Genomic DNA, 57,671 nt, shown 5'->3' on the forward strand with positions numbered 1-57,671 from the left:
ATTGCCTGGCAACGTCCTACTCTTGCGGAACGTAAGTCCGACTACCATCGGCGCTAAAGAGCTTAACTTCTGTGTTCGGCATGGGAACAGGTGTGACCTCTTTGCCATTGTCACCAGACAATGAAATGTATGAAATTATACATTCAAAACTAGATAGTAAGTAAAATATGATTCAACCAAAACAAAACATTTTAAATTTGATTAAGTCTTCGATCGATTAGTATTCGTCAGCTCCACATATCGCTATGCTTCCACCTCGAACCTATTAACCTCATCATCTTTGAGGGATCTTATAACCGAAGTTGGGAAATCTCATCTTGAGGGGGGCTTCATGCTTAGATGCTTTCAGCACTTATCCCGTCCATACATAGCTACCCAGCGATGCCGTTGGCACGACAACTGGTACACCAGAGGTATGTCCATCCCGGTCCTCTCGTACTAAGGACAGCTCCTCTCAAATTTCCTACGCCCACGACGGATAGGGACCGAACTGTCTCACGACGTTCTGAACCCAGCTCGCGTACCGCTTTAATGGGCGAACAGCCCAACCCTTGGGACCGACTACAGCCCCAGGATGCGATGAGCCGACATCGAGGTGCCAAACCTCCCCGTCGATGTGAACTCTTGGGGGAGATAAGCCTGTTATCCCCGGGGTAGCTTTTATCCGTTGAGCGATGGCCCTTCCATGCGGAACCACCGGATCACTAAGTCCGTCTTTCGACCCTGCTCGACTTGTAAGTCTCGCAGTCAAGCTTCCTTATGCCTTTACACTCTATGAATGATTTCCAACCATTCTGAGGAAACCTTTGAGCGCCTCCGTTACTCTTTAGGAGGCGACCGCCCCAGTCAAACTGCCCATCTGACACTGTCTCCCACCATGATAAATGGTGCGGGTTAGAAATCCAACACAGCGAGGGTAGTATCCCACCAACGCCTCCACGTAAGCTAGCGCTCACGCATCTCAGGCTCCTACCTATCCTGTACAAGCTGTGCCGAATTTCAATATCAGACTACAGTAAAGCTCCACGGGGTCTTTCCGTCCTGTCGCGGGTAACCTGCATCTTCACAGGTACTATGATTTCACCGAGTCTCTCGTTGAGACAGTGCCCAAATCGTTACGCCTTTCGTGCGGGTCGGAACTTACCCGACAAGGAATTTCGCTACCTTAGGACCGTTATAGTTACGGCCGCCGTTTACTGGGGCTTCGATTCGTAGCTTCGCAGAAGCTAACCACTCCTCTTAACCTTCCAGCACCGGGCAGGCGTCAGCCCCTATACATCACCTTACGGTTTAGCAGAGACCTGTGTTTTTGATAAACAGTCGCTTGGGCCTATTCACTGCGGCTCTCCTGGGCGTTAACCCTAAAGAGCACCCCTTCTCCCGAAGTTACGGGGTCATTTTGCCGAGTTCCTTAACGAGAGTTCGCTCGCTCACCTTAGAATTCTCATCTTGACTACCTGTGTCGGTTTGCGGTACGGGCACCACAATTCTAGCTAGAGGCTTTTCTTGGCAGTGTGAAATCAACGACTCGAGGAAACAATTTCCTCTCCCCATCACAGCTTGACCTTAAGAGTGCCGGATTTGCCTAACACTCAGTCTTACTGCTTGGACGTACAATCCAATAGTACGCTTCGCCTATCCTACTGCGTCCCCCCATCGCTTAAAACGAATTATGGTGGTACAGGAATATCAACCTGTTATCCATCGCCTACGCCTATCGGCCTCAGCTTAGGACCCGACTAACCCAGAGCGGACGAGCCTTCCTCTGGAAACCTTAGTCAATCGGTGGACGGGATTCTCACCCGTCTTTCGCTACTCACACCGGCATTCTCACTTCTAAGCGCTCCACATGTCCTTGCGATCATGCTTCAACACCCTTAGAACGCTCTCCTACCATTGTCCTTACGGACAATCCACAGCTTCGGTAATATGTTTAGCCCCGGTACATTTTCGGCGCAGTGTCACTCGACTAGTGAGCTATTACGCACTCTTTAAATGATGGCTGCTTCTAAGCCAACATCCTAGTTGTCTGGGCAACGCCACATCCTTTTCCACTTAACATATATTTTGGGACCTTAGCTGGTGGTCTGGGCTGTTTCCCTTTCGAACACGGACCTTATCACCCGCGTTCTAACTCCCAAGTTAAATTGATTGGCATTCGGAGTTTGTCTGAATTCGGTAACCCGATAAGGGCCCCTCGTCCAAACAGTGCTCTACCTCCAATAATCATCACTTGAGGCTAGCCCTAAAGCTATTTCGGAGAGAACCAGCTATCTCCAGGTTCGATTGGAATTTCTCCGCTACCCACAACTCATCCGCTCACTTTTCAACGTAAGTCGGTTCGGTCCTCCATTCAGTGTTACCTGAACTTCAACCTGGTCATGGGTAGATCACCTGGTTTCGGGTCTACGACCAAATACTCAACGCCCTATTCAGACTCGCTTTCGCTACGGCTCCACATTCACTGCTTAACCTTGCATCAAATCGTAACTCGCCGGTTCATTCTACAAAAGGCACGCCATCACCCATTAACGGGCTCTGACTACTTGTAAGCACACGGTTTCAAGTTCTATTTCACTCCCCTTCCGGGGTACTTTTCACCTTTCCCTCACGGTACTGGTTCACTATCGGTCACTAGAGAGTATTTAGCCTTGGGAGATGGTCCTCCCGGATTCCGACGGAATTTCTCGTGTTCCGTCGTACTCAGGATCCACTCAAGAGTGAATAAACTTTCGACTACAGGATTATTACCTTCTTTGATTCATCTTTCCAGATGATTCGTCTAGTTTATTCTTTTGTAACTCCGTATAGAGTGTCCTACAACCCCAACAAGCAAGCTCGTTGGTTTGGGCTCTTCCCGTTTCGCTCGCCGCTACTCAGGGAATCGATTTTTCTTTCTCTTCCTGCGGGTACTAAGATGTTTCAGTTCTCCGCGTCTACCTTCAGATATGCTATGTATTCACATATCGATAACATGACATAACTCATGCTGGGTTTCCCCATTCGGAAATCTCTGGATCAAAGCTTACTTACAGCTCCCCAAAGCATATCGTCGTTAGTAACGTCCTTCATCGGCTTCTAGTGCCAAGGCATCCACCGTGCGCCCTTAATAACTTAATCTTTTTTGACTTTCAACACGAACAAGTCGGTTGAAAACCCAAAATGTTATTAATCTGTGAGTGTTCTTTCGAACACTAGCGATTATTTCTTTTTGAATTCAAAGCTTGTTAAAAAACTCTAATTCACTCGGTTTTGCTTGGTAAAATCATAAATTTTACTTACTTATCTAGTTTTCAATGTACAAAACAATGCAATGAATACTCTAATGAGCACTCAAAACTGAATACAATATGTCAATGTTATTCCTATTTCATCTTCGTAAGAAGATGTTTCCGAATATATCCTTAGAAAGGAGGTGATCCAGCCGCACCTTCCGATACGGCTACCTTGTTACGACTTCACCCCAATCATTTGTCCCACCTTCGACGGCTAGCTCCATAAATGGTTACTCCACCGGCTTCGGGTGTTACAAACTCTCGTGGTGTGACGGGCGGTGTGTACAAGACCCGGGAACGTATTCACCGTAGCATGCTGATCTACGATTACTAGCGATTCCAGCTTCATGTAGTCGAGTTGCAGACTACAATCCGAACTGAGAACAACTTTATGGGATTTGCATGACCTCGCGGTTTAGCTGCCCTTTGTATTGTCCATTGTAGCACGTGTGTAGCCCAAATCATAAGGGGCATGATGATTTGACGTCATCCCCACCTTCCTCCGGTTTGTCACCGGCAGTCAACCTAGAGTGCCCAACTTAATGATGGCAACTAAGCTTAAGGGTTGCGCTCGTTGCGGGACTTAACCCAACATCTCACGACACGAGCTGACGACAACCATGCACCACCTGTCACTTTGTCCCCCGAAGGGGAAAGCTCTATCTCTAGAGTTTTCAAAGGATGTCAAGATTTGGTAAGGTTCTTCGCGTTGCTTCGAATTAAACCACATGCTCCACCGCTTGTGCGGGTCCCCGTCAATTCCTTTGAGTTTCAACCTTGCGGTCGTACTCCCCAGGCGGAGTGCTTAATGCGTTAGCTGCAGCACTAAGGGGCGGAAACCCCCTAACACTTAGCACTCATCGTTTACGGCGTGGACTACCAGGGTATCTAATCCTGTTTGATCCCCACGCTTTCGCACATCAGCGTCAGTTACAGACCAGAAAGTCGCCTTCGCCACTGGTGTTCCTCCATATCTCTGCGCATTTCACCGCTACACATGGAATTCCACTTTCCTCTTCTGCACTCAAGTTTCCCAGTTTCCAATGACCCTCCACGGTTGAGCCGTGGGCTTTCACATCAGACTTAAGAAACCGCCTACGCGCGCTTTACGCCCAATAATTCCGGATAACGCTTGCCACCTACGTATTACCGCGGCTGCTGGCACGTAGTTAGCCGTGGCTTTCTGATTAGGTACCGTCAAGATGTGCACAGTTACTTACACATTTGTTCTTCCCTAATAACAGAGTTTTACGAGCCGAAACCCTTCATCACTCACGCGGCGTTGCTCCGTCAGGCTTTCGCCCATTGCGGAAGATTCCCTACTGCTGCCTCCCGTAGGAGTCTGGACCGTGTCTCAGTTCCAGTGTGGCCGATCACCCTCTCAGGTCGGCTACGTATCGTCGCCTTGGTAAGCCGTTACCTTACCAACTAGCTAATACGGCGCGGGTCCATCTATAAGTGATAGCAAAACCATCTTTCACTTTAGAACCATGCGGTTCTAAATGTTATCCGGTATTAGCTCCGGTTTCCCGAAGTTATCCCAGTCTTATAGGTAGGTTACCCACGTGTTACTCACCCGTCCGCCGCTAACTTCAAAGGAGCAAGCTCCTTATCTGTTCGCTCGACTTGCATGTATTAGGCACGCCGCCAGCGTTCATCCTGAGCCAGGATCAAACTCTCCATAAATGAATTATGATGTTTGATTAGCTCATAAAATACTAATTTGTGTTATCTCTAACACTTGTTTTGAACCAACAATTTAATGTTGTGTTCGGAATTAACGTTGACATATTGCAATTCAGTTTTCAATGTTCATTTCTTCAATCACAAGAAACAATTTTACTCTCTTTAACTCAGAAAGTCAAGAAGATTTTTAAAATTATTTTTTTGGTAAAACTTCCATAAAAAAACGACCCAAGGGTCAATATGGAATTGCCTGGCAACGTCCTACTCTTGCGGAACGTAAGTCCGACTACCATCGGCGCTAAAGAGCTTAACTTCTGTGTTCGGCATGGGAACAGGTGTGACCTCTTTGCCATTGTCACCAGACAATGAAATGTATGAAATTATACATTCAAAACTAGATAGTAAGTAAAATATGATTCAACCAAAACAAAACATTTTAAATTTGATTAAGTCTTCGATCGATTAGTATTCGTCAGCTCCACATATCGCTATGCTTCCACCTCGAACCTATTAACCTCATCATCTTTGAGGGATCTTATAACCGAAGTTGGGAAATCTCATCTTGAGGGGGGCTTCATGCTTAGATGCTTTCAGCACTTATCCCGTCCATACATAGCTACCCAGCGATGCCGTTGGCACGACAACTGGTACACCAGAGGTATGTCCATCCCGGTCCTCTCGTACTAAGGACAGCTCCTCTCAAATTTCCTACGCCCACGACGGATAGGGACCGAACTGTCTCACGACGTTCTGAACCCAGCTCGCGTACCGCTTTAATGGGCGAACAGCCCAACCCTTGGGACCGACTACAGCCCCAGGATGCGATGAGCCGACATCGAGGTGCCAAACCTCCCCGTCGATGTGAACTCTTGGGGGAGATAAGCCTGTTATCCCCGGGGTAGCTTTTATCCGTTGAGCGATGGCCCTTCCATGCGGAACCACCGGATCACTAAGTCCGTCTTTCGACCCTGCTCGACTTGTAAGTCTCGCAGTCAAGCTTCCTTATGCCTTTACACTCTATGAATGATTTCCAACCATTCTGAGGAAACCTTTGAGCGCCTCCGTTACTCTTTAGGAGGCGACCGCCCCAGTCAAACTGCCCATCTGACACTGTCTCCCACCATGATAAATGGTGCGGGTTAGAAATCCAACACAGCGAGGGTAGTATCCCACCAACGCCTCCACGTAAGCTAGCGCTCACGCATCTCAGGCTCCTACCTATCCTGTACAAGCTGTGCCGAATTTCAATATCAGACTACAGTAAAGCTCCACGGGGTCTTTCCGTCCTGTCGCGGGTAACCTGCATCTTCACAGGTACTATGATTTCACCGAGTCTCTCGTTGAGACAGTGCCCAAATCGTTACGCCTTTCGTGCGGGTCGGAACTTACCCGACAAGGAATTTCGCTACCTTAGGACCGTTATAGTTACGGCCGCCGTTTACTGGGGCTTCGATTCGTAGCTTCGCAGAAGCTAACCACTCCTCTTAACCTTCCAGCACCGGGCAGGCGTCAGCCCCTATACATCACCTTACGGTTTAGCAGAGACCTGTGTTTTTGATAAACAGTCGCTTGGGCCTATTCACTGCGGCTCTCCTGGGCGTTAACCCTAAAGAGCACCCCTTCTCCCGAAGTTACGGGGTCATTTTGCCGAGTTCCTTAACGAGAGTTCGCTCGCTCACCTTAGAATTCTCATCTTGACTACCTGTGTCGGTTTGCGGTACGGGCACCACAATTCTAGCTAGAGGCTTTTCTTGGCAGTGTGAAATCAACGACTCGAGGAAACAATTTCCTCTCCCCATCACAGCTTGACCTTAAGAGTGCCGGATTTGCCTAACACTCAGTCTTACTGCTTGGACGTACAATCCAATAGTACGCTTCGCCTATCCTACTGCGTCCCCCCATCGCTTAAAACGAATTATGGTGGTACAGGAATATCAACCTGTTATCCATCGCCTACGCCTATCGGCCTCAGCTTAGGACCCGACTAACCCAGAGCGGACGAGCCTTCCTCTGGAAACCTTAGTCAATCGGTGGACGGGATTCTCACCCGTCTTTCGCTACTCACACCGGCATTCTCACTTCTAAGCGCTCCACATGTCCTTGCGATCATGCTTCAACGCCCTTAGAACGCTCTCCTACCATTGTCCTTACGGACAATCCACAGCTTCGGTAATATGTTTAGCCCCGGTACATTTTCGGCGCAGTGTCACTCGACTAGTGAGCTATTACGCACTCTTTAAATGATGGCTGCTTCTAAGCCAACATCCTAGTTGTCTGGGCAACGCCACATCCTTTTCCACTTAACATATATTTTGGGACCTTAGCTGGTGGTCTGGGCTGTTTCCCTTTCGAACACGGACCTTATCACCCGCGTTCTAACTCCCAAGTTAAATTGATTGGCATTCGGAGTTTGTCTGAATTCGGTAACCCGATAAGGGCCCCTCGTCCAAACAGTGCTCTACCTCCAATAATCATCACTTGAGGCTAGCCCTAAAGCTATTTCGGAGAGAACCAGCTATCTCCAGGTTCGATTGGAATTTCTCCGCTACCCACAACTCATCCGCTCACTTTTCAACGTAAGTCGGTTCGGTCCTCCATTCAGTGTTACCTGAACTTCAACCTGGTCATGGGTAGATCACCTGGTTTCGGGTCTACGACCAAATACTCAACGCCCTATTCAGACTCGCTTTCGCTACGGCTCCACATTCACTGCTTAACCTTGCATCAAATCGTAACTCGCCGGTTCATTCTACAAAAGGCACGCCATCACCCATTAACGGGCTCTGACTACTTGTAAGCACACGGTTTCAAGTTCTATTTCACTCCCCTTCCGGGGTACTTTTCACCTTTCCCTCACGGTACTGGTTCACTATCGGTCACTAGAGAGTATTTAGCCTTGGGAGATGGTCCTCCCGGATTCCGACGGAATTTCTCGTGTTCCGTCGTACTCAGGATCCACTCAAGAGTGAATAAACTTTCGACTACAGGATTATTACCTTCTTTGATTCATCTTTCCAGATGATTCGTCTAGTTTATTCTTTTGTAACTCCGTATAGAGTGTCCTACAACCCCAACAAGCAAGCTCGTTGGTTTGGGCTCTTCCCGTTTCGCTCGCCGCTACTCAGGGAATCGATTTTTCTTTCTCTTCCTGCGGGTACTAAGATGTTTCAGTTCTCCGCGTCTACCTTCAGATATGCTATGTATTCACATATCGATAACATGACATAACTCATGCTGGGTTTCCCCATTCGGAAATCTCTGGATCAAAGCTTACTTACAGCTCCCCAAAGCATATCGTCGTTAGTAACGTCCTTCATCGGCTTCTAGTGCCAAGGCATCCACCGTGCGCCCTTAATAACTTAATCTTTTTTGACTTTCAACACGAACAAGTCGGTTGAAAACCCAAAATGTTATTAATCTGTGAGTGTTCTTTCGAACACTAGCGATTATTTCTTTTTGAATTCAAAGCTTGTTAAAAAACTCTAATTCACTCGGTTTTGCTTGGTAAAATCATAAATTTTACTTACTTATCTAGTTTTCAATGTACAAAACAATGCAATGAATACTCTAATGAGCACTCAAAACTGAATACAATATGTCAATGTTATTCCTATTTCATCTTCGTAAGAAGATGTTTCCGAATATATCCTTAGAAAGGAGGTGATCCAGCCGCACCTTCCGATACGGCTACCTTGTTACGACTTCACCCCAATCATTTGTCCCACCTTCGACGGCTAGCTCCATAAATGGTTACTCCACCGGCTTCGGGTGTTACAAACTCTCGTGGTGTGACGGGCGGTGTGTACAAGACCCGGGAACGTATTCACCGTAGCATGCTGATCTACGATTACTAGCGATTCCAGCTTCATGTAGTCGAGTTGCAGACTACAATCCGAACTGAGAACAACTTTATGGGATTTGCATGACCTCGCGGTTTAGCTGCCCTTTGTATTGTCCATTGTAGCACGTGTGTAGCCCAAATCATAAGGGGCATGATGATTTGACGTCATCCCCACCTTCCTCCGGTTTGTCACCGGCAGTCAACCTAGAGTGCCCAACTTAATGATGGCAACTAAGCTTAAGGGTTGCGCTCGTTGCGGGACTTAACCCAACATCTCACGACACGAGCTGACGACAACCATGCACCACCTGTCACTTTGTCCCCCGAAGGGGAAAGCTCTATCTCTAGAGTTTTCAAAGGATGTCAAGATTTGGTAAGGTTCTTCGCGTTGCTTCGAATTAAACCACATGCTCCACCGCTTGTGCGGGTCCCCGTCAATTCCTTTGAGTTTCAACCTTGCGGTCGTACTCCCCAGGCGGAGTGCTTAATGCGTTAGCTGCAGCACTAAGGGGCGGAAACCCCCTAACACTTAGCACTCATCGTTTACGGCGTGGACTACCAGGGTATCTAATCCTGTTTGATCCCCACGCTTTCGCACATCAGCGTCAGTTACAGACCAGAAAGTCGCCTTCGCCACTGGTGTTCCTCCATATCTCTGCGCATTTCACCGCTACACATGGAATTCCACTTTCCTCTTCTGCACTCAAGTTTCCCAGTTTCCAATGACCCTCCACGGTTGAGCCGTGGGCTTTCACATCAGACTTAAGAAACCGCCTACGCGCACTTTACGCCCAATAATTCCGGATAACGCTTGCCACCTACGTATTACCGCGGCTGCTGGCACGTAGTTAGCCGTGGCTTTCTGATTAGGTACCGTCAAGATGTGCACAGTTACTTACACATTTGTTCTTCCCTAATAACAGAGTTTTACGAGCCGAAACCCTTCATCACTCACGCGGCGTTGCTCCGTCAGGCTTTCGCCCATTGCGGAAGATTCCCTACTGCTGCCTCCCGTAGGAGTCTGGACCGTGTCTCAGTTCCAGTGTGGCCGATCACCCTCTCAGGTCGGCTACGTATCGTCGCCTTGGTAAGCCGTTACCTTACCAACTAGCTAATACGGCGCGGGTCCATCTATAAGTGATAGCAAAACCATCTTTCACTTTAGAACCATGCGGTTCTAAATGTTATCCGGTATTAGCTCCGGTTTCCCGAAGTTATCCCAGTCTTATAGGTAGGTTACCCACGTGTTACTCACCCGTCCGCCGCTAACTTCAAAGGAGCAAGCTCCTTATCTGTTCGCTCGACTTGCATGTATTAGGCACGCCGCCAGCGTTCATCCTGAGCCAGGATCAAACTCTCCATAAATGAATTATGATGTTTGATTAGCTCATAAAATACTAATTTGTGTTATCTCTAACACTTGTTTTGAACCAACAATTTAATGTTGTGTTCGGAATTAACGTTGACATATTGCAATTCAGTTTTCAATGTTCATTTCTTCAATCACAAGAAACAATTTTACTCTCTTTAACTCGGAAAGTCAAGAAGTTTTTTGAAATTGTTTTTTTGTGTTTCGTTTGTATGTTTGTCGTTTTGTTTCGTCCGACAAGTAAATACTATACACGCATAAAAACCTTTTAACAACGGTAAAATTTACACTTATTCTATTTTGAAATCTAGGTTTATAAGCAAAAACCAAACTTTAATGCTTCATTTGTAATTAAAGTCCTTTTTTTAGCTATTTTAACTGCTAACAAACTACTAATACCTATAGAAAACCCTCTATAAACATACTTTATTTTATTTTACATTTTCTTAACTTTATTTATAAAAATAAGGCTATCCCAAAAAGGAATAGCCTTAAACTCTATTTACTATGCGCTTAATGCATTGTTACATCTCTGTTCTACCCATTATAGCTTTAGATAATGTAACTTCATCTGCGTACTCTAAATCTCCACCTACAGAAAGACCTTGTGCTAATCTCGTTACTGTAACACCGATTGGTTTTACTAGCCTTGAGATATACATAGCCGTCGACTCTCCCTCTAAATTAGGATTCATCGCCAGTATCAACTCTTTAACTTCTTCATCTTTCAAGCGATCAATCAAGCTAGGTATATTAATATCTTCAGGTCCAATACCGTCCATAGGTGATATAGAACCATGCAATACATGATACAGCCCTTTGTATTCACGCATCTTTTCCATTGCAATAACATCTTTGTCATCTTCTACTACACAGATGACAGAGCGATCTCTTTGCTTATCTTGGCAAATATAACATGGGTCTTGTTCCGTGATATGCCCGCATACACTGCAATAAGTTAGTTCTCTTTTAACATCTACAAGTGATTTGGCAAATTGAACAACGTCGTCCTCTTTCATATCTAATACATGAAACGCCAGACGTTGAGCCGTTTTAGGTCCAATGCCTGGCAGTTTCATGAAACTGTCAATAAGTTTTGAAATTGGTTCAGGATAGTGCATGCGATCACATTCCAGGAATGTTTAAGCCTTGCGTGTGCTTACCTAAACGTTCTTGTGTAAGTTCATCTGCTTTATTCATCGCTTCATTTGTAGCAGCAATCACTAAGTCTTGTAACATTTCAATATCATCTGGATCTACTGCTTCTTCTTTAATTTCTACATCTAGTACTTCTTTATGACCTGATACCGTTACAGTTACCATGCCGCCACCAGCTGTACCTTGCACTTTTTCTTCTTTAAGCTTCTCTTGTTCTTCGCCCATTTTCTTTTGCATTTTTTGCATTTGTTTCATCATTTGTTGCATATTTCCGCCACCGCGCATAATTATATCCTCCTTAAAACTTTTATATCACTTTATTGTGATTTATCTTTTGTCTCATTATACATGCCTTTTTAAACATTGTCATGTATCACTCTTCATCTATAACATTTACAGTGCTTTCACCGAATAAGTCTTTTGCCTTTTGAACAACATCTACTTCCTCAGATGTTTGAGCCTTAGTTTGTTCGTCGTTTTCCCCGTCTGTTGTCGAGCCAGTTTTTCTATTTTGAAGATATTCTGTTCTCACTCTCATCCATTGGTCTGCTGGAACACCAACCACTTTAACTGTTTTATCTATAATACTACAAACGACATTTTCGATATTCTCTCGTTTTTCATCATCTTTATTAACAATTTCACAATGAATTTCTTCTTCAAACTTGATAAGCACATGAGTCTCACTAGCCGCAACCGGTTCAGAATTTTGTAACAAGCTAACTAGAGATTTCATATCATTATTTTTAGCATGATCGACAACTTCTTGCCAATGATTCTTTAATTGTTTGATATCATCTTTATTTGCTTTATCCAAAACTTTGGCAATTTGTTGCATTGAAAAGGCGTTTTTAGATTGTCCACCTTTACTAGAAGTGCGTTTTGTTTGTTGTGGTGTTGGTGTACCTGTCGCCACACCATTTGCTTTAATTGATTTAAGCTCATTTTCAAGTTGTTCCATTCTTTGTAGCAATACATCATTATTAGGCTCTGTTGCAATGCCTGTTGTAGCGACTGTTTGAACGTGTTCAGGTGTTTCTTTAATCATTTCAGCTAATTTTACTAATAGCACTTCAAAATGTACGCTTTGATTCACGCTGAAACGAATTGATACAAGTGTATCGTTAATAATATCTATCATTTTGTATAGTATATCTAACTCAAAATGTATTAATGCATCATATTCAGTTTCTACATTAGAAGTTTTATTCATAATCGTATCTCTAACAAAATAAATCATATCATTAATTAATCGATTTACTTCTTTACCTTGAGATACGAATTTATGGTAAGTTGCAAAGGCACTTCTTACATCCCCTTGAACAACCTCTCTGAACAAATTATCTAACGCTTTCGCATCTACACTACCCGTAACATTCAAAGCATCTTCTAAGGTTAAGTGCTCATCACCAAAAGCAATGGCCTGGTCCATAATACTTAGCGCATCACGCATACCGCCTTCTGAAGCTTTCGCTATAAAATCTAACGCCGCTTCATCATAATCAATTTGTTGCTCTTCTGCTACAAATTTTAATCTCTCAACAATTTCACTTTGACTAATCGCTTTAAAATCAAATCTCTGCGACCTAGAGATAATTGTAGGAGGGATTTTGTGAGGTTCTGTTGTCGCTAATATAAAAATCGCATGTGCTGGTGGTTCTTCCAACGTTTTAAGCAATGCATTAAACGCACCAGTCGTTAGCATGTGCACCTCATCTATGATATAAACTTTAAATTTCGATTCACTAGGTGCATATTTAACTTTATCTCTAATGTTTCTAATTTCATCTACACCATTATTACTAGCTGCATCAATTTCAATAACATCTGAGTTTGTGCCACGAGTGATACCTTTACAGATTGCACATTCATTACAAGGTTCTCCGTCTGCACGCTCAAGACAATTAATAGCTTTGGCAAACACTTTGGCGATACTTGTTTTCCCAGTACCCCTCGGTCCGCTAAATATATAAGCATGAGATTGTTTACTTTTTGAAATCGCATTGCGCAGTGTTTTGGTAACATGTTCCTGTCCTACGACATCATCAAAACTTTGCGGTCGGAACATTCTATATAAAGCTTGATAATTCACTTTCGCACCTCCAATTACATTCATCAATCATTATAGCATTGTATTTTCCACTTTGAATATTAGTTAAAAGCTTCAGAATAAATTACATCACCTTTTGGTTGTTCAAGTAATTGATCCCATAAAAATTTAACCATAAAGAATTTCGACGGCACATCAAACGGACTAGAAATTTCAAAATCTTGCGCCTCTTCGTAACCAAACTTACCATAATACGAAGGGGCTCCCAATACAATGATCGTACTATAGTCTTGGGCTTTAGCCCGTTCTTCAACAGCTTGAATCAGCGCTTTACCTATACCTTTCCCTCTGTAATCCGCTAATACAGATAATGGGGCTAATGCTAAAGCAATATAACGGTTGTCTCCATTTACAATTGTAATTTCAGATAACATGATATGACCTATGACTTCACCGTCATCATTTTTAGCTACAACCTCTAGTTCATAATTATATTCAGGTGATTCCCTCAACTTCTTCACTAATTCTTGTTCATCATGATTTGATTCTGCCACATCTGAAAAAGCCGCTTCAATAGCGTCTAAACTTGTATCGTAATCATTTTCAGTTAAAGTACTTAAATAAATTTGCATGGCTATCCCCTCAAAACGTTTAGTTTTATTTTTAAACATTATAACATTAGTTAGCTCATTCCATTTGTACGGATACTAAAACAACATTAAATCATTGCTTATATTTTAATATAAAAAAAGAGCGACCGCTATCAAAAGAAGTCACTCTTTATATATGTATATTTGAATTTAATTGTTTTAAAAAAATTAAAACCGTGCACCTTCGCTTTGAGTACGTATCATAAACGTAACCAAAGTCGACAGCTAAATCTCGGCAACCCTACGGCACATACGATGATCCACTTAATGCTGCTTCCGTCAGGACCTGACATGGTTCGTGGGTTCATATTGCATAGGACCGAGATCTTCAAACACTACGTGCTTTGGGCAGACTTCACAAAAACGTACCCTTAGCAAAGGAATTCAGTCTCGCGTAAAGCGGATTTCGAGTACAGGGAACCGCTACCTCCCCACCTAGCACGGCAAAATATATCATACTATATTCTTCTATCTGAATGCAAGCATTAGCTTTTTATTTAACAAATAGATTGTTAGAAACATTCACAAAACAGTCATCTCATAAATAAACATTATACTTTGTGTCGTCTTGAGAAATCTTTAAATTTAAACTCTGTAGCTAAATGCCTAGAAATATTATATTGGAATTGTGTAGTATCTTTAAGGTGTACAATCCCTCGTACAGTAGCTGTATAAGGCGGTGCCACATCACCAAACATCTCATACTCTAAGTCACCGAATGCTTCAAATGTTATTGATTTATTAGAATAACTAATATCTAACCCTAGCACATTCTCTACATATGCATATAGAGACGTTTTTACAATATCCAACGTCAAACCTGGAACAATTGCTTCTATTAAATAATCTTCATCGATTATTTTTACTTTGTCATTAATTTTTCTAGTGCGAATGACATGCCACAGCACTGTACTTTGGGTAATATTTAAAGCTTCCTTCACTCTTGGTACATCTCCTGCAGATATTCGTTCTAAAACTTTCACTTCAGTTTCATGTTGTAATCCTAATCCTTGTTGTACTTCTCGAAAGCTCGTTAAATCTGCAAATGGAAATTCTGTTAGCCCTTGATATATTACAACCGAACCTTTACCACGAATTTTTTGTATCATGCCATCTCTCACTAATAAATTCAATGCTTTACGGACAGTTTCACGTGACGCATCATAAGTTTCTACCAGTTCATATTCTGACGGTAATTGCGTACCATAAGATATGCGCGATTCGATGATGTCTGCTCGTAAAGTTTCATATATTGTAATAAACTTTTTTTGTGTCATATGCGCTCACTCACTATCCTTTTATAAATTATTGTGATACAACTATTGCACCAAAGCCATCTATCATCCCATCCGATATATTACCATGTTGTATCATCACTCGACCTTCCACATCTAAGTCCTCCGGTATAGTAATACGTTCTTTTGAAAAGTTAGCCACCACTAACCAAGTTTCATCTTTATAATGTCGTTTATATATAAATAGTTCATCATGTTCCATATACAACGGTTCTATACTACCATAAGTTACAATATCGTATTCATGACGTAAGCGTATTAAATCTCTATAAGTATGCAAAATAGATTGACCATCTTCAATGGCAGCTTCAACATTGATTTGATCAAAATTATCCGGGATATCTATCCAAGGAGTCCCTGTAGTAAATCCTGCGTTTTTCTCGCTCGTCCACTGCACTGGCGTTCGTGAATTATCTCTAGATTTTTGACCTAATATCGTTAGTATTTCATCTTCATCATAACCAGCACGCTTCATATTACTATAAGCGTTTAACGATTCTATATCTCTGTATTGATCAATACTAGCAAAACCAGGGTCTGTCATACCTATTTCTTCCCCTTGATATATATACGGCGTGCCTTGCATCATGTGCAATACAGTCGCCAACATCTTAGCGCTTTGTTTACGCAACGTTTCATTAGTATCATTTCCAAAACGCGAAACAACACGTGGTTGATCATGATTGCACCAAAAAATCGCATTCCAACCGCCACCTTCATAAATGCCCTGTTGCCATTCCATTAGTATATCTTTTAATTTATGAAAGTCTAATTTAGCATTCGACCATTTTTCGCCGTTGACATAATCCACTTTAAGATGATGGAAATTGAAAACACTGCTCAATTCTTGGCGTTCAGGCGCCGTATATTTTATACAATGATCAATTGTTGTCGAAGACATCTCACCCACAGTCATTAAGTCTTTACCACCAAAAGTACGCTCATTCATTTCATGTAAATATTCATGTACACGTGGACCATCTGTATAGAATTCTTTCCCAATCTTCTCAGAATTTTTAAATTCACCTTTTGAAATTAAGTTAATAACATCAAAACGGAAGCCATCTATACCGAAATCTATCCAATAATTGATAATGTCATATAACGCGCATCTTACTTTTGGATTATCCCAATTTAAATCCGCTTGCGTCACATCAAACAAATGTAAATAATATGCATCTGTCTTTTCATCGTATTTCCAAGCATTCCCTCCAAATTTAGATTCCCAATTTGTCGGTGGTTGCGCATCAGATGACCTCTTAAAGAAATAGTAATCTCTATACTCACTATCGCTATCAGCGTACGCTTGTTTAAACCATTCATGTTCTGTAGATGTATGATTTATAACGATATCCATCATTATCTTTAAATCACGTTTGTGAGCTTCAGCAACTAGTATTTTTAAATCTTCAATTGTGCCAAATTTCTCATTTATTTTATAGTAATCACTAATATCATAACCATTATCATTCATCGGAGATTCATACACTGGCGTCAACCAAATGTAGTCTACACCTAAATACTGTAAGTAATCTAATTTTTCGATAATCCCTTGCAAATCACCTTCACCATTACCTGTCGTATCATTAAATGATTTCGGATATATTTGATAAACTACTGACTTTCTCCAATCACTTTGACTCATGGAATTACCACCTTTACTCAAATTATTTAAAGAAGAAAAACTCGCTAATGCTTTTTAGCGAGTTTAGTTGTATTGCTCTAGAACGCTTATTCTTCTACCATTTCTTTCGCTTTATCTTTACTGAATTTTGACAAGAATACCGTTAGAATTGCCGGAACCACGATCGCCAATAAGCTACACACAAGATAGATGCCCCAGTACTCGCTTTTAATTGAGATGAAAGCAGGAACACCACCGACGCCAACACTACCAAGTACGCGCGTCGCACCAATGATCGCTCCTAACACACAAGACGTCGATATCGCTGCAATAAATGGGTATTTCAATGGTAAATTGACACCAAACAATGCTGGTTCCGTCACTCCTAAGAAACCTGAAACACCAGAAGTCATTGCCAAACCTTGTTCTTTGCCCATTTTACGTCTTCTATAGACGAACCAAGCACCGAATGCGGCTGACCCCTGACAAATATTAGATATCGCCAAAATCGGCCATAAGTATGTTCCCCCAAGTTCACTACCCATAAGTTGGAAATCAACAGCCAAGAACATATGATGCAATCCAGTAATAACAAGCGGTGCGTATAATAAACCATAAATAGCGCCGCCTAACCAACCAGCATGCTCAAAGATAAACGTTACACCATTTGTTATACCGGTACCTAGCCATAACGCTACAGGACCAATAACAATAAATGCTAAGAAACCTGTTATTAGTAATGCAATTGGGCCAACGACTAACATTTTAATTGAATCATGAACATGTTTATTTAAGAATTTTTCAATTTGAGCTAAAACATATGCTGCAAGCAAAATCGGTAGCACTTGCCCTTGATAATTCAGTTGCTTAATTTCTAAACCAAAAATGTCCCACGTCGGAATATTACCTTTTGCAATGTCATACTGCGAAACAAGCTGTGGATTCATCAAAATCAAACCTAACACTAAACCAAGTATTTGACTTCCTCCGAATACACGCATACTACTCCAACCAATCAATGCCGGTAAGAATATGAAAGCTGTACTAGCGATAACGTTAATAATGTTTGAAATATCGCCTAATTGCGGAAATTGTTCAACAAGTGGCTTTGGTCCAAATAAATCTTCCATTGTGAGCAAGTTATTAATTCCCATAAGCAAACCAGCAGTTACGATAGCTGGCAAGATTGGTATAAATATATCCCCAAGTAATTTAATCAATCTTTGAATAGGATTGCCCTTCTTAGCTGCCGCCGCCTTAGCGTCATCTTTAGATGATTCACTAATCCCTGTTTCTGCTATCAGTTGCTTATAGACTTCATCTACCGTCCCCGGTCCAATAACGATTTGATATTGGTTATCCGCTTTGAACTGGCCTTTGACTAAATCGTTTTCACTCAATCGGTCTTTGTCCACTTTATCATCGTCTTTCAAGACAAGTCTCAAACGTGTAACACAGTGCGTTGCCGTGTCCAAATTATCTTTGCCCCCAACAGCTTCGACTATATCTTGCACATCTTTCTTTTTAACGGCCATGATGATCCACTCCCTTATACTTTTAACATTATAGAAATTATAACTTGTCTAGACAAGTTTTGTAAAGGCTTTCATAATAATAACGCAAAACCTTCACCTCATCACCTACACCTATAACAAACTGCATTATTAAAATTGAGAAGCAGCAATCTAACGATGTTCATAGAACCAACAACTATTTTTCTTAAACAAAATACCATATTTATTTAGCAAACACTGATAAGTACAATTCTCTAAACACCTTACTATATATAATATAGCCATTTGTAAAAAGCACATCAAAAAAAGACAAGTATTCAATACGAGATTGAATACTTGCCTCATCTATTCATTAGTCTTGGTTTTAAAAATATAATGGCGGAGGAAGAGGGATTCGAACCCCCGCGAGCCGTTAAGCCCCTGTCGGTTTTCAAGACCGATCCCTTCAGCCGAACTTGGGTATTCCTCCAAACACAGTACTCATCATATTATAGCCATTTGTAAAAGTCAATCGAAATTACAAAGTTACACTAATGTTTTTTCCTTTAAATAAGAATCTACAGAATCTGCTACCGCTCTACCCTCTTGTATCGCCCATACAACTAAGCTTTGCCCTCTTCTGGCATCGCCTGCAGCGAATATGTGTGGTTGGTTTGTTCTAAAATCTTTATTATCAGCTACAATTTTATTGCGTTCTGTTTGAATATCAAAGGCATGTGGGACCGTTGTTTCAGTACCTACAAAGCCAATTGACAGCAGTACTAAATCCGCTGGCCAATGACGCTCAGTACCATCTACAACTACCATACCTTCATCAGTTTCTTCGAGAATTTGTGTATAGACACCTTTGACATTACCAATTCTATCCACATCATAGCGCATTGTTTGCACACCATAAGCACGCGGCTCAAAACCAAAACGTGATTGATATTCCTTATGCGCATAATCCATTTTAAACACAGGCATTGCCAACGGCCAATACGTGTTCTCATCAAATTCAATTTCTTCTGGTTGTTTTGTGTATTTATTAAATTGTACGATTGATTTACAATCCTCACGCAATGCAGTAGCGACACAGTCTGCCCCTGTATCTCCTGCCCCGATTACGACCACATTTTTACCTTCAGCAGAAATAGATGGTTCTTCGATTTCACCATTTAAATATTGTCCTTGTTCTGTTAAATAATCCATCGCAAAGTGAATGCCTGATCCCATACGCCCTTCTAAAGGTAAATCTCTTGCATTTTGTGAACCGGTACATAAAATAATTGCATCATATTGCTCATTAAGCGTTTCTTTGCTAATATCCACGCCAATTTCTGTATCCGTTTCAAAATGTATACCAGATTCTTCCATTACTTTTATTCGGCGACGTACTACATCTTTATCTAATTTCATATTAGGTATACCATACATCAACAAACCACCAGCTTCGTGTGCACGCTCGTATACTGTTACGTTGTATCCTAATTTATTTAGTTCATCCGCAGCAGTTAAACCAGCTGGGCCACTGCCGACTATAGCCACTGATTCATCTTTACGATGCTCTGGTACCGTCGGCTTTACCCAACCATTTTCAAAAGCTTCATCTATAATGGTTCTTTCAATTCCTTTAATAGCAACTGATTCACGATTAATCTTCATAACACAAGATTGCTCACAAGGTGCTGGACAAACACGCCCTGTAAATTCAGGGAAATTATTCGTTTCGTTCAATCGTTCATAGGCAGTTTTGAAATCTTGTCTATAAACAAGGTCGTTCCATTCTGGAATATAATTACCTATAGGACAACCAATGGTTTCTCTACCAAATGGTTCTCCTGTTTGACAGAATGGTGTACCGCAATCCATACAACGAGCGCCTTGTTGTGCCGCTTCGTCTTTCGTAAATCTTTGTTGAAAAGCATCGTGACTCTTCAAACGATCAACCAAAGACAACTCGTGTAATTGTTGTTTGTCATAATTCATAAATCCTTTGAATTCGCCCATGATAAATCCCCCTTCTACAATTAATATACGGCAGTCAATTGTTGCTCTGATTCTATATATGTGCGTTTATCATTAAAAGCATTTAATAAAGCTTGATCAAGTTCTATTGAATTTTGCTTTTGTAAATCGATTTTTTGCATCATTAGTTTATAATCTTTAGGGATTACTTTAACCACTTTATCTGCAACATCTTCAAAATTAGCTAAGATTTTTTTCGCTTTTGTACTATTTGTATACTTCACATGTTCTTCTAACATAGATTTCAAAACATCGTATTCTTCTTCTACAGTAATGAAATCAAAATCTAAGCTATCCAGTTTATTTTCTGATTTGAATTGCTCTATATCAGATGGGAAAATATAACTCACTCCGCCACTCATACCTTGGCCAAAGTTTTTACCTACATCACCTAATACAACAACTCTACCACCAGTCATATATTCAAGACCATGGTCACCAATGCCTTCAACAACTACTTGCACACCACTATTTCTAATACAGAAACGCTCTCCAGCTTTACCACTGATAAATGCCTTACCGTGAGAAGCACCATAAAAACAAACATTACCCACGATAATTTCGTTTTCACGTTGTTGGTTTGGCGCTTTAACAATTACTTTACCGCCAGATAAACCTTTACCTACGTAATCATTAGCATCTCCTGTGTGATGAATCGTTAAACCACTCGGAGTATATGCTCCTAAGCTTTGACCTGCATGACCAACAGTCTCAGCATAAATTGAATCTTCAGGCAATCCGTCTTTACCATGCGCTCTAGTAATGGCACTACCAGTAATAACGCCTACATCGCGTTGCTCATTTTTCAATTGATATTGACCACTAAATGTTTGGCCACTTTCAATTGCAGCTTTAGCATCTGGATAAAACTCTGTTAAATCAAAGCCTTCGTCAAGATGATGGTTTTGTTCTACTTTTTTAAACCTTTCACCTTCATGTTGATACAATAACGCTTCAACATTCATCGATGCGGCTTTAGGACGACTGCTAGCTAGATTATTCTTACGTGTTAATAAATCAGTTCTACCTACAAGCTCATCTACAGATTTCAATCCCAATTCAGCTAGTATTTCACGCAATTCTTCAGCAACAAAGTGCATAAAATTAACTACATGATCTGCTCTACCATTAAATAAAGCTCTCAAATCTTGATTCTGTGTAGCAATACCTACTGGACAAGTATCTTTATGACAAACACGCATCATAATACATCCAAGTACTACTAATGGCGCAGTAGCAAAACCAAATTCTTCAGCACCTAATGCACATGCATAAGCAACATCTTTACCTGTTAGTAACTTACCATCAGTCTCTACTTTCACTCTTGATCTTAAACCGTTCATCATTAGAGTTTGATGCGTTTCGGCCAGACCAATTTCCCATGGCACACCTGCATGTTGAATACTCGTTTTAGGTGAAGCACCTGTACCTCCGTCATAGCCACTAATAACAATCTTATCTGCGTATGCTTTAGCAACACCAGCTGCAATTGTACCTACGCCTGTTTTGGACACAAGTTTCACTGTGATATTTGCGTCTTTATTGGCATTTTTCAAATCATGTATTAATTGTGCTAAATCTTCTATTGAATAAATATCGTGATGCGGCGGTGGTGATATTAAACCTATACCTGGTGTTGAACCCCTTACTTCAGCTATCCACGGATACACTTTAGTACCTGGTAATTGTCCGCCTTCCCCTGGTTTAGCGCCTTGCGCAACTTTGATTTGTATTTCTTTGGCATGTTGTAAGTAATCACTCGTCACACCAAAACGACCGGATGCAACTTGTTTAATTGCACTAGAACGGTTACGGCCTTCTTCATCTACAATATAGCGTTCCGGATTTTCTCCACCTTCACCACTATTACTCTTACCACCCATTTGGTTCATCGCTTCGGCTAATGTTTGATGTGCTTCTTCAGAAATCGAACCATAACTCATCGCACCTGTGTTAAAACGTTGAACAATAGCACTTGCAGGCTCAACTTCACTAATATCAATAGCTTCTTGCTTTTTAAATTCCATCAAATGACGAACGTGATCGGTACGTTTATGATTAACTTCATGTGAAAATGATTTAAACTTTTCATAATCATTTAATCTACATGCATGTTGCAACAAATGGATAGATGTTGGGTTAAACGTATGATGTTGACCTTGTTTACGCCATTGGAATGTACTTCCTGATTCAATGTATTTACTAGTAGGTGTTTGTCTTGCTTTATTTTCCTTATCTATCATATCTATGGATATACCTGAAAGTTTAGTTTGTGTACCTGTAAAATATTTTTCAACAACTTCAGAAGATAAACCTACTGCTTCAAAAATTTGTGCCCCTTGATAACTTTGAACAGTAGAAATACCCATTTTAGCCATAACTTTTATCACACCTTCAGATAATGTATCTGTATAGGTTTGAACATTTTCAGAAATATCCCCTTCTAAACGTTCATTTCGAACTAACTGCTCAATCGTACGTTGTGCTAAATAAGGTACAACCGCATTTGCACCATATCCTAACAAGCAAGCAACATGATGTACTTCCCTTGTTTCTCCAGATAAGGCTACTATACTCGTGCGCATGCGTACTCCTTCTCTTATTAACAACTGGTGTATATGACTTACTGCTAATAGCATCGGCATCGCATACCCGTCATGATTATTCACTAATTCACGATCATCTAATACTATGATTTCTTTACCTTTTTTAACAGATTGGATTGCTTTATCCCCTAATTCATCTAAAGCTGCCTCTAAATCATTTTGATAAATCGTAGATAAATGTGTAACATTAAATCTACTCTGTTCAATGACTTCTAGTTGTGCTTCTGTTAAAACTGGTCGCGCTAATTGAATACGGTTCAATACGTCTTCATTCGGATTCAATAAATTACCTTCACTACCTAAATAAGATAGTTCACTCGTAACTATTTTCTCACGGTAAGCATCTATAGGTGGATTCGTAACTTGAGCAAATAATTGCTTAAAATAGTTAAATAATGTTTCATCTTTTTCATTTAAAGCCGCAATCGGCACATCATAACCCATTGCACCTATTGGGTCTTTCTTATTTTCTACAATTTCGGTCAGATATTTATCCATTTCTTCTTTTGTATAAGCGAACTGTTTTTGTAAACGTGTTAAACTTTCCTCGCTCCATTCAGAATTTTGATATGATACCTTAGCTAAACCTAAATCTACTTTAAATTGATTCAGCCAATTTTCATACGGATGTTCATCTGCGATACGCGCTTTCAATTCGTTGTTTTCTATTACTTTATTTTGTTTGAAATCAACCAATAACAACTTCCCTGGGTTTAATTGACCTTTAAACGCAACATTATCTTCTGGTACATCTACTACACCGACCTCTGAGGAGAAGACGATATAATTATCTTTCGTAATTGTGTAACGTCCTGGTCTCAAACCATTTCTATCTGTTAACGCACCAATCTTATCTCCGTTACAAAAAGAAATCATTGTAGGACCATCCCATGGTTCCATCAAATAACTATAAAACTCATAAAATGAGCGCACGTTAGCATCATTAGCTTTGTTGTATAACCAAGGTTCCGGAATCATCAGCATCGCTGCTCTTTCAGGCTCCATAGCTAATGATAAGAATTCTATTGCATTATCTACAATGGCAGAATCACTACCATCTTCATCTACAATTTCTTTAACCTTATCTTTATCATCACCAAATATTGTTGCTATTAAATCATTTTGTCTAGCTCTCATCCAGTTCACATTACCTTTTATGGTGTTAATTTCACCGTTATGCATGAGCAATCTGTTAGGATGCGCACGCTTCCAACTTGGAAATGTATTTGTACTAAAGCGCGAATGTACAAGCCCTAATTTTGAAACATAAGTCTCATGATTTAAATCTTGATATAACGCTTTTATTTGGTCTGAGCGTAGCCAACCTTTGTACACTATTGTTCTGTGCGATAAGCTTGTAAAATATAAATTCAAACGCTGTTGACTAGCGTAATTTTCAATTTGTTTACGCGCTAAAAATAATGTTCTTTCTATATGTGAAATATCGTTTAACGCAACGAACACTTGTTGTATATGTGGCATAGTTTCAACTACGTGCGATGCGATTGCATTTGTATCTACAGGAACATCTCTATAACCAATGACACTTAAGCCTTCTGCTTCAAAGTGAGCATTAAATTGAGCTTCATGTTGAGAACCAGCTATCTTCTCATTAGTAAAAAACATTCCAACCGCATATTTACCTTCAGCCGGTAAATCAAAGTCAACTTTTTCAGCAAAGTATTCATAAGGCACTTCTGTCATAATACCGGCACCATCGCCAGTAACACCATCAGCACCAATTCCCCCACGATGATCTAACCTACGTAACATTTCTAATGATTTTTCAACAATCTCGTGATTTCTCTGATTATCCATATTGGCATAAAACCCTATACCACATGCATCATGTTCTTCACGGCTATCATATAAGCCTACTTTTTCACCATATTCAAGCATGACCCTCACCTCTTTTACGAAAATTCTGAATATTAAATTAAGTAAGTAAACTATATAGCAGTTGATTAATCTGTTCAATATATAAATTAGATGATATCATTCTAATTATTAGAACGATTTGGAATAGGAGTTATTAACTATGGAAATAAAACAATTAAAATATTTTATAGAAGTAGCTAAAAGAGAGCACTTGTCAGAAGCTGCACTTGAATTAGACATTGCACAATCTGCCATCAGTCGACAAATCACGCAACTCGAAAAAGAATTACAAGTTACATTATTTAAAAGAGAAGGACGTAATATTCACCTTACCGATGAAGGTAAGCATTTGTTTACAGAAGCGACTAAGATTATCGATCAACTCGATGAAACTATACGCTTATTTCACAATCAATCTGAGTCAAACCACTTCATCATTCGTATAGGTTATGTTGAAAGCTATATTTCTCAAGTACTAACTTTATTAATTCAAGCCTTTGAAAACAAAAGTGATTCAGTAGTTGAACCCATTCTAATGGAAGAAAGTGATATACTAAACGCTTTACTCACAGATCAAATCGATCTCGCTTTTACAGAGTTAACACATAATCTTAAACAAAACGCTTCATTAAAGATTAACCCTTTATTCGAAGAAAATTTTCATATCTATGTTCCAAAAGATGATCCCATTACCATGGCAACTAACCCGCCGTTAATACAATTTTCAAATAAAATGATTTACAAGCTCTATCCCTTGCCTCCAAACATCGAACAAACATTGAAAAAGGTAGTAGAAACACCAATACGTATAGTTACTCATACACAGCTCGCACAATATTTACTAAGTAAAGAACGAGGCTACATCATCGCACCCTCATACCACCTTCTAGACAAAAATCCACAAAAATGGGTCGATATTTCACTAGAACACACAGAGCTAAGACGTACGATTTGTAGTGTTGTTCGCCAAGATAATCGTAAAAACGATTTACAATTAATGCTTACAACTATAGAGCAATTATTAAGCCGTAGTGCGACTTATCATTAATACGAACTCAATACTACAGCCTATAAATCTTTGAATTCAACAAAACTGGGGCGTATAATCACATTGTCTAAAAATAGAGAGGATTGAGTCACCTTGAATTCAGCTAAAAAAATATTGAAACGCCCTTTTAATTGGGTTGTCTTTGCTTTTTGCATCATATTTTTAGGAGTTTTTATTTTCACTTTCATGAATGCTAAATTTTATGATATACCCATAGGTCAAATTACTAATATTGAAAATAAATCTACGTCCCAAATTACAGATGAACATCATAACAAAGATACGAAATATAAAGAACAGTTAACAATTAAGATACTTAACGGAAAATACGAAGGTAAAACGACCACCATTCATAATCAATACATTGAGTCACAAGCAGACAGTTTAGCATATTCAACTAATGACAAAGTTTTGCTACATATTGACGATAAGCTAAATAGTGCATATATCACTGAAAAGAAACGCGATAGCTTAATCGTCGCCATTACAGGTTTATTTCTATTAACTGTATTGCTAGTGGGTAGAAAAATCGGTCTACAATCGATTTTATCGTTAGTGATTAATACACTGGTCGTCGTCTTAGCCATTTACATTCATAACCAAAACCCTAACATCAGTTTATTCGGTTTAATGAGTATCGGTATTTTCATTTCAACGATATTAACTTTAATCTTGGTTACAGGATGGCAATGGAGAACACTGATTACAATCGTCAGTACGTTACTCGGTACATTCATCTGCGTCGGTATTACACAATTAGTTATACATTTTACTGATGGTTCAGGTATAAAGTTTGAAACAATGAGCTTTTTAACGTTGCCACCTAAAGAAGTATTCCTCGCTTCTGTATTAATTGGTACCTTAGGTGCTGTAATGGATGTCGCGATAACTATCGCAAGTGGTATGGCCGAAATTTTGCGCCGTACACCAGACATCAGTATGACGCGTTGGGCATTAGCTGGGCGCAATATCGGGCAAGATATCATGGGCACTATGACTAATATCTTACTCTTTTCATATCTATCAGGTAGTTTACCCATGCTACTGATATACTTAAAAAATGCTAATACTATTACATATACTATTTCTATGAATTGGTCACTTGAAATTTCCCGGGCAATCACAGGGGGTATTGGCATCGTACTAACAATTCCAATTACAATCTTATTAATGCAACTATGGTTTAGAATGAGAGGTGCTAACCAATGAGCGCAATTACAATTTTAGGTCTAATATTGCTGGTATTAATGCTTATCTTCGGTGGTAAAAAAGGACTCATCTCTTATATGACTCTGTTCTTGAACTTTGTCATCCTAGTAATCGCAATTGTCATCATTATATTTGGTGCACCGATTTATCTAGTCACTCTTATATTCTGTATTATTATCGCAGCTTGTAACTTATTTATGTTGAATAGTTATAACACTAAAACCAAAGCAGCATTTTATGCGACGATTTTAACTACAGTAATATTAATCTTGGCAATTTATTTTTCTGTTTCAATTGGTGATATACAAGGCTTTACGACAGAAGAACAAGACGAAACTTATATCTTTTCGATGAACATTGGAATCGACATGGTCAAATTCATGGTCTTTACAATTGTGTTGGCAGTCATTGCAGCCGTGATTGATTTGGCGATTACGATAAGTTCTCCAATATGCGAATTAAATGAAACCAATCCTGAATTAACTCAGAAAGAACTATTCCATTCTGGCATGCGTGTTGGTAGAGAGATATTAGCAACTTCAGCAAACACCATTTACTTAGCTTATTTCGGTGGTCAACTGACATTATTTTTCTGGTTCTTCAAACTTAATTATTCATTTGGCCACATAATTAATTCGAAAATTTTCGCCCAAGAATTTATTTCAATTCTTTTGGGTGGTATTGCTGTAGCCATTAGTATTCCAATTACAGCTTGGTTAACTGCCATCTTGATAAAAAGACAAAAAACATCAACCACACAAAACAACTAACAATCATAATTTGAACCTATCGCGATTAGAACATGTACTTGTATCTAGTCTCGATAGGTTTTTAATATATTCAATCTTTCAACTTGTATCTCACATCAAGTCTTATTCGCAAACATTAGACATTAAGAACGTCTATTCAATTTATTCAATTCACCACTAAAATATGCATTTTCCCCATGAACAACATAGTCTAGACCTTGTTCTTCTTCAACTTTATCCGCAGCAAGCTCGCTAAACAGCCCAATTACTTTTGCAATAATATATGTAACTAATCCACTAAATATAATTGTTACGATTACTGCCAATATTTGAACCATTACCGCTTGTATATTGCCACCAAACAGCAAACCATTTGAAACACCATCATTAACTTTTTGTGATTGGAATACGCCCGTTAATACCGCACCGATAACACCACCGATACCATGGATTCCAAATGCATCTAATGCATCATTATATTTTAATTTCACCTTGATATAATTAATCGCAAAATAGCAACATACGCCACCTATTAACGCAATTAATATAGCACTTGTATAATCAACAAACCCTGCTGCGGGTGTAATTGCTACTAAACCTGCTAGCATACCAGACAACATACCGATTAAACTCGTCGTCTTTTTCATCCAATATTCGATAATCGACCAACCTAACGATCCTGCACTCGCCGCTAACACAGTATTAATAAATGATGTCATTGCGATATGATCAAATGTTAACGCACTCCCTACATTAAACCCATACCAACCAATCCATACGAATATACCACCTATTAATGAAATAATAAGGTTATGTGGTGGTCGTTTATCAAAATTTTTCCCTGCACCTATCATCACCGCTAACACTAGTCCCGAAACACCAGAAGTGATATGTACTACTGTCCCGCCAGCATAATCTATCGCACCAAGTTGATCAATCCAACCGCCGCCCCACACCCAATGCGCTACAGGGCTATATACCAATATCACCCATAAAAACACAAAAATAAGATATGGTATAAACTTCATTTTTTCGGCAATTGAACCAGACAATATCGATACTGCAATTGTACAAAACATCATTTGGAATAACATAAATAACCCTAGTGGTACATGCGGTGAAATTTCCGATTGAGTATTAAATCCAACATGCTGTAATCCCAAATATGTAAAGTCGCCTAAGATTGCATTTCCAGAACCGAAACTCAAACTAAAACCAAGTATTACCCATGCAAACGTCACGACTACAATAGCAGACATACTTTGCATCACTGTGTTCAAAACATTTTTGGACTGTACCAACCCTCCATAAAATAGGCTCAATCCTGGTGTCATTAACCATACTAATAAAGTACAAAGAAATAAAAATAATGTATCATTCATATTCATACTGCTCACTCCTTTGTAGAAGATCATACCCGCTAACAAATTAGAGCGCAAAAATGCGTCATATAAAGTAACACACTGTGTTAAGTTATATGACGCACACATTTATTTTTTATAAATTACGTTTCAAAACATATACTGGACGCCCTTCTAATTGCGAGGTTCCTACGTTTTGATAGCAACATTGTTGGTATAATTTTTGAGCTATTTCATTATCGGTATTTACTGTCAAATAGATTTCATTAACATCAGGAAAATATTGTCTTAAATAGCTTGGCAGCGATTGAATGACTTGTTTGCCATAACCATAGCCTCGATAATTCGAATCAATGCTAAATGATCTGAAAAATATTGCACTTTTATTGTTTGCATAAGGCGCAACACCCTGCCCTTCATGCAATGTAAAGAAGCCAACGCATTCCTTGTCACCATTATATACCAAGGTTGGATGACGTTCTTCATCTTTAGTAGCAAGATCAATATTTTCTTCAGGAGTTTTTGTAAACTTTCTATCTTCTGCTGTGATATTGAACTGTTTTATATCTGAAATAAGCGCATCTTCATAAGGTACAATATTAATAGTTGCATATTGTTTTGGTTGTGCATCAATCCAAGTTAAAACTGCTGGCGCTATTTTGTGACGTTCTGATTTATGTATCCATTGCATATCTGTAATTTCCTGAGCTGGTACAATCGAATCCCAATTGATATTTACTGTAGTACAATAGCAGTTCAGCTCTGTTTGCATATTTTTCTGAGGATATGCTTCGCCGACGACCGTTTGAAGATAGACAAAAGAGGACTCTGGTAAATCAATTTGTAATTCTTCTTGTACTTCTCTTTTTAGCGCTTCTCTATGTGATTCATTCGCATCTATCTTACCACCAGCGAAATAATACTTTTCCCTATTTCTAGCTTGAACAAGTAATAAATAATCATTAGATTCAACTACTAAACAAACACATTTAATCATTTTTGCACCACTCCATCCCTATATATTAACAATCGCACTATTTTTATATGAGCATTGCTTATGTTATCATATTTCAATATTGTATACATCTTATATTTCAAACAACATTAGACACTAATATATCAATCGTAAGTTTATAAAGTGATATAATATTAAAATAAGATATACATTTTTAAATTGGAGGGTATAACAGAATGGCTAAGAAAACAAAAATCAATCGCATTTCAAATACAGTTAATTTTGTAGGCATTGCAGTAGAAGGTTTTAATTGGTATGCCTATCAGTCAAAAAACAAAAAACTAATATATGCTAGCATGGCAATTACAAGCGTGGGTGCAGTTTTAGATTTTTATACCGCTTTAAAATCACCACGTAAATTCGCAAAAATATTTTCGACTTTTACACTTGCAAGCACGCTAATCACAACAGCGAAGCGTGTTAAATCTATACGTAAAGAGAACGCATAATAGCACAGTACCCTTTCAACTAAGATATCATAACTTCAATCTCGCAAGTCGTATATCATTCTAATTTATGATAAAAACTCATATAAAAAGCTCGTATTACAGTACGAAATGTGTAACTGCAATACGAGCTTTTTGCTTTATTTAGTGAATATATTTATATGATTTAACTTGTGATGCTGGAATCGTTCTATAAGTAACTGTACCAGGCGCAGCAGAATAATTCATTTCAGATACGGTAATACTACCGTTCGAATTTACTGATTCTACAAAAGCAACGTGACCGTAATAACCTAAATCCGACTGCAAGATAGAACCTACTGTAGCATTATAATCTACAGTGTAACCATCAGCTGCAGCACCAGTGTCCCAATTATTGGCATTCCACCAATAAGTACTGATACCTTTACCAATTTGTGCACGCTTATTAAATACATGCCAAGTACATTGTCCCCAATCATATAGATTAGAATGGTTAAATACAGGTGTGTAATATCCCGATGACCCTGTAGAGCCCGTTGAACCAGAACCCCCGGTTGATGCACTACCTGATACTTTCAATTTTTGACCAGGATAAATATTAAAGTTTGTTAGACCATTTAAACTCATGATTTTTTGATATGTAGTGCCATATCTTGCAGCTATCGCTGATAATGAGTCGCCACTCTTAACTGTGTAAGTTGTTGTACTTCCACTACTTGTGTTTCCTGAAGTATTCGAACCCCCAGTTGATGCAGTACCTGACACTTTCAATTTTTGGCCAGGATAAATATTAAAATTCGACAAACCATTTAAGCTCATGATTTTTTGGTAAGTTGTTCCATATCTCGCAGCTATATCAGATAGTGTATCACCTGATTTCACTGTGTATGTCGTTCCAGTTGTTGTGTTTGAAGACGTGTTTGAACTTGATGTCCCTGACACCTTCAATGATTGGTTTGGAAAGATCACATTTGAACTTAAATTATTCAATGACTTTAATTTGTCCACTGAAGTATTAAATTTATTCGCTATTGACCACAATGAGTCACCACTCTTAACTTTATAAGTTGTAGCGGCATCCGCGTTAGTTGATGAAACTGCTGCTAAGGCGCTTGTGCCTATTACAGTAGCAATAATTTTTTTACGCACTTATGTAAACCTCCTACTATATATATCTATTACACTTCGTGTCTATACTCACTCTCTTATTATACATTGTAAAAACGTACATTAGTATATTATTTATATGACATTATGATTACAAACGAGCACGTAAAAATATAAAGACTGTAATATACAACTTATTTATGACCGTTCAAACGTTAATATATTTACATTATCAATACCAAAATAGTTATCTAATATCGCTAAATAATTATCATTTGTCACAGGTTGCTTCACTTTCCTACCACGGTCTGTAATAGTTAAATGGGAATTAGACAATGTTATACGACCATCATCAGTTGCTTTACTTACTATTAATTTTTTCACAAATATAGAATTAGGATTGTATTGATTATACTTTATACCCTCTTCAAAATCCGAAATATTTTTAGGTGCATCTATCGCTCGATATTGTATTTGCCATCCATCATCTTTATACTTACACATCTCAATCGTTTGTGTATCTATATAGGTAGCTCTGAAATACCCATTGATATCAGTAATGACTTCTTGGTAATTCGATAAAGGCATAGCCTCTTTAGGTACATCTGCGTATCCAACATCTACTAAATAGTTTTGTTGATTCACCTTTACCTTGAGCGCCATATGAGAACTTGCCATCGCCCAACCATCCCCCGTATTAATCGTTGCAGATATCATATCTACATTAAACCCTTTTTCAACTAAATAATTTTTGAAAAAACGATTTTGTTCATAACAAAAACCACCACGATGTTCTTGAATAATTTTGTAAAGCATAGAGTCATCATTTAATGCTATGTCTTGCTTATTTTGGACGTTTATATTTTCAAAAGGAACATGCGAAACATATTGATGAATATAATGATTTAATGATAATAAATCATTTCGATTATATTTTTCTGTATCAATTTCTAAATAATTCTCTAATTGACTAAAATCTGTCATCTCAATTCCTCCTCAGATATACTTTTCAACAGTACGCATACATTTTAATCTAAGAACATTATTTAAAACAATTTTTTAGATTTTCAAAAAATGGCTTAATTCGTGATTTTTACAATAGTAAATACAGGGTATAACAGTATACACAGGTCATGATAAGTTTGACATTAATCCGATATACCGATAATGTGTACTTTCGATACTTTTTAAATAACATCAGAAATCAACATAACTGTATACGTTCTTAAGTTTTTTATTATCAACGCATAACTAACTATTGAAAATTCTGATTTTTCTAACATTATAAAATAACATATCTAGGAGGTAATCATTTGGCTAAAGATCAAGAACAACAAACAAATCAACAAGATTTACGTATACGAAGTAAAGTAATTAGTGAAGGTGTCAGTAGAACGCCAAATCGCGCTTATTTACGAGCGCTCGGTTTCGAGGACGAAGATTTTCAAAAACCTATGATTGGGGTTGCAAGTACTTGGAGTGAAGTTACACCATGTAATATGCATATTGATGGTCTAGCACGTGCATCTAAACAAGGCATCAGTGAAGCAGGTGGTTCTCCTTTAATTTTCAATACTATTACAGTTTCAGACGGTATATCAATGGGGACAGACGGTATGCGCTTTTCATTACCAAGTCGTGAAATAATTGCAGATTCCATAGAAACAGTTGTTAGTGCCGAAAACCTTGATGGCGTTGTGGCTATAGGTGGCTGTGATAAGAACATGCCTGGTTGTATGATTGGAATCGCTCGTTTGAATTTACCTGCCGTATTCGTTTATGGTGGGACGATTTTACCCGGAAAATTAGATGGCAAAGATTTAGATGCCGTATCTGCATTTGAAGGCGTAGGACAGTATAATAATGGAGAAATCGATAAAGAGGCTTTACATAAAGTAGAGTGTTCTGCATGTCCAGGTGCTGGCGCTTGTGGTGGTATGTTTACAGCTAACACGATGTCATCAGCAATTGAAGCAATGGGTATGAGTTTACCAGGTAGTGCTTCACATCCTGCTGTTTCTACGAATAAAGCAAAAGATAGCAGGGCAGCAGGAAAAGCAGTTTATAAATTATTAGAAAAAGGTATTTATCCAAAAGACATCATGACTAAAGAAGCCTTTGAAAACGCAATTACTGTTGTAATGGCATTAGGTGGTTCAACAAATGCTATTTTACACCTACTTGCGATTGCACATACCATCGAAGTAGATTTAACACTAGATGATTTTGAGAGAATCCGTAAGCGTGTACCTCATATTGCCGATCTGAGACCAAGTGGTAAGTATGTAATGGCACACCTTGACGAAGTAGGTGGTATTCCTGCTGTGATGAAACTTCTTCATGACAAAGGATTAATCCATGGTGATTGCTTAACTGTAACAGGTCATACAGTAGCTGAGAATTTAGTTGACCAACCAGACCTAACTGATAATAAAGAAATTATAAATTTCGAAGAACCTAAACACGCAACTGGTCCCCTTGTTATTTTAAAAGGTAACTTAGCTCCTGAAGGGGCTGTAGCTAAAATCTCTGGTCTTAGCGTTACTTATATCAAAGGCCCTGCACGCGTCTTTGATTCAGAAGCGAAAGCCACTAAAGCTATACTAAATGATGAAATCAAACCTGGAGATGTCGTAGTTATTCGCTATGCAGGACCTAAAGGCGCACCAGGTATGCCTGAAATGTTGTCTGCATCCTCTATCCTTGTAGGAAAAGGGCTAGGAGAATCAGTAGCATTACTTACAGATGGTAGATTTTCTGGTGGTTCACATGGACTAGTTATAGGTCATGCTGCACCAGAATCTCAAGTCGGTGGACCGATGGCACTCTTAGAAGAAAACGATACAATTACCATTGATGCAGAAAAACTTGAAATTAGTTTCGACGTTTCCGAAGAAGAGCTTGAACGTCGCTATCAAAATTGGGAAGTTCCACCTCTAAAAGCAACAAAAGGAACACTCGCTAAGTATGCTAAACTTGTGTCTTCAGCATCAAAAGGCGCAATTACTGACTAAAAGCAATCATAATAAAGAGCAAAAAGCCTTATTACACAGTATTTTCCAATACATTGTAATAAGGCTTTTTTATATAAAGTGCATTTATTCACAAAAATACACTTTAGAATTCACAATTGTTTATTTAATTTATTTTTTAGTCATTAACGAATGATTTTTCGCAACTTAGGGAATACCGAACAAAATTGAACGCAATTGTATTATATTAAACTTAACAAAACAAAGCGAGGTGAGATACATGAGCTTTATCATTGATATCATCAAAAAAATCGTTGGTTTATTCAAAGGTGAATAATTTCTAGAAATTATTCGAGGCCGAGACATTCAATTGTCTCGGTCTCTTTTATTATTTTCTTTCTTCTTGATTATATATGATTTGTCTGTTTTCATACATTTCTCCATTCACATTTTAATATTCCCATTTTTATGGCATCAAAATATTGTCCATTTACACTTCTTGCTTACCTTATCCTTGCTTCTTCTCGCATACCTACTTTTTGAGCAAGCTTGATTATACTTTCATTACCTGACCACGTAGATATACCTAATCTATGAACAAAATCTTTTTTAAATAAGTAATCAATCCATAATTGAAATACCTCTGTTCCTATTCCACTTTCCCAATAATCACTATTGTAAATAACGATACCTATTTCTAACCAATTGGTATTTTTATCTATCCAATATGAACCAACAGTACCTATGAAGTTATTATCTACCATAATCGCTAAAGTACTTTCTACATTTGGATAGATATAACGATTTACTTCTAATTCTTTAGTAAATGATACCTTATCTATTGCTGGCTCCTTAATATATGGCGCATTCCATTTTTTCGCCTTTTTCTCAAGATCTTCATACTTTCAATAATACCAATCATCTATAATCTTTCCATTAAGCGGTTCTAAAGTTCCTTTTAAAAATTGTATCACTCTACCCCTCCTAACTATTATGAGTTAGTATACTCTAATCTATGTAATGCATAAAAATAAAAAAGGAACCAGGCCTAAATCAATAATTACAAATTGATTTTAATGCCTCGTTCCTCTTGATTATAGTAATTGGTAAAATCATGTTATACCATTATTTTACTCTTTAAAAAAATAACGCTTTAATCACACGAAATAATGAACCTAATAAATCAAATAAATCTCCAGTCATAATCATTACCTCCCTTATTATAATTCAATTTTTATTTAAGCATCAAATTGCTCGTTACGAACTAAATCTTCTGCTAAATTGTGCCAAAACTGTTGTAACTCCTCAGTAGGATGATTTGAGTCAGTAGAATCTTGACCAACAAAATCTACATGGTCCCAACCGTGTTTAATTGGAGTCACTTGCCATACACCTTTTTTCACTTCGTCCGTAGCTTCTATAAAGGCTTGATTAAATGGATGTTGTGATGAAATAGTAGAGACTAAGCCGTCATTTTCACGCCATTCTTTTTCTGCAGCTTTGCCAATTACATTACCCGTTACAGTAAATGGTAGGAACAAATTAACATCGGATTTTTGATTGCCAAACAAAGTAGGTCTTGTTGATTCTCCAGTGTATGTTTTATAGACAATGTTAGGGTTTAACGATGTGTTTTTATTTAATTTAGCAGCACCTTCCCTAGTCAAATCATAAAATCCGTTGTCTTCTGTTTTCCATAATCCGCTATTTTGAACGCGTTGTACGTATTGAGCGTACGTTTCTCCTTCTCTCTGTTTAAGACCCCACTGGCCAAAACCAAAATCTACTTTTGAGTTTTTATTACCTTTGAATTTGGCGTAATCAAATCCTAATTGTCTAACTATCGCCTCATTACCTAATGCATCTGCAGCATGTGTACCATTATGAGGCGTACCAATAGTAGTAATTGAATTCACCATATTATCGTTATTGCCTTGGAATAGTGGAGAAATCTCACCGCCATGTTCTTTTTGATATTCTATTTCTTCTTGATTACCGTTACGCAATAATTCTTCAAGTTGTCTCACTGTTTGTCCACCCATACTATGAGCCACTAAGTGAACTTTTTTACCTGGTTGCCAATCTTTATATACACCTTCATATGTTTTACCATAACGTTCATGACCGTACTTCTCAGCATGGGCTGCACCATAATCTACCGTGCCACCCTTAATATAGTAATAAAGCTCAACGGCACGATCGTAGTTACTACTTAATGCACCAACGCTCGCTTCGTATGTTTCATAACCATTACTTTCTAAATCTTGGCGGATATTCAATTTATCTCCACCCCAATAATGAGCTAATACCGCTGGATTAATATCATCAGTAAAGCCATTGAAACCATGCACTAAAATGATAGGATCTTGGTTTTTATACTGTCCTTGTTTTGCAGCTTTATTAGGTTGTTCATTCGCTTTTTCTACATTTTGTTGCGTTTGGTTCTTCGGCGTTGCTACAGCATTTTCTTTCAACGTATTTAATGCTTTGTCAGGATTACTGTCATCATCTTGTTCAGAATCGTGGTTTGCAGTTTGATTCGGTAATTTATCGAAAGATGTGCTCTCTTTTATATTATTATCATTTTTAACACGCTCATTTAATGCGGGCTGACTGTTTTCTAGCATTTTATTTTGATTAGCATCTTTATGATCTACATGATTTTCTTGTTCTTTATCTGTTGCGTTATATTCCGGATCTACTTCTGACTGATCTTGTTCTTTCGCTTTATCTTTTGCGTTATATTCTGGATCTACTTCTGACTGATCTTGTTCTTTCGCTTTATCTTTTGCGTTATATTCTGGATCTACTTCTGACTGATCTTGTTCTTTCGCTTTATCTTTTGCATTAAATTCTGGATCTACTTCTGAATGGTCTTGCTCTTTATCTTTATCTTTTGCGTTATATTCTGGATCTACTTCTGACTGATCTTGTTCTTTCGCTTTATCTTTTGCGTTATATTCTGGATCTACTTCTGACTGATCTTGTTCTTTCGCTTTATCTTTTGCGTTATATTCTGGATCTACTTCTGACTGGTCTTGCTCTTTCACTTTATCTTTTGCGTTATATTCTGGATCTACTTCTGCTTGGTCTTGCTCTTTATCTTTATCTGCTTCATTAAATTCCGGATCTACTTTATCTGTTGAGTCGTTAACTTTAGTATTCGTATCTTGTTGATCTTTATGTAAGCTAGTATGAGTTGCTTGATTGTCTTTTTCATCATTCACTTGTGTTTTATCATCATTAACCGGTGTATTTGTATTGTCATTCACTAAATTTTGATGTTCATCATCTCCCAAATGATTCCCACTTTGTACTTGTGTGTCCACTTCACTTTGATTATTTTCTTCAGCAGCTTTTACAGTCTCTACATTCAAAAATAATAACGAGCCAATTAAAATTGAAGAAGCGCCGACAGCAAATTTACGTATACTATACTTATTTCGTTTATTCTCCATATACAACACCTCTAAATTTTCTTGATTTTTAAAACACAATTTAACTAAAAGGAAAAACTAGATGAAAAAGTTAATGATAAAACGCGGTAATAGTTCAAAAAATTTACCTATAAAAGCTTTCATACCACTCACCCCTTCCCAAAGAAAGCGCTTACATTCATTGAGAAAAATTTTATTTATCAAAAGAATTTTCAGTAAATTATTAAAAAATATCTATAATTAACAACTAAAAACTTTCAATAAATAATTTAATTAGATTCTACTAAAAAAACTACTTCTAGTCAATAACCGATTACAACTAAATTACGCACAATTAAAAAATTCTCGCAGCGTTTAGCAACGAGAATTTTTAATGCTATATAAGTTGCACTATGAATATCAACACGATAACTACTGGTAAAATAAATTTAATTAAGTAGTACCATGGCATAAATAATTTAAATCTATCTTTTCCAAAATGTATTTTTAAGTCATTTTTATCTAATAATTGACCAACTACAAGCGTAGTTCCTAAAGCACCTAATGGCATTAAAATATTTGATACTAAAAAGTCCATATTATCAAATATTGTTCCAGCACCAAATTGAATACCACTTAAGCTACTAAATGATAAAGTGGCCGGTATACTAATAATAAATACTAAAATACTTGCATACATTGCTATAGACTTACGTTTTGAATTATCATTTTTAGTGAAGTTCGATACATTTAACTCAAGTAATGAAATCGATGATGTCAGTGCAGCAAATAAAAATAGAATTAAAAAGATAAAATAAAAACCTTGTCCATAAGCCATTTGATCAAATACTTGTGGTAATACTTTAAATAATAACCCAGGTCCTTCAGTTGGACTATATCCAAAAGCTGCAATAGCAGGAAATATTGCTAAACCTGCTAAAATAGATACCAAAATATTCATTCCTACGATTGAAACGGCAGATGTCTTAATCGTCATTTCTTTTGAAGCATAACTCGCATAAGTAATCATTCCAGTTGTACCTAGGGATAAGGTGAAAAATGACTGACCTAGCGCGAATAACACACCTTCCATAGAAATATCTGCTAACCTAGGTTGTAAGATATATTTCAAACCTTCCAATGAGCCTTCTAAAGAAAGTGATTTAACCACGATGACAATTAGAAATACAAATAATAGTGGCATCATAAATTTAGAAGCTTTTTCTAACCCTTTTTCTACTCCCATCATTACAATAACCATAGTTAATAAGATAAAAATACCTTGTCCCATTATCGTTAACCATGGGTTTCCTATAATTGATTCAAACTTTATACTTCCTAATGTACTATCACTAAAAGTTACTATTTGGAAAGCAACATTTAAGATATAGATAATAATCCAACCACCTATAACACTGTAAAAACCAAATAATATAAATACTGCTAAGTTACCATTCCATCCAATAATATTCAGCCATTTTTTCTTAGTTAATTTTTCATAAATTTTAGTCGTATATGTTTTCCCCATTTTTCCGACTGTAAATTCCATCATAAGTAACGGCAAACCAACGAATATGGTAAACACTAAAAACATTAGTAAAAATGCGCCGCCGCCGTATATCCCAGCCATATACGGAAACTTCCACATGGCACCTAACCCTATTGCGGAACCAGCACTTGCTAAAATAAATCCTGTTGAGGATTTCCACTGTGATTGTTTATTCATAATTCTACATCCTTTATATTTTACAAAACTTTATTGCGTTAAAGCGTTTGAGTGACATAGCATCTACTATACCATTTTTCCGCCTTTGGCTCAATATGTATTTTCAGCGATCAAAGCAAAAAACTTGTTACTACAACCATTAATTAACTTAAAAATTTTCGAATATTTCATGACTTTTCCTACATGCAATACTTTAAATATTAAAAATTATCTGACATTTCATTGAATATACCGTTTTTTTATGTTAAAGTAGCATGTGTTTTGTGCAAGATAATCTCCTTGAAATTGAGGTATATAAAATGAATAAACTTATTCTAATTTCTGGTCTAATGTTATTCTCATTTTTCTTTGGCGCCGGAAATTTAATATTTCCACCTATGTTAGGTTACACAGCTCAAGAAAATATGTGGATTTCAATGACTGGATTTGCTATTACCGGTATATTACTACCTTACTTAACAGTTATTGTAGTTGCCTATATGAACGGTGGCGTAGAGAGCATCGGTAACAGAGTCCATCCGATATTCGGTACGGTCTTTGCAATCTGTATTTATTTATCAATCGGTGCATTATACGGTATTCCTCGTGCTGCTAACGTTGCCTACGAAATTGGAACAAATCATATATTACCCGTACATAACCATTTCACTTTAATTATATTTTCATTAATATTTTTCTTCATTGTTTATATTATTGCTTTATATCCAAGCCGTATTATAGATAATTTAGGTAAATACTTAACACCAATTTTAATAATTATTATCGCAATTTTATGTATATTGGTAATTATTAATCCAGAGGGTTCTATTGGGCAAGCGAGTGGTGAATATGCTCAAACACCATTAGTATCAGGTATTCTACAAGGATACTTTACGATGGATTTAGTAGCTGCCCTAGCATTTTCGGTAGTAATCGTCCAAATGTTTAAATTAAATGGTATTGATAATCAAAAGACACTCGTCAAGCACGTGATTAAAGCAGGTTTAATATCAGCGATTTTGCTGCTCGTTATTTATTTTGCACTTGCTTACGTCGGAGCTACAACAAGTCATTCTGGATTTAAAGATGGTACAGGTATTTTAACGTTCAATTCTTTACGTGTATTTGGATCTATTGGTAATTTATTATTCGGTATCATCGTGATTTTAGCATGTTTAACTACATGTATTGGGTTAGTCAACGCCTGTGCCGCATTTGCTATGAAGAAATTACCAAAAGTATCTTATAAAAAATTCGTATTGGTATTCTCTTTACTTGGTTTTATAGTTTCAACGCTAGGTTTAGAGCTTATTTTAAAAATCGCTGTTCCATTGTTAACGTTTATTTATCCAACATCAATTGTATTAGTGCTTATTTCTTTAGTTAGCATTTTCATTCCATTTGAAATGAGATTTGCTTTTATCTTACCGACTATCGTTACACTAGTTATCTCAGTATTACAAATACTCAATGACTTCAACTTGGTTAAATCACTTAATGCGTTATATCAAAAATTACCATTAGCAGATATTCAATTAAGTTGGTTACTTCCATTTATAATTTTACTTGTTGTTGGTTTAATTATTGATCTTTTAAAAAGAAATACTGAAAAGCCATCATAATTTTGAAAGCTTTTAACCGTTAAAAATACCAGATGTTAAGTAAACGAGGAATTGTATAACATGAGTAACAGTATTTAGACTTTTTTAATACTTGTGTTATAACTGAAAAATTAAAGTGAGCGAAGATATGAAATCATGTTATTGAATTCATATCTTCGCTCACTATTTTTATATGTTATTTGAGGATAATATCTATTGAATTTGTTACGATAGTTAGTAAGCAATTAAAGCAATATTCCATATAAATAAAAAGAATGGAGTTTTAATATGAATGAATTTAACGATTTTTTAGAGTCTATTGATAATGCATCTCACAAAGAGAAAATGGAAGCCCTTTTCATGTGGATTTCAGAAACATTTCCAAACCTTGAAACTACAGTAAAATGGAATCAACCAATGTACACAGATCACGGTACTTTTATCATTGCGTTTAGTAAATCAAAAGCACATTTCTCAGTAGCACCTGAACCAAAGGCATTAGCTGAATTCACTCAAAAAGTAAAAGACGCTGGTTACTCACAGACAACTAATTTATTTCGCATAAAATGGGACCAAGATATCGACTACGTGTTATTAAAAGAAATTATCCAATACAACATCGATGATAAGGCTGATTGCGCAACATTTTGGCGAACGTAACCCAAATATTTTTGGCATAAAAAAAGAGCGCCCCTGACTTCATGAAATGGGCTCTCTTTTTACTTTAGTACAAAAGTTTTATACCTCTTGCTTACTGAGGCTATTTTTTATTTTCTGGTGTTTGACTATTGTCGTCATTACGCTTATCTTTGATTTGATTTGGATCATCTTCAATAGCTACTCCGTCGTTCATCATTTCGCTTTGTTCTAAAGACGTATCTTCATTTGTTTTTTCGTTTTGCTCAAAGGCATATGTTTTCTTTTGATTTGAAACATTTTCAAGCATCTTAGTTAAATTAAACCCAGTCATTTGGTTTAAACCTTCTTCGGCATTGGCCATTTGGGCAATAATACTATTTGATATTGAATTGATACCTTCACCATTTCCACCATCTAAAATACGAATATTTTCAACATTTGATAATGGTTCAGCCAATGCTCTAGCAAATTCAGGCATTGTTTTAATCATCAATTCAGCCAACATAACATCTTTATTCTCAGCAAGTGCATTCGCTCTTTCTCTTAAACCGTCAGCTTTAGCTTTCTCTTGTTCTCTAATAACTTCCGCTTCTGCTTTACCTTCTTTGAGTCGCGCTTCATAAGCGGCTTCAGCTTGCTTAATCTTAATTGCTGCATCTGTTTCTGATTGTTGACGACGCACGTCATCTTTTTGACGTTGAATATGTACATCATTCTCACGTTCCATCTGTATCAAATGTAACTCATTTTCTTTTTCGCTACGTTGAACGTTTAATTGTTTTTCTTTGATTTCTAAAGCTCTAGATTCTTTTTCTAACTGCCCTGAAGCTTCTGCTTGAGCTTGTGCTTTATTTGTTTCACTTAAAATGGCTTGTTCTTTTAAATCTTTTTCTCTACGTGAATCTGCAACATTCATTTGACGAGATATTTTTTCTTTCTCAGTTAATTCAGTATTCTCAGCAATCTTCATTTCAGTTTCGCGAGAGGCATCACTTTCCGCAATGTCAGCCTTTTTCTTAATTTTAGCAATTTCAGGTTTACCTAAATTTTCTAGGTAGCCTTCGTTATCACTAATATCCGATAACCCTAATGACGTAATAGTAAAACCCATATTGTTGAGTTGTTCTTGAGCAACTTCAGTTACTTTATTATTAAACGCTTCTCTGTCTGAATTGATTTCCTCTACTGTCATTTTAGATAATATCGCTCGTAAGTTGGTGTTTAACACTTGTGATATTTCTTCAGATACTTCATCTTTCGATTTACCTAAGAATTGTTCAGCATATTTAACAATACCTTGTAATTGATCCGCAACTTTAACTGTAGCAACTGCTTCAGCTTCTATGCCAACACCAGCTTTAGTCCAAACAACAGGTGTTTTAATTTCTAGTTGAAAAGATTTCAATGATATACGTGTTGATGATTGGAACATTTTCATTCTATAACCGCCACCACGCACCACTCTCATATGACGTCCTTCATCATCTTGATAAACATTAGATTCAGTTCTTGGATTACCAATGTTTGGTCCAGTAATAATTAAAGCCTCGTTGGATGGTACCGTTTTAAATCTTGCTTTCATATAAAGATACCAAACTAAACTACCAAATAGTATCAGACCTATGATAGTAGCAATACCGATTAATACTAATAGATTCATGTTACTCGTCTCCTAATTTTTTATATTTCGATAAATTCTATGTAAGAACTCCATATATTACTTTATTATAAATATAAGTATAAGTATATATTTATAATAAATAATCTTTAAATCTATTCAAAAATTATCTGATTTTTATTTAATTACATATTAATATCAAAACAATAAAAATGAGTTTGAGATATTTCACATTTTAATCTTCAACATAGTATTCGCATTCGTTTGGAATTCATAATCAACTTTTACTTCTTCTATTTTATAACCTAACTCAGACAAATACTTTATTATATCGTCTAGCTTCTCATAACGTTCGCCTTTCAAATTAACAATTGGAAAAACACGTATTTCTTTTTTAGTTACTCTTAACATTTCATTTATAGTTTGTTTATGAAAATGATAATCAAAGTGATCAGCATACATAAATAAAAAATGCGCAGATAATAAAACATCAAATTCATTATTTTTGTATGGTATTTTGGGTAATGAGGCTACTTTGTATGATTCAGGATAATATTTCATATCATAAATACAATCTGTTAATGCTTGCATTCTATACCTCTCCAAGTGGTTTATATTTTCAAAATAACTCCAACGATAATTTGATTTTGATAATTGCATCTTCTCAATTGCGTGCTTTAAATCATCTTTCCCCTTATTGTATAATTCTGCAACACTAAAAGCATATGCAATATCACAAGACTCTATATTCAAACCTTTTTTTCTTCCTATTGCTGTAAATGAACATGCACCAGCAGGGCAATCTAATATTTTTCTACCTTCTAAATCTGCCAAGTTTAAATCAAACATACGCAAATACTCTTCAAATGTTCGACCAATAAAAATAACTCGCTCAATTTCTAGTTCAGCACTTTTTAGTTCTTCATTCATTTATATTCCCCCTTGCAACTGTTATACATAAAATTTCATCATCTATAACGTCCATTTAATTAAGGTAGATGCATAAGCTAAACCACCTCCAAATCCAACTAGTAATACTAAATCACCTTTTTTAAGTTTTTGCTCTTTGACCGCTAGATCGATGGCCAATGGAATTGTGGCAGAGGACGTATTACCATAGTATTGAAGGCTTTTTAATGCTTTGTCCCTTTCTATACCAGATCTATCACATATAGATTCAATCATTCTAGCGTTCGCACTATGTGGTACAAACCAATCTAAATCTGCTTTCGTATAATTGGCTTTACTCAAAGTCTGCTCAATAATTCTCGGTACATTACCTACTGCCCATTTGTATACACCGCGCCCATTTTGAACAATAAATCCTGGATTTTCTAACGCTTCGTCAAACATTGTTCCCGATAATTCCGAGCAATATAAATTATGGCCTTTTTTGCCATCTGATCCGGCATCACTTGCTATAAAACTCGTTTCATCTTCATTGTATTCTACTAAAAATGCACCTGCCCCATCTCCGAACAATATGCATGTGCCTCGATCTTTGTAGTCTGTAATCTTAGATAAGGTTTCTGCTCCTATAACTAGAACTTTCTTATTTTGACCTGAAGTTATGAGACCATTTGCAATATTAAGACCATAAGTAAAACCAGCACAAGCCGCATTAATATCTATTGCACCTGCATTTTCTAACTCTAATTTAGCTTGTACATAAGATGCGACACTTGGCGTTTTATAATCAGCTGTTAATGTTGCATTAACAATCATATCAACATCACTTAAATCGACTTGATATTTCTCTTGTAAATCCAACACTGCTTTATAACTAATATCGCTTGTATATTCATCTTCTTTTGAAATTCTTCTCTCTACAATTCCAGTTCTTTGTTGTATCCATTCATCTGACGTATCTACTATATTTTCAAAATCATGATTATCCATTATCTTTTCTGGAACATATGAACCTTGTGCAGTAATTTTGGCAAATGACTTCATCTAATTATTCCCCTTTGACTATTATAATTATTTAATTTTAGATTTTTATATTATTCATGCTACTATTTTCACGAATAGATTTAAATGATATTTTTAAATATATGTGTAATAATTCAAATAAAAATATCATCAAATAACTTGCTTGATATTGCACTCTCAGGTTTATTGTTGAATTACATTTAAAGGAGGTTTTGTAAAATGGGAAAATTTAATAGTTTAAATGACAAAGTAGTAGTAATTGCAGGCGGCGCAAAAAATCTGGGTGGATTATTAAGCAAGACTTATGCTGAACATGGAGCCAAATTAGTAATTCATCATCATGATGAACATTCTTTGAATGAAGCTCAAGAGACACTTGCCAAAGTTGAAGCACTGGGTGGTCAAGGTACATTATTTTCTGGTGATCTAACCCAAGTGAAGAATGTTGAATCCTTATTCCAGCACGCTCAAAATACTTTTGGAAAAATCGATATTGCCATTAACACAGTAGGCAAAGTGCTGAAAAAGCCTATGGCCGATACGACAGAAGAAGAATTTGATAACATGGCAGATATTAACGCAAAATCAGCTTATTTCTTTATAAAATACGCTGAAAAAGCTATGAATGACAACGGTAAAATCATCACGCTGACAACTGCTTTACTCGCCGCTTATACAGGTCTTTACGCTACGTATGCAGGAGGAAAATCACCCGTAGAACATTATACACGTGCAGCCTCCAAAGAATACATGGATAGAGGTATTTCTGTTAATGCTGTTGCTCCTGGGCCAATGGATACACCTTTCTTCTATCCACAAGAAAGTGAAGAAGCGGTTGCTTTTCACAAATCACAAGCGCTTCACAACCAATTGACAAATATTGAAGACATTGCACCCATTATTACTTTCTTAACTACTGATGGTTGGTGGATTAATGGACAAACATTATTCGCAAATGGCGGATACACTACACGTTAATGTAAATAAAAAATTTAGGAGGTTATTGAATTATGTATTACTTTGTAGCTATATTGAAAGATAATGAAACAGAAATACAAATCATTTCAGAAGAAAGCATTATAGACGACAAGCGCGTTACAATTCCTAACGAAAATTACGTGAATGCTTTGGCAGAAGAAATCATAGAATTATCTCATCAAAACCAGTTGTATCATAACGATATTAAACGCATCGGTTTATGTACCAATGAATATAAAGTAGTCGGATATGACACGACAGAAGCATTACAAAAAGATTTAGCATCCACATTTGGTTTTGAAGCTATAATCGACAATAACTATGAACATCTATTAGCAAAACTTATTAAATAGTACAAAGATTTAACTTCAAATGAAACGTTCTATAAAATAACTACAAAACGGGACATTCACAAGCACTTTAGTATATCTAAATTCGCATGCTTTATGTTCCTCAGTTATATCTTTTAAAAAGGCAGGAATATGTACTTAATGCTTGAGTTGTACTACCTACCTGCCTTTCTATTTTAGGAGGAAAATATATGCAAGTTAAAAAAGCAGCTGAACAATTAGACATGAGTGAACACACGCTTCGCTATTATGATAAGGCAGGACTGTTCCCATTTGTTTCAAGAAATCAAAACGGTTATAGAGATTTTTCAGAAGAAGATTTATATTGGATTGAATTTATAAAATGTATGAGACAGACACATATGCCTGTCTCAAAGTTAAAGGAAATTGCTGAATTGTATCATCAAGGAAGCGCTACAAAACAAAAGCGCAAGCAAATATTTTTAGATCATCAACAAAATTTAATAGAACAAAAAAGAATTATTGATGAAGGCCTGCAAACATTGGCAGAGAAGTTCAAAATATTAGAAAGTGAATAAACTCAAGCATAGAAGGAGCTATATATTATAGTGCTATGTTTTAACAAAAATTATTGAATTGCAACTATCTTCTTACGTTAGTTAATGTTGGATTATATTATTAATAGTCTTCAAAAAATGCAATAATATCTTGTTCAACTTCAATATGACCTTCACCATGTGTCATCAAATGCTTAGACATCTTATACCCTCGAACTTCTTTATGTTCATGTTGAATTTGATTATAGATATAGTCGGCGCTCGTTTTATATGACACATCATCCCGTTCACCATACTTAATAGCAATCGGAGCCGTGATACGGTCTAAATTTGACATAACATTTTCAACTAATAATTGAAATTTTTGGAGTTCTGGGCCATAGTTATGAATTTGTTTTAACTGAGTATCAATTTCTACTTGATCTAGACCTAGCAAGTGCCCTATACGTTGACCATAATCTTCAAGCCTTCCTCCTAGTCCAGCATCACTCTTTCTGTATGGTGTTGACATGACAGCTATAGCATTAATGTCATGCTGCTCTGCCAATTTCAATGATAATATACCACCTAATGATACCCCACAGACATTTATTTTTGAATAACCTTTATCTTGTAAAAATTGATAACCCTCAATCGCATCATTCAACCAGTCATCTACATCATAATCCATCAATGTGTCTAACATCAGACCATGACCTTTATATGGTGGCACATAACATGTAAAACCAGCTTTGTTTAATTTTGTGGCTAATAACTTTACATCTCGAACCGTTCCTGTAAATGAATGTAGTAATAATATAGCTTTTTCTGCTTTATGCTGTTCCAAAAATATTGGATTTGGTGCCTTTATGTTTATCATCTATTGTCACTCCAAGTTTTAGTTTCCTACTGTATTGTAATTGAAATTTACTCATCTCTCAAAGTAATCCGTTTAAGCACCTATATTTTTCACTAAAACACAAACTCCCTTTAATACGACATATTGTCATGTCGTTGTATTAAAGGGAGTTTACATTTAAATATTTACATACTTCTCTTAATTTAATGTTACTGCGTTATATTAAAAAATTGTAATTCATAGATTGCTTTTTCGTCATACGCATTAAAGCTATCTATTTTACCATTTAAATATAACTCTTGTGTTTTTCTACTAACGTTATGTTGATATGACAACTTAACGTTTAAATCAGATTCATAGCCATTGTTTTGGATGGTACTTTCAATTTCAGAAAATACATCTTTATTTATTGGCAATAAATATCCTTCTTTACTAGGTAGAATATTTACATATTTTGTTTGTAACACTTCTTGTTCGCCAATATAAATTTCGATTTTTATATTCTTCGCAGCACCACCACCAAGATTATATAACTTTAAATAATCTTGTTCGGACTGACTTTCGATACCTACATTTTTCAACTGCAATTCATTTTTGTCTCGTGTAATCAGTATTTGATTAAAACCAAGTGCTGGTAAAAAACTGATCTTCATTTGATAAAGTTGCACGCTGACTGAAACAAAGTAAAAGAGCGCCATGATAAAAGTACCTAAAGAACCTATAGCCGATATAATGTTTATCATTGTTTTAACACCTCCGTGTTTTTTTCGAGGCAGGATAAGTATTGTAACATACATCAATCATAAAAAAACGAGCTACTTGGAAAAGTAGCTCGCCAACTAAGAGGAGTCTGCATACATGCCAAAGGACATGTTACAGACCTGCCTCTTAATTAACATGCCCTAAGGCATGAAAATTCATTGTACAATGCTTTCAATCCCCTTGCAATATAACCTTTAAATAAAATCATATAATTTTTTATAACTTAACGAATTGTATGATAATATTATATTTATAAAATATTTTTAATACGTATAGGAGTTTATTATGTACTTTTTAAAAGCAACTGTCACATCCTATTTCAAATGCATTCGAGCGATAGCACTATGCTTGTTTGTAACCATCACTTTTATCACTATTTCACCTTCTTCTAACGTTTATGCAGCCGATTTATATGGCTCTATGTCAGAACTTATGGATGATACTGAATATGGTGTAGATTGGCAACTATCATATCATAATAATCAAAGTAACACATTAATTGCCGCTATACATGGCGGCAACATTGAAGCAGGTACGACAGAATTATCCTCATTAACTGCTGCTCTAGGTAATTATAATTATTATACATTTCAAGGTATTCGCACATTAAACAATGCTGAATTACATGTCACATCAACAAACTTTGATGAACCTATTGTAGAAAACATGCAACAAGCTGTTTCAAATTCTGTAATGATACATGGCGCAAGTGGTAGCGAAGCAGCCGTTTATATTGGCGGTAAAGATGAGCGTCTTAAAGCGTCTATAGAAAATGCATTACAAACAAAAGGCTTCAATGTTTTAGAATCACCTTCCCACTTAGAAGGCGCATCTAATCAAAATATAGCCAATAAAAATGCTAAAGGTGCAGGTGTTCAATTAGAATTAACTTATGCGCTAAGACAGTCCTTCTTTAATAATCAAAATTTATCCATGAATTCTCGCTCTAATGAAGCCAATTGGAGTATTAATATGTATGCATTTGCCGAAGCCATTCATCAAGCAATTGAAGAAAATGATTAACCTTATCAAGTATGGATTTTCATTTTAAAATCATTCATAAACACTCAATTTTTGTAATATTCTCACAAATAACGAATGATTTTTCATCATTTTTGACGATTAACTATGTTATTTATTAGAGTATAGTATATACTGACATAATTTATAGAAAATGAGGTTAATAATATGGATGATTTGAAAATAAACAAAAGATTAATTATGACCCCTGGCCCCGTAAGTGTAGATCCTCGTGTCTCTCAAGCAATGTCTAATTCAATTTTAGGTCAATTTGATTATGAATTTGTAGACATAATGAATAAAACGATGGAACTCATTAGAAAATCCTTTTTAACAGACAATCAATGGTCATTTCCTATCGATGGAACAAGCCGTGCAGGTTTAGAAGCCGTTATCGCTAGTATCGTCAAACCTGGTGATACCGTACTTGTCCCAATCATTGGTAGATTCGGTTACTTGTTTACTGAATTAGTAAAACGTGCAGGCGGTGTCGTACATAATATCCAAAAACCAATGGGTGAAGTTTTTGAACAAGCAGAAATCATTGAAGCTTTAGATACTGTAAAACCAAAAGTACTCGCTATTGTACATGGTGAAACTTCAACTGGTCGCTTACAACCGATTGATCAAATAGGTCGTGCTTGTAAAGAACGTGGTATTTATTCAGTAGTTGATGCAGTAGCTACATATCAAGGTATGGTCATTCCGGTAGATGAGTGGGAACTAGATGCCGTCATCGGTGGTGCACAAAAATGTTTATCTATACCTTCAGGCATTACACCTATCACATTTAACGACAGATTTAGTGAAGAAATCAATAAACGTAAACGCGTAGAACTTGGTATTCGTTCAAATGAAAGTACAGAACAAGATTATTTTATACGCAGTAATTATCTCGATTTAACACAATTACAAGATTATTGGAGTCCTAAGCGATTAAACCATCACACAGAATCAACAACGTCAATTTACGCGCTATATACTGGTCTGAAAATAGCATTGACTGAAGGCATTGAAGCCCGTGCTGAACGTCATGCATATCACCAAGAAGGCTTAAAACAAGCATTAAAAGCTTTAGGTTTAGAAATATTTGGTGATGAGACAAATGAAATGAAAATGGTCATCTGTGTTAACATTCCCGATGGTGCGGATGATAGTAAATTTAGAGAAGGCTTACTAAAAAATTATGGCATTGAAATTGCAGGATCCTTCGGTGAATTACAAGGTAAAATTTGGAGAATAGGTATCATGGGTTATGCTATTGAAAAACAAAATATCTTAACGTTCTTATCTATATTTTCACTTTACCTAGCACATCAAGGCGTACAAAATTTAAATCCAGAAAAAGCTATCGATACACTATTAGCTTATTACGCATAAAGAAAACCAAAAAGAGAAACTTAGCCATTGATCAATGGCTAGGTCTCTCCTTTTATTATGCAGTCATTAACTACTTAAATGAATCAAGATGACAGCAGAAAATAGTATTATATAAATATCACATCAATAATACTTATTAGTGATCTTCTACAACTTTATTTTTAGCAGCTGGATAACCAAAAATAAAGAATAATACTGACATCACAATCAAAGCAATAATACCTGAATCCCAACTTTCCGTAACATCATGAAGATAACCAATCAAGAATGGTCCAACAGCAGCAATTAAATAGCCAACGGATTGACCAAAACCAGATAATGAAATACTACCATCACTTGTACGCGCTCGAATTGAGAAGAAAGTCATACATAAACTGAAACAAGCACCCATCGCTAATCCGGCGATGATAATACCAATAATCAGTAGCACTAATGATTGCGTAAAGAATAGGCTAAATCCTACTAAGAACAACACCGTAATAATCACGACTAATATGCGTTGGTCTTTCAATTTAGATGCGATGATTGGGAATGTAAAGGTCATTGGCACTTGTGAAAATTGATTGAGCATTAACAAATATCCTGCCGTAGAAGGATCCAATCCTCTATCTACAAGAATTGATGGCACCCAAGCCACTACGGTATAAAATACCATCGATTGAAAACCCATCGTCAAGGCAACCATCCACGCCAGTTTAGATTTCGTGATAGTGACCTTTTTAGGTCTATCTTGTCGATCCGCTATCGCCGTTGCCTTCTCTAATTGCACACCTTTTCGTGCTTTAGGTATCCACAATATGATTGCAATAATCGCAAAAAGAATCCAAAATGATAATGACAATCTAAAACCTAATGGTGTTATTTCTGACAGTGGAAAGCTTAAACCACCGCCTAAGCCAGCCGTAAAATTCATTGTTCCACTATAAATACCAGTAGCTAGACCAATTTGCATCGGGAAATACCATTTCACATAACTTGGTAACACCACGTTGCCGAATGCAATAGCAATTCCAAGAATGACCGTGCCAATTAAGAACAACGTGAAATCTCCTGCAATACGTAAATATAGTGCAACAATGAGTAGCATCGTAGAATACAATATTGTACGAGACATCGTTAATCGAGCTGTTACTTTTGAAACGAATGGCGAAACAATTGCAAAAATAATCAGCGGTATCGTAGTCAAGATGCCTGCAACACTGTTATTAATTTCCATAACTTGTTTAATTTCATCAACTACAGGACCGACCGACGTTAATGGCGCACGTAATGTAGAAGCAATAAAAACAATCGCAAGTATTACGCCCCAATTATTATTAACTTTATTGATGCGATATGGGTCAGTCATCTTATACCACCTTTCTTAAATCTCTTTTTTTATAATTATATAATGATGAAGCGGGACAGTAATCTAACATTTCAATTTAGATTACCCTTCCCGCCCCACAAAACAACTTGCTGATTAAAAAATTATAATCAAAATACAATGAACAATCAGTGTTTTGTAATGTTTATTATGCACTTCAATCAAAGCAGTATCCCTTTGTTCATATTACTTTTTACGATTAATTTACCGCTTCTGTTGATGGTTCAAGTAAAATACGAGTGCCAGCTTTACCTGCTAAAGCGTCTATCGCATCATCTAATGAACAAATAATAGCCTCTTTACCCATTTCAGCAAACTGAATTGCTGCTTCTATCTTAGGTAACATACTACCTGCTGGGAATTGTCCTTCAGCAACATATTGCTTCGCTTGTTCAACAGAAATCGTTTTTAGTTTTTCTTCGTTTGGTTTTCCAAAGTTAACACATACGTTTGAAACGTCAGTTAACATCACAAATGCATCTGCATCAACTTGTTCTGCTAGTTTTAAACCTGAACGGTCTTTATCAATTACTGCTTCTACGCCTTGAATATTACCATTGTCATCTTTATAGACCGGAATACCGCCGCCACCTGAAGAAATAACGACTGCTTGGTCAATAAGTGACTTGATTTGATCCACACCATGAATAACTAATGGTTCCGGTGAAGGAACGACGCGGCGGTATCCTCTACCTGCGTCTTCTACCATTACAAAACCGTGCGTTTCTTCTAAACGTTGTGCTTCTATTTCATCAAAGAATACACCAATAGGTTTAGTTGGATTATTAAATGCAGGGTCATCTTTATCTACTTCTACCATTGTCAATAACGTTACTACATTACTGTCGATATTTAAAGATTTCAAATGATTTTTTAATGATTCTTCCATCATATATCCTATAAAGCCTTGTGATTCCGCATTACAAGCATTAATTGGTAAAGGCTCGACAATGTCTTTAGCCGCTTCATTTTGTGCAATAATATTCCCTACTTGAGGACCATTACCATGCGTAACTACAATATTGTGTCCTTGCGCTTTTAATTCAGCCATTTTTCGTGTAGCTGAATACACATTATTATATTGATTTTCGTATGACGCTTCTTGCTTAGGTTGAAGAATTGCATTCCCGCCTAAAGCTAATACTACACGCTTACTCATACGCTCCACTCCTTAAAGTTGTTGCTATAAATATCCCATACAATGTATCTTTTCCAGATGATGATCCCACTTCTAACAGTTGGTTCATATGGTACACCGTTGGTTGTTGTTGCAACACTAATATTTTCGAACTAAATAATTTCTTTAACGCACTATCCAAAAAGGCTGTAGCAACTATTGTTGTTAACTGTTCTTGAATAAGCTCCTGTATAATCTTTAAATTCCCATCAAATATATAAGGCTTCATGAAATGCACAAATAGCATACCTGTTAAAATATCGTCACCTGAAGGGGTCAAACCTTGTCCTCTTCCTATCAAATAACGTAATGAAGATTCAACTGACTTGTCATCTGCTTGTTTCAATGTCTCCATGATGGACTGCATTTTCAAATAAGAAAAATCTCCATTGTTATACTCTGAAAAGTCATATGTTGTGATATTTTCATGCAACTTTGACCATAATAATGAATTTGAATTCAACTCAACGTCAATCGCATGTACCGCTTGATTACGCCAAACCAATTGACAATTATCATTAATAAACATTGCATTTGCAGTTACTTTTATAGGTTGCTTCACAGTGATGTTTTCTAACAGTTGTTTTTTAGTTTGATGGTCTACAGTAACGCCAAATGGAAACGTACCATTTTCGTCACTACCTATAAAAATAAGTTTTTGATCATCATTGACGATGTTGAAGCCTTTTTCAAAAATACTATGCACATAAAAACCTTGTTGTTGTTCAATTATTTCCTGGGCAATTGGCCCTATTGAACGTACATGAAAAATCACCCTTTAAAGCCTAATTTTTCTGCGTATGCCGTAATTGCTTTTTCAAAACATTCAATTGGTGGATGTACTGTTCCAGCACCAATTTGTCCATAACCCGCAATTTTATGTGCAATACCTGTATTAATTACAGGAGTGATTCCTGTTTCTACTACTTTACGCGCATCTATACCTAAACATGCACCTCTAAAGTTCCATGTAGGGATTGCAAAGTTAGGATTTTCACCGATACAAATTTCAGTCATTTCGTTGCTGATTTCTAAAGCATCATCAAATCCACCTGTACCTACGAATCTTGTTACTGCAGGTGCAGCGATCATTGCCATACCACCAACACCAATAGTTTCAGTAATAGCAGAATCACCAATATCCGTATTAGCATCGTCTGCAGAGTAACCTGTAAAATATAAACCTTGAGGCGTATTTACCGGTGCAGTAAACCATTCGTCGCCCATACCAGCGATGCGCACACCAAAGTTTTCACCATTACGACATAATGCAGTCACAACCGTACCGTGTTCTATTGTACGTGCAGCATCCATCATTGCTTTACCTGTTGCCATCGCTATATTTAAGAAGAACTGATCGGTATCAGCTAAAAATTGAAGCACTTCTGTACGTTTTTCTTGTTCTACATCATCTAATGCAGCGATAATTGGCGTTACCTCTTTTAGAAATGCTAATGATGCAGCTATATTACGTTGGTGGAATTCATCACCCATCGCAATGGCTTTCGCAATTAACACATTGACGTTTAAGCCATCTTTCATTTGTTTTAAAGCTTTACTAAGTACAGGACCTAAGACATCTTTCATCCAGTGCAAACGATTCACTACTGTTTCATTATATGCACCAAAACGTAAGACTGCTCCGATACCTTCATTCATTTGGCAATACGCTTCATTACCAGTTTCTCTATTTTCTACAACTAAGACCGGCATATTTGCTGAGGTAATACCACCCATTGGTCCAACAGCTTTAACATGATGACATGGAATAAATGTGATTTTTTCGTTTTCTAGTAATGCACGTGCATCTTCTTCGTTGTTAGCCCATCCTTCAAACAAGATAGCGCCTACACATGACCCTTGCATTGGATCTGTCATATTTTCATATTTAATCGGTGGTCCTGCATGTAATAGGACATGGTCTGTTAATTCAGGAATTTTTGATTTCGCTGGCACTACATCTACTAAAAACGGTGCTGCAGCAATCATTTTATCTATAACTGCTTGGTTTGCTTCATCTATTGTTTTGTAACCCATGTTATACCGTCTCTCCTTCGAAATTATTTAAATATTGGAGTACTTTCATTAGCTTTTCGTCTCCGCCAGCAATTGGACGCCAGTTAAACTGTACAACTTCTGCGCCACCATCTTGAATAGCTGATGTGAAACTTTGTAGTCCAATATTGATTACGCTTGGTGTCATATTTATTAAATTCATCACTTTCTCATCGACAGTTAAATCTACTTGCTTTACTTCAAAAGATTTTATTTCACGATTTGGTTGCTTCACATTGCTACCAATAATGTTTAACGCTGTACGTACCATTTGGTCATTTGTTTCACATACTACAGCGCCAGCTGCTTCTAAAGTGTTGATTTGTGCATGATAATCTTGATGATCATGCTCTGTTCCAACTACAGTTGCTAATACTGCTAATGAGCGTCCCTCTTCTTTTACTTTTTGAAGAATGTTCTTAATTGTTGGTGCTAATTCATTTGCCATATCATCATGACTACCATAACCAATGACATTATCTAACATAATGACTGCAGTTGATGGATCAGCTGATGATGTTTCTAACATTTCAATACGTTTTGATGGATCAATCATTGGGTGTGGTCTACCTTGAGTATAGATATCATCACCTAGATCAATAATTTCATGATTTCCGCCTTTGTATGAGTAACCTTCTGGCGTTGCATCTGTTGAATCATCACCTAATGTATCTTTAACTAACATTGCTGCTTCGGATGCTAAAGTACCTCCAGAGTAATAACCCTTGATACCGTTTTGTTGTGCATTTAAAGCCACCGAAATATTCTCTTTCACATGTGGTTTAAATTGTGGCGTTTCATTATTTGAAAGTTGAACAGAAATACGAGCAGCCTCTTCTAATGTATATGCGTGATAAATATTTTCTTCAGTATACGTAGGTTTTGAACCTAAGAATAAAGTAACGACTGGTTTATCAATGTTACGTAATAGATTCAACACTTTTTCTTCTACTTCTTTAGCTGGCGGCTTAGAAATAACAGTAATCACTTTAACTTTTGGATCTGAATTTAAAGCTTTTATACTATCTAGCATTGTAATTGCGCCAACTTCAGTTGATAAATCACGTCCACCTGTACCTAATGCATTCGTTACTCCTTTACCTTCTCTATCGATAATCGTTGTAACTTCTTGAATACCTGTACCTGATGCACCTACGACGCCAATATCACCTTGGTTAACTGTATTAGTAAACGCGAGTGGTAAACCATGAATAATCCCCGTACCACAGTCTGGACCCATAACTAGTAATCCTTTATCATGGGCAAGTTTTTTCAGACGTACTTCATCTTCTTTAGCAACGTTGTCACTGAACATAAAGACATTTAAATTGTGGCTCAAAGCATTTTCTGCTTCCATAGCTGCATATTGTCCAGGAATAGAGATTAACGCAAGATTAGGATTATTAGCTAATTCTAAAGCGCGCTTCCAGTTTGAAGCTTCATCTTGTTTTTGTGATTTATCGTCACTTTCATT

General features: G+C 37.0%; 38 protein-coding genes, 1 tRNA gene, 6 rRNA genes and 1 other RNA gene (1 of these 46 running past the window's edge). 12 read left to right on the forward strand and 34 right to left on the reverse strand.

The annotated features are described in order from the left end of the window. Window positions 1-3: 3 nt before the first annotated feature. From rrf (ACM591_RS00005) to gltB, 17 genes are all read right to left on the reverse strand, one after another. Window positions 4-118: ribosomal RNA gene (gene rrf, locus ACM591_RS00005) — 5S ribosomal RNA — on the reverse strand. A 79-nt stretch (window positions 119-197) separates the two neighbouring features. Beyond that, a 23S ribosomal RNA gene (locus ACM591_RS00010) occupies window positions 198-3,120 on the reverse strand. A 288-nt stretch (window positions 3,121-3,408) separates the two neighbouring features. Continuing rightward, window positions 3,409-4,961 (reverse strand): 16S ribosomal RNA (locus ACM591_RS00015). 248 nt (window positions 4,962-5,209) lie between these two features. After that, window positions 5,210-5,324: ribosomal RNA gene (gene rrf / locus ACM591_RS00020) — 5S ribosomal RNA — on the reverse strand. Window positions 5,325-5,403: 79 nt separating this feature from the next. Then, window positions 5,404-8,326: ribosomal RNA gene (locus ACM591_RS00025) — 23S ribosomal RNA — on the reverse strand. Window positions 8,327-8,614: 288 nt separating this feature from the next. Next, window positions 8,615-10,167: ribosomal RNA gene (locus tag ACM591_RS00030) — 16S ribosomal RNA — on the reverse strand. Together the 16S, 23S and 5S rRNA genes form the textbook arrangement of a ribosomal RNA operon. Window positions 10,168-10,695: 528 nt before the next feature. Next, window positions 10,696-11,292 carry a recombination mediator RecR gene (gene recR, locus ACM591_RS00035; protein WP_017723276.1) on the reverse strand — a complete coding sequence of 199 codons (597 nt, stop codon included), beginning with the start codon at window positions 11,290-11,292 and terminating at the stop codon, window positions 10,696-10,698. Window positions 11,293-11,296: 4 nt separating this feature from the next. Next, window positions 11,297-11,614 carry a YbaB/EbfC family nucleoid-associated protein gene (locus ACM591_RS00040; protein WP_002484224.1) on the reverse strand — a complete coding sequence of 106 codons (318 nt, stop codon included), beginning with the start codon at window positions 11,612-11,614 and terminating at the stop codon, window positions 11,297-11,299. A gap of 88 nt (window positions 11,615-11,702) precedes the next feature. Then, on the reverse strand, window positions 11,703-13,421 hold the full coding sequence (gene dnaX / locus ACM591_RS00045; RefSeq protein WP_029376830.1) for a DNA polymerase III subunit gamma/tau: 1,719 nt from the start codon (window positions 13,419-13,421) through the stop codon (window positions 11,703-11,705). Window positions 13,422-13,480: 59 nt separating this feature from the next. After that, window positions 13,481-14,011, reverse strand: coding sequence for a GNAT family N-acetyltransferase (locus tag ACM591_RS00050; RefSeq protein ID WP_186335401.1), 531 nt, complete (start codon window positions 14,009-14,011; stop codon window positions 13,481-13,483). A 192-nt stretch (window positions 14,012-14,203) separates the two neighbouring features. Next, an RNA gene (gene ffs / locus ACM591_RS00055) (signal recognition particle sRNA large type) lies at window positions 14,204-14,473 on the reverse strand. 107 nt (window positions 14,474-14,580) lie between these two features. After that, window positions 14,581-15,306 (reverse strand): trehalose operon repressor, encoded by a 726-nt coding sequence (gene treR, locus ACM591_RS00060; protein ID WP_029376832.1) that lies wholly within the window; start codon window positions 15,304-15,306, stop codon window positions 14,581-14,583. A gap of 28 nt (window positions 15,307-15,334) precedes the next feature. Further along, window positions 15,335-16,969, reverse strand: coding sequence for an alpha,alpha-phosphotrehalase (treC, locus tag ACM591_RS00065; RefSeq protein WP_029376833.1), 1,635 nt, complete (start codon window positions 16,967-16,969; stop codon window positions 15,335-15,337). Between the two features lie 86 nt (window positions 16,970-17,055). Next, the gene (gene treP / locus ACM591_RS00070; RefSeq protein WP_029376834.1) at window positions 17,056-18,483 is read right to left on the reverse strand and encodes a PTS system trehalose-specific EIIBC component; all 1,428 of its coding nucleotides are present in this window, start codon (window positions 18,481-18,483) and stop codon (window positions 17,056-17,058) included. Between the two features lie 355 nt (window positions 18,484-18,838). Further along, window positions 18,839-18,931: transfer RNA gene (locus ACM591_RS00075), tRNA-Ser, on the reverse strand. Between the two features lie 56 nt (window positions 18,932-18,987). After that, window positions 18,988-20,451 (reverse strand): glutamate synthase subunit beta, encoded by a 1,464-nt coding sequence (locus tag ACM591_RS00080; RefSeq protein ID WP_029376835.1) that lies wholly within the window; start codon window positions 20,449-20,451, stop codon window positions 18,988-18,990. A gap of 20 nt (window positions 20,452-20,471) precedes the next feature. Then, on the reverse strand, window positions 20,472-24,974 hold the full coding sequence (gene gltB / locus ACM591_RS00085) for a glutamate synthase large subunit (RefSeq protein ID WP_418354394.1): 4,503 nt from the start codon (window positions 24,972-24,974) through the stop codon (window positions 20,472-20,474). A 139-nt stretch (window positions 24,975-25,113) separates the two neighbouring features. Here gltB and gltC point away from each other — a divergent pair, with 139 nt between their 5' ends. The 3 genes from gltC (at window position 25,114) to ACM591_RS00100 (ending at window position 27,980) form a co-directional block, all read left to right on the forward strand. Next, window positions 25,114-26,001 (forward strand): glutamate biosynthesis transcriptional regulator GltC, encoded by an 888-nt coding sequence (gltC, locus tag ACM591_RS00090; RefSeq protein ID WP_326026950.1) that lies wholly within the window; start codon window positions 25,114-25,116, stop codon window positions 25,999-26,001. A gap of 93 nt (window positions 26,002-26,094) precedes the next feature. Then, a complete protein-coding gene (locus ACM591_RS00095; RefSeq protein ID WP_029376838.1) occupies window positions 26,095-27,210 on the forward strand; it encodes a YibE/F family protein in 1,116 nt (371 codons plus the stop codon). After that, complete coding sequence (locus ACM591_RS00100; protein WP_029376839.1) at window positions 27,207-27,980, forward strand: YibE/F family protein; 774 nt, start codon at window positions 27,207-27,209, stop codon at window positions 27,978-27,980. The genes ACM591_RS00095 and ACM591_RS00100 overlap by 4 nt, the downstream gene beginning before the upstream one ends. A gap of 122 nt (window positions 27,981-28,102) precedes the next feature. On the opposite strand, the gene ACM591_RS00105 is transcribed toward ACM591_RS00100, so the two are convergent. Both ACM591_RS00105 and ACM591_RS00110 read right to left on the reverse strand, forming a co-directional pair. Next, window positions 28,103-29,347 carry an ammonium transporter gene (locus ACM591_RS00105; RefSeq protein WP_029376840.1) on the reverse strand — a complete coding sequence of 415 codons (1,245 nt, stop codon included), beginning with the start codon at window positions 29,345-29,347 and terminating at the stop codon, window positions 28,103-28,105. Between the two features lie 109 nt (window positions 29,348-29,456). After that, window positions 29,457-30,317, reverse strand: a complete 861-nt coding sequence (locus ACM591_RS00110; RefSeq protein ID WP_029376841.1) for a GNAT family N-acetyltransferase — start codon at window positions 30,315-30,317, stop codon at window positions 29,457-29,459. Between the two features lie 194 nt (window positions 30,318-30,511). Between ACM591_RS00110 and ACM591_RS00115 the strand changes: the two genes are divergently transcribed. Further along, a complete protein-coding gene (locus ACM591_RS00115) occupies window positions 30,512-30,784 on the forward strand; it encodes a hypothetical protein (protein WP_029376842.1) in 273 nt (90 codons plus the stop codon). 141 nt (window positions 30,785-30,925) lie between these two features. On the opposite strand, the gene ACM591_RS00120 is transcribed toward ACM591_RS00115, so the two are convergent. Continuing rightward, window positions 30,926-31,912 (reverse strand): LysM peptidoglycan-binding domain-containing protein, encoded by a 987-nt coding sequence (locus tag ACM591_RS00120; RefSeq protein ID WP_029376843.1) that lies wholly within the window; start codon window positions 31,910-31,912, stop codon window positions 30,926-30,928. Window positions 31,913-32,068: 156 nt separating this feature from the next. After that, complete coding sequence (locus ACM591_RS00125; protein WP_038679644.1) at window positions 32,069-32,854, reverse strand: arylamine N-acetyltransferase family protein; 786 nt, start codon at window positions 32,852-32,854, stop codon at window positions 32,069-32,071. A 329-nt stretch (window positions 32,855-33,183) separates the two neighbouring features. Here ACM591_RS00125 and ilvD point away from each other — a divergent pair, with 329 nt between their 5' ends. Further along, window positions 33,184-34,884, forward strand: a complete 1,701-nt coding sequence (ilvD, locus tag ACM591_RS00130) for a dihydroxy-acid dehydratase (RefSeq protein WP_038679642.1) — start codon at window positions 33,184-33,186, stop codon at window positions 34,882-34,884. 461 nt (window positions 34,885-35,345) lie between these two features. Here ilvD and ACM591_RS00135 read toward each other — a convergent pair whose 3' ends face one another. The 3 genes from ACM591_RS00135 to ACM591_RS00145 form a co-directional block, all read right to left on the reverse strand. Beyond that, entirely contained in the window at window positions 35,346-35,699 is a 354-nt protein-coding gene (locus ACM591_RS00135) for a GNAT family protein (protein ID WP_318651845.1), read from the reverse strand. Window positions 35,700-36,080: 381 nt separating this feature from the next. Beyond that, a complete protein-coding gene (gene lip, locus ACM591_RS00140) occupies window positions 36,081-38,300 on the reverse strand; it encodes a YSIRK-targeted triacylglycerol lipase (protein WP_418354395.1) in 2,220 nt (739 codons plus the stop codon). Between the two features lie 355 nt (window positions 38,301-38,655). Beyond that, a complete protein-coding gene (locus ACM591_RS00145) occupies window positions 38,656-39,987 on the reverse strand; it encodes a sodium-dependent transporter (RefSeq protein ID WP_172606480.1) in 1,332 nt (443 codons plus the stop codon). 296 nt (window positions 39,988-40,283) lie between these two features. Here ACM591_RS00145 and brnQ point away from each other — a divergent pair, with 296 nt between their 5' ends. Both brnQ and ACM591_RS00155 read left to right on the forward strand, forming a co-directional pair. Next, complete coding sequence (brnQ, locus tag ACM591_RS00150) at window positions 40,284-41,585, forward strand: branched-chain amino acid transport system II carrier protein (RefSeq protein WP_029376847.1); 1,302 nt, start codon at window positions 40,284-40,286, stop codon at window positions 41,583-41,585. 267 nt (window positions 41,586-41,852) lie between these two features. Then, complete coding sequence (locus ACM591_RS00155; RefSeq protein ID WP_029376848.1) at window positions 41,853-42,224, forward strand: iron chaperone; 372 nt, start codon at window positions 41,853-41,855, stop codon at window positions 42,222-42,224. A gap of 100 nt (window positions 42,225-42,324) precedes the next feature. Here ACM591_RS00155 and ACM591_RS00160 read toward each other — a convergent pair whose 3' ends face one another. The 3 genes from ACM591_RS00160 to ACM591_RS00170 all read right to left on the reverse strand — a co-directional run bounded on the left by ACM591_RS00160 (window position 42,325) and on the right by ACM591_RS00170 (window position 45,774). After that, window positions 42,325-43,863, reverse strand: coding sequence for a flotillin family protein (locus ACM591_RS00160; RefSeq protein WP_326026952.1), 1,539 nt, complete (start codon window positions 43,861-43,863; stop codon window positions 42,325-42,327). Window positions 43,864-44,049: 186 nt separating this feature from the next. Continuing rightward, window positions 44,050-44,751, reverse strand: a complete 702-nt coding sequence (locus tag ACM591_RS00165) for an SAM-dependent methyltransferase (protein WP_038679634.1) — start codon at window positions 44,749-44,751, stop codon at window positions 44,050-44,052. 42 nt (window positions 44,752-44,793) lie between these two features. Further along, entirely contained in the window at window positions 44,794-45,774 is a 981-nt protein-coding gene (locus ACM591_RS00170) for a ketoacyl-ACP synthase III (protein WP_232164433.1), read from the reverse strand. Between the two features lie 198 nt (window positions 45,775-45,972). Here ACM591_RS00170 and ACM591_RS00175 point away from each other — a divergent pair, with 198 nt between their 5' ends. The 3 genes from ACM591_RS00175 to ACM591_RS00185 all read left to right on the forward strand — a co-directional run bounded on the left by ACM591_RS00175 (window position 45,973) and on the right by ACM591_RS00185 (window position 47,620). Continuing rightward, on the forward strand, window positions 45,973-46,731 hold the full coding sequence (locus ACM591_RS00175) for an SDR family oxidoreductase (RefSeq protein WP_326026251.1): 759 nt from the start codon (window positions 45,973-45,975) through the stop codon (window positions 46,729-46,731). A gap of 32 nt (window positions 46,732-46,763) precedes the next feature. After that, window positions 46,764-47,084 carry a hypothetical protein gene (locus ACM591_RS00180; protein ID WP_029376853.1) on the forward strand — a complete coding sequence of 107 codons (321 nt, stop codon included), beginning with the start codon at window positions 46,764-46,766 and terminating at the stop codon, window positions 47,082-47,084. Between the two features lie 188 nt (window positions 47,085-47,272). Then, window positions 47,273-47,620: a MerR family transcriptional regulator gene (locus ACM591_RS00185; RefSeq protein ID WP_029376854.1), complete on the forward strand. Its 348-nt coding sequence runs from the start codon at window positions 47,273-47,275 to the stop codon at window positions 47,618-47,620. A gap of 100 nt (window positions 47,621-47,720) precedes the next feature. Here the strand turns inward: ACM591_RS00185 and ACM591_RS00190 are convergent, their stop codons facing one another. Together ACM591_RS00190 and ACM591_RS00195 are read right to left on the reverse strand one after the other, a co-directional pair. Further along, window positions 47,721-48,458 (reverse strand): alpha/beta hydrolase, encoded by a 738-nt coding sequence (locus ACM591_RS00190; protein ID WP_029376855.1) that lies wholly within the window; start codon window positions 48,456-48,458, stop codon window positions 47,721-47,723. 188 nt (window positions 48,459-48,646) lie between these two features. Next, window positions 48,647-49,180, reverse strand: coding sequence for a hypothetical protein (locus tag ACM591_RS00195; protein WP_029376856.1), 534 nt, complete (start codon window positions 49,178-49,180; stop codon window positions 48,647-48,649). A gap of 304 nt (window positions 49,181-49,484) precedes the next feature. On the opposite strand from ACM591_RS00195, the gene ACM591_RS00200 reads away from it, so the two are divergent. Together ACM591_RS00200 and ACM591_RS00205 are read left to right on the forward strand one after the other, a co-directional pair. Then, a complete protein-coding gene (locus ACM591_RS00200) occupies window positions 49,485-50,222 on the forward strand; it encodes a poly-gamma-glutamate hydrolase family protein (RefSeq protein WP_029376857.1) in 738 nt (245 codons plus the stop codon). Between the two features lie 165 nt (window positions 50,223-50,387). Next, window positions 50,388-51,599 (forward strand): pyridoxal-phosphate-dependent aminotransferase family protein, encoded by a 1,212-nt coding sequence (locus ACM591_RS00205; protein WP_029376858.1) that lies wholly within the window; start codon window positions 50,388-50,390, stop codon window positions 51,597-51,599. Between the two features lie 136 nt (window positions 51,600-51,735). Here the strand turns inward: ACM591_RS00205 and ACM591_RS00210 are convergent, their stop codons facing one another. The 5 genes from ACM591_RS00210 to ACM591_RS00230 form a co-directional block, all read right to left on the reverse strand. Then, on the reverse strand, window positions 51,736-52,947 hold the full coding sequence (locus ACM591_RS00210) for a CynX/NimT family MFS transporter (protein ID WP_135059337.1): 1,212 nt from the start codon (window positions 52,945-52,947) through the stop codon (window positions 51,736-51,738). A 217-nt stretch (window positions 52,948-53,164) separates the two neighbouring features. Beyond that, window positions 53,165-54,124, reverse strand: a complete 960-nt coding sequence (gene arcC / locus ACM591_RS00215; RefSeq protein ID WP_029376860.1) for a carbamate kinase — start codon at window positions 54,122-54,124, stop codon at window positions 53,165-53,167. After that, the gene (locus ACM591_RS00220; RefSeq protein WP_135059338.1) at window positions 54,117-54,917 is read right to left on the reverse strand and encodes a DUF2877 domain-containing protein; all 801 of its coding nucleotides are present in this window, start codon (window positions 54,915-54,917) and stop codon (window positions 54,117-54,119) included. Before ACM591_RS00220 ends, arcC begins: the two co-directional genes overlap by 8 nt. Next, on the reverse strand, window positions 54,914-56,179 hold the full coding sequence (locus ACM591_RS00225; RefSeq protein WP_029376862.1) for a DUF1116 domain-containing protein: 1,266 nt from the start codon (window positions 56,177-56,179) through the stop codon (window positions 54,914-54,916). The genes ACM591_RS00220 and ACM591_RS00225 overlap by 4 nt, the downstream gene beginning before the upstream one ends. Window position 56,180: 1 nt before the next feature. Further along, window positions 56,181-57,671, reverse strand: partial view of an acyl-CoA synthetase FdrA gene (locus ACM591_RS00230; RefSeq protein WP_326026254.1) — the 3' portion only. It continues 270 nt past the right edge of the window; the window shows 1,491 of its 1,761 coding nt (coding positions 271-1,761); its start codon lies off the right edge, out of view; its stop codon occupies window positions 56,181-56,183.

The sequence above is a fragment of the Staphylococcus sp. Ze2 genome, assembly GCF_048568365.1.
In the GTDB taxonomy this organism is placed as follows: Bacteria; Bacillota; Bacilli; order Staphylococcales; family Staphylococcaceae; genus Staphylococcus; species Staphylococcus xylosus.

Bases quoted from the DNA above. Each gene is read 5' to 3' on its own strand.
- ACM591_RS00195 (WP_029376856.1), bottom strand. From the start codon at position 49,180: ATGATAAACATTATATCGGCTATAGGTTCTTTAGGTACTTTTATCATG.
- arcC (WP_029376860.1), bottom strand. From the start codon at position 54,124: ATGAGTAAGCGTGTAGTATTAGCTTTAGGCGGGAATGCAATTCTTCAA.
- ACM591_RS00105 (WP_029376840.1), bottom strand. From the start codon at position 29,347: ATGAATATGAATGATACATTATTTTTATTTCTTTGTACTTTATTAGTA.
- gltC (WP_326026950.1), top strand. From the start codon at position 25,114: ATGGAAATAAAACAATTAAAATATTTTATAGAAGTAGCTAAAAGAGAG.
- ACM591_RS00040 (WP_002484224.1), bottom strand. From the start codon at position 11,614: ATGCGCGGTGGCGGAAATATGCAACAAATGATGAAACAAATGCAAAAA.
- ACM591_RS00125 (WP_038679644.1), bottom strand. From the start codon at position 32,854: ATGACAGATTTTAGTCAATTAGAGAATTATTTAGAAATTGATACAGAA.
- ACM591_RS00175 (WP_326026251.1), top strand. From the start codon at position 45,973: ATGGGAAAATTTAATAGTTTAAATGACAAAGTAGTAGTAATTGCAGGC.
- ACM591_RS00110 (WP_029376841.1), bottom strand. From the start codon at position 30,317: ATGATTAAATGTGTTTGTTTAGTAGTTGAATCTAATGATTATTTATTA.
- ACM591_RS00210 (WP_135059337.1), bottom strand. From the start codon at position 52,947: ATGACTGACCCATATCGCATCAATAAAGTTAATAATAATTGGGGCGTA.
- ACM591_RS00050 (WP_186335401.1), bottom strand. From the start codon at position 14,011: ATGCAAATTTATTTAAGTACTTTAACTGAAAATGATTACGATACAAGT.
- brnQ (WP_029376847.1), top strand. From the start codon at position 40,284: ATGAATAAACTTATTCTAATTTCTGGTCTAATGTTATTCTCATTTTTC.
- ACM591_RS00205 (WP_029376858.1), top strand. From the start codon at position 50,388: ATGGATGATTTGAAAATAAACAAAAGATTAATTATGACCCCTGGCCCC.
- ACM591_RS00225 (WP_029376862.1), bottom strand. From the start codon at position 56,179: ATGGGTTACAAAACAATAGATGAAGCAAACCAAGCAGTTATAGATAAA.
- treR (WP_029376832.1), bottom strand. From the start codon at position 15,306: ATGACACAAAAAAAGTTTATTACAATATATGAAACTTTACGAGCAGAC.
- ACM591_RS00170 (WP_232164433.1), bottom strand. From the start codon at position 45,774: ATGAAGTCATTTGCCAAAATTACTGCACAAGGTTCATATGTTCCAGAA.
- gltB (WP_418354394.1), bottom strand. From the start codon at position 24,974: ATGCTTGAATATGGTGAAAAAGTAGGCTTATATGATAGCCGTGAAGAA.
- ACM591_RS00180 (WP_029376853.1), top strand. From the start codon at position 46,764: ATGTATTACTTTGTAGCTATATTGAAAGATAATGAAACAGAAATACAA.
- treP (WP_029376834.1), bottom strand. From the start codon at position 18,483: ATGGCCGTTAAAAAGAAAGATGTGCAAGATATAGTCGAAGCTGTTGGG.
- lip (WP_418354395.1), bottom strand. From the start codon at position 38,300: ATGGAGAATAAACGAAATAAGTATAGTATACGTAAATTTGCTGTCGGC.
- ACM591_RS00200 (WP_029376857.1), top strand. From the start codon at position 49,485: ATGTACTTTTTAAAAGCAACTGTCACATCCTATTTCAAATGCATTCGA.
- ACM591_RS00185 (WP_029376854.1), top strand. From the start codon at position 47,273: ATGCAAGTTAAAAAAGCAGCTGAACAATTAGACATGAGTGAACACACG.
- ACM591_RS00190 (WP_029376855.1), bottom strand. From the start codon at position 48,458: ATGATAAACATAAAGGCACCAAATCCAATATTTTTGGAACAGCATAAA.
- recR (WP_017723276.1), bottom strand. From the start codon at position 11,292: ATGCACTATCCTGAACCAATTTCAAAACTTATTGACAGTTTCATGAAA.
- ACM591_RS00165 (WP_038679634.1), bottom strand. From the start codon at position 44,751: ATGAATGAAGAACTAAAAAGTGCTGAACTAGAAATTGAGCGAGTTATT.
- treC (WP_029376833.1), bottom strand. From the start codon at position 16,969: ATGAGTCAAAGTGATTGGAGAAAGTCAGTAGTTTATCAAATATATCCG.
- ACM591_RS00155 (WP_029376848.1), top strand. From the start codon at position 41,853: ATGAATGAATTTAACGATTTTTTAGAGTCTATTGATAATGCATCTCAC.
- ACM591_RS00100 (WP_029376839.1), top strand. From the start codon at position 27,207: ATGAGCGCAATTACAATTTTAGGTCTAATATTGCTGGTATTAATGCTT.
- ACM591_RS00160 (WP_326026952.1), bottom strand. From the start codon at position 43,863: ATGAATCTATTAGTATTAATCGGTATTGCTACTATCATAGGTCTGATA.
- ACM591_RS00115 (WP_029376842.1), top strand. From the start codon at position 30,512: ATGGCTAAGAAAACAAAAATCAATCGCATTTCAAATACAGTTAATTTT.
- ACM591_RS00080 (WP_029376835.1), bottom strand. From the start codon at position 20,451: ATGGGCGAATTCAAAGGATTTATGAATTATGACAAACAACAATTACAC.